Below are 57,671 nucleotides of genomic sequence, written 5' to 3' on the forward strand. Positions count from 1 at the left end.
AAACGCCCGGTTACATTCCGAACCCGGAAGCTAAGCCTCACAGCGCCGATGGTACTGCAGGGGGGACCCTGTGGGAGAGTAGGACGCCGCCGAACTCCTTTTAAAGAAAACCCCCGCACCTTTGGTGCGGGGGTTTTCTGCGTTTAAGGGGGCCTCTTGAAACAAGAGGCCCCCTTTTCCTTTGTCCGTCACAGGCGGCCTGCGGCCTTCAGAGCCAGATAGGCATCCGCGAGAGCAGGAGCCAGTTCGTCCGGAGTCGCGTCGACGACAGTGACACCGTGACGGCGTAGTTGCTCGGCCGTGCGATGGCGCTCCGCCTGGGCTTGTGCCGCGGCTGCCGCCTCGTACACCGCGTCGGGGTTTCCCCGGGCCGTTGCCATGGCGGCGATGTGCGGGTCGGCGACCGAGGCGACCAGGACCGTATGACGCTGGGTGAGACGGGAGAGGACCGGGAGGAGGCCTTCTTCGATAGGGGCCGCGTCGAGGCTGGTCAGCAGTACGAGCAGGGAACGGCGGGGTGCCGTACGGAGGGCAGTTGCCGTGAGGCCGCGAGCGTCCGTCTCGATGAGTTCCGGTTCCAGCGTGGCCATCGCGTTGACCAGGGACGGAAGGACATCGCGAGCCGCCCGGCCCTGCACCAGGGCGCGGACACGGCGGTCGTATGCGAGGAGGTCCACGCGGTCGCCGGCCCGGGAGGCCAGAGCGGCCAGGAGGAGGGCGGCGTCCATGGAGGCGTCGAGGCGTGGGGCGTCGCCCACGCGGCCCGCCGATGTGCGGCCCGTGTCCAGGACCAGAAGGATGCGGCGATCGCGTTCGGGACGCCAGGTGCGTACGGCGACCGTGGTCTGACGGGCCGTGGCGCGCCAGTCGATGGAGCGGGTGTCGTCGCCCGGGACGTACTCGCGCAGGCTGTCGAACTCCGTGCCCTGGCCTCGGGTCAGCACACTGGTGCGGCCGTCGAGTTCGCGCAGGCGGGCCAGTTTCGAGGGGAGGTGTTTGCGGCTGGCGAAGGGCGGCAGGACGCGTACCGTCCAGGGGACCTTGTGGGTGCCCTGGCGAGAGAAGAGGCCGAGGGGGCCGTACGAACGAATGGTGACGCGGTCGGCCATGCGGTCGCCGCGGCGGGTCGGGCGCAGGCGGGTTGTCAGTCGGCGGCGTTCGCCCGCAGGGACCGTCAGGCGGTGACGGGAGGCGGCTACCTCGGTGCCGGACTCCCAGCTGCTCGGGGGCCAGGCGTCGCGGAGATGTGCGCGTAGCGGGCGCCCTGACGGGTTGGTGACGGTCAGGGTGACGTCGGCGGTGTCGCCGAGACGTACCGAGGTGTCGCCGGAGCGCGTCAGGCCGAGGCGACGTACGGGTGCGGCCAGGGCCGCGTCGCAGGCGCAGGCCAGGGCCAGCGGGGCGTTCACGGCGAGGATGCCTGTCCAGCTCGGTTCCCAGATGCCGACAGGGAGCGTGCCGAGGGCCGCCAGGAAGGCGGCGCGGCCGGTGAGTGCCATCAGCGGGGCACGGGGACGTGGGCGAGGATCGCGGTGATGACGGAGTCGGCCGTCACGCCCTCCATTTCGGCCTCCGGACGGAGTTGGATGCGGTGACGGAGGGTCGGCAGGGCCAATGCCTTCACGTCGTCCGGGATGACGTAGTCGCGGCCTGTCAGCCATGCCCAGGCGCGTGAGGTGGCGAGGAGGGCCGTGGCTCCACGCGGGGAAACGCCCAGCGTGAGGGACGGGGATTCGCGGGTGGCGCGGCAGATGTCCACTACGTAGGCGGTGATTTCGGGGGAGATCGCTGTTTTGGCGACTGCGGCTCGGGCGGCTTCCAGGTCCGCGGGGCCTGCTACGGGGCGTACGCCGGCGGCGCGGAGGTCGCGTGGGTTGAAGCCCTCGGCGTGGCGGGTGAGGACGTTGATCTCGTCCTGGCGGGAGGGCAGAGGGATCGTCAGTTTGAGGAGGAAGCGGTCCAGTTGGGCTTCCGGGAGGGGGTAGGTGCCCTCGTACTCGACCGGGTTCTGAGTCGCGGCGACGAGAAAGGGATCGGGGAGCGGGCGCGGCGTGCCGTCGACCGTGACCTGGCGTTCCTCCATCGCTTCGAGGAGGGACGACTGGGTTTTGGGCGGGGTGCGGTTGATCTCGTCCGCGAGGAGAAGGTTGGTGAAGACCGGGCCGGGCTGGAAGGAGAACTCCGCGGTGCGGGCGTCGTAGACGAGGGAGCCCGTCACGTCGCTGGGCATCAGGTCCGGAGTGAACTGGACGCGCTTGGTGTCGAGTTCGAGCGCGGATGCGAGGGCGCGGACGAGCAACGTTTTCGCTACTCCGGGGACTCCTTCAAGTAGAACGTGTCCGCGGCAGAGGAGGGCGACGACGAGACCGGTCACGGCGGGGTCCTGGCCGACCACGGCTTTGGCGATCTCGGAGCGCAGGGATTCCAGGGAGGCGCGGGCGGTGCCCGGATCCCCGGCGTACCCGGCGTTGTCAGTGGTCGGGGCCATCATGAACGGCGTACCTCTCTTTCGAGGGCGTCGAGTTGGTCGGTGAGGGAGATGAGGGCTGCGTCGTCGCGGGGCGGCGCGCCGAAGAGGAGGGAATGCAGGGCCTGGCCGTCGCCGTGGAGGTGGGCGGACAGGGCGGGGAGCAGGGCTTCGGGCGTGTGCGCCTGGGCGGGTGGTACGCCGACGAGGGGGGCGAGGCGGGTGCGGGTGGTGGAGCGCAGGGCTGCGGCGGCGCGGTCGCGGGCGTTGGCCTTGCGGTAGAGGCGGGCGCGGCCTTCGACGGTTTCGGAGGCGCGGATCGCGACGGGGAGGCGTTCGGGTACGAGGGGGCCGAGCCGGCGTGCCCTCCAGAGGGCGGCCAGGGCTGCGGCGATGAAGAGCTGCAGGGTGCCCCAGAGCCAGCCCGAGGGGAGCAGGTCGAAGAGACCCTGGCGGCCGGAGTCGGTGGCCGAGTCGTCGGAGAGCGAGGGGAGGTACCAGACCAAGTGGGGGCGGGAACCGAGAAGTTGAAGGGCGAGCGAGGCGTTGCCCTGCTCGACGAGGCGGTCGTTGTAGAGGATGTCGGGGGCGCCGAGGACCACGGTGTCGCCGCCACCGGCGGCTGCCGGGATCCGGAGCAGGGTGGGCAGGCCGTCGCTGGGGTAGCAGGTGTCGGCGTCGAGGCCGGTGGCGGTGTACCGGATGCCGCCGGTGTCGGCGGTGCCCGCTCGCCGGGCGGCGGGCAGCTCGCAGCGGGGCGAGAGCGTCGAGTCGAAGCTGGGAGCGGGGTCCGCGGTGACTCCGGGAGCCAGGGTGTGCACGGACGGGATGCCGGGGGAGACGAGGACCGTACGGCCGTCGGAGTCCGCGGTCGCCGTTCGCAGGCGGGTCTGCTGGCGGTCGGTCAGCAGGTCGGGGGCGGCGATCAGGAGGGTGGTGTCGGGGCCGGCCGAGGCGCGGGCTTCGTCCAGGGTGGTGACCACGCGCGTGGTCACGCCCCGGTCGTCGAGGAGTTCGGCGACGGCGCGGCTGCCGTGGGAGTCGGCGGAGCGCGGGTCGAGGCGGCCGTGCTGGGCACCGGAGCGGAGCGCGGCGATCGCGACGGCGGCGATCAACAGGACCACGACGGCGAGAACGATGCCGCGCGTGCGGGTCCATACCTGACGCTTGGTGGGCGAGGCCGAGGTGGAGGAAGGCGCGAAAGTCGCCTCGGTCATCGGGAGCCCTCCCGGCGGGTGCCGTGGGGTGTGCTCTGGGCACTGCTGCTGCTCGCGAGCACGGGCTTGGTGCGTTCCAGGTCGTGGTCGAGCTCGGAGAGCCGGTGGTACGCGCTGGAGCCGGCGGCTCGTCCGCCGTACGTCACGTCGTCGAAGTCCCGGGCGGCGGCGCGGAGTCGGTCCGCGTGGGAAGGCAGGGCGTGGCCGGCTTCGGCGGCTGCCTCGTCCGCGGTGCGACCGGGGCGCGGGTCGAGGAGGGCGCGTTCCTCCAGGGAGCGGACGACGGCGCGCATGCGTTCCTGGACGGCTTGGTTCCAGTGGCCCTGGGCGGCGTGCGCCTCCGCGGCCGCGCGGTGCTCGGCGGCGCTGCGGGGGCGGTCGTCGAAGAGCGTGGCGGACGAGGTGGCGGCGCGGTGGGGGGTGCCCAGGCGCCACCACAGCGCACCGAGGACGGCCAGCACCGCCAGGACGATGACGACAAGCCCGAGAGTGCCTCCGGGGGTCGCGGTGGAGGCGGCGCCGAGCAGCTTGTCGACCCATTCCCAGAAGGCGTTCAAGGCGCGCTGGATCAGGCCGGGTTCGTTCTCGTGGTACATCCGCTTGGACAGTTCACGCCTGGCCGCCTCCCGCGCGGGGTCGCGCGGGGTCGTCACCGGAGGTTCGTCGCCGGTGCGCGACAGCGTCAGCAGAGCTGTGAGAACTCCCCCCGCCGGGCTCACGGCATCAGCTCCCCGGAGTGGTGCCGGGCGCGTGGGAGCCGTAGTCCTGGACGCCGGCGGCGCGGGCCAGGTCGAGGTCGAGGGCTTCGCGGCGGATGCGCTGGTCGATGTAGAGGAGCACGGTGACGCCCGCGGTGATCGGGAACGTGAGCATGGATCCGATCACCGAGCCGACCCCGCTGATGATGAGGAACGTCCAGCCGAGGTTGCCGCTGCCGCTGTTGAGGAAGCCGGTGACGCCGTCGCCGCTGAGAGCAGCGGCGAGGAAGGCGAACGGGATCACGACGATCGAGGCGACGATGTTGGCGATGATCGTGGCGAGCAGCTGGATGCCGAAGACCCGCCACCAGGAGCCGCGGACGAGCTTCGTGGAGCGGCTCATCGCCTTCAGGATGCCCTGCTTCTCCAGCATCAGGGCGGGCGAGGAGAGCGAGAAGCGGATCATCAGCCAGATCGCGACGACGGTGCCGCCGAGACCTCCGAGGACGGTGAGCGTGATGCCCGCGTCGCCGGCGCCTGCGACCGTGGCGAGGATGCCCGGCAGGGTTCCTGCGGCGGCGACCGCGGCGGCGATGAGCGGGAGCAGGAAGGTCAGGCCGAACAGCTTCGGAAGCTGGGGGCGGGCGTCCTGCCAGGCCTCGGCGGTGGTCACCGATTTGCCGAGCACCGCGCGGCTGGTCACGGACGTGAGCAGGGCCGTCGCGACGATGGTGCCGAGCAGGGTGATGAGCAGGACGACGCCGGAGTTCAGCATGGTGTCGCCCAGGGCGCGGCCCAGCTCGCCGACGGTGGCGCTGGGGTCGTTGAGGGTGTCCGTGCTCGCGCTGTCGTCCAGGACGAAGCCCTGCAGGAGGACGACGATGATCTCCGTGAAGACGGCGACGGTCAGCGAGATGCCGAGGACCGTGCGCCAGTACGTCCGCATCGTGGAGACGGCGCCGTCGAGGATCTCACCGACGCCGAGCGGGCGGAGCGGGATCACGCCGGGCTTGGCCGCGGGTGGCGGGCCGCCCCAGTTGCCTCCCCAGCCGCCGTATCCGCCGGGGGCTCCGTAGCCGGGGCCGGGACCGCCGGGGTGCCCGCCTCCCCAGCCGGGGCCGGGCGGCGGCGGTGGCGGTGGGGCCTGCGGGGTGTCCTGGGGGCTGGGCGCGGACCACTGGCCGGCCGGGGGCTGCTCCTTGGACCACTTCGACGGCGGGCCGGGCTGATCCGCGCCGCTCTCGTCAGCGGGCTGCGCAGGGCCGGTCTGGTCCGGCTCCTGCCCGTCGGAGGGGGCAGATCCGGGCGAGGCCCAGCCCGGAGTGTCTTTCATCGTCGCTCCTTCACGATGCCCGTCCGCGGTCGCGGCGGCAGGTTGGCAGCCATCGTGCCACGGGGTGCGGGGCAAGGGACCGGCTGCCGTATGGGCTGGACACCTTCAATTGTCCGCCGGGTACGGGGCAGACTGGGCGGATGGCTGATCAGTACGCGCAATCCCGCGACGACAGCGGGCCGACGGCAATACGGGCGATCCGCTGGGACGAGCCACCGGAGGGCCCGGTGCTGGCCCTCCTCGACCAGACGAGGCTGCCGGCCGAGGAGGTCGAACGGGTGTGCACCGACGCACCGGCGCTGGTGGAGGCGATCCGCACGCTCGCCGTGCGCGGGGCGCCGCTGCTCGGTATCGCCGGGGCGTACGGCGTCGCGCTCGCCGCCGCCCGTGGCTTCGACGTGGACGAGGCGGCGAACGCGCTGGCCGGTGCCCGGCCCACGGCTGTGAACCTGGCCGTCGGTGTGCACCGGGCACATGCGGCTTACCGCGCGGCGCTCGGGGGCGGTGGTGACCAGAAGCAGGCCGCCGGGGCGGCGCTCGCGGCCGCGCGGGCGTTGCACCGGGAGGATGCCGAGGCCAGCGCGCGCATGGCCCGGCACGGCCTCACGTTGCTCGACGAGCTGCTGCCGGGCGGTGGGCACCGCGTCCTGACGCACTGCAACACCGGGGCGCTGGTGTCCGGCGGTGAGGGCACGGCGTTCGCGGTGGCCCTGGCGGCGCACCGGGTGGGGCGGCTGCGCAGGCTGTGGGTGGACGAGACGCGGCCGCTGATGCAGGGTGCGCGGTTGACCGCATACGAGGCGGCGCGCAACGGGATGGCGTACACCTTGCTCACGGACAACGCGGCGGGCTCGCTGTTTGCGGCAGGGGAGGTGGACGCGGTGCTGATCGGAGCCGATCGCATCGCGGCCGACGGTTCGGTGGCGAACAAGGTGGGGAGCTATCCGCTCGCGGTGCTGGCCCGGTACCACCATGTGCCGTTCATCGTGGTGGCGCCGGTGACGACGGTGGATCCGGACACCCCGGACGGAGCATCCATCGAAGTCGAGCAGCGTGCCGGCCATGAAGTGACCGAGGTCACAGCACCCCAGGTGCCGGTGGCGGGAGTGGAAGCGGGAGGCGGGATACCGGTGGCACCCCTGGGGACACAGGCGTACAACCCGGCGTTCGACGTGACGCCACCCGAGTTGGTGACGGCGATCGTCACCGAAGAGGGCGTTGTGTCGCCCGTGACGGCAGAGGCGCTTGCAGAGCTGTGTGGCAGGTCACGCCAGGTAACGATTTAGTTAATGGGATGATGTCGTTTATGAAGGGACGAGTCCTTGTCGTCGATGACGACACCGCACTGGCCGAGATGCTCGGCATTGTGTTGCGTGGTGAAGGTTTTGAGCCGTCTTTCGTAGCCGACGGCGACAAGGCGCTGGCCGCTTTCCGCGAGACCAAGCCCGATCTGGTGCTCCTGGACCTGATGCTTCCCGGCCGGGACGGCATCGAGGTGTGCCGCCTGATCAGGGCGGAGTCCGGGGTGCCGATCGTGATGCTCACGGCGAAGAGCGACACCGTCGATGTCGTGGTCGGCCTCGAGTCGGGCGCCGACGACTACATCGTGAAGCCGTTCAAGCCGAAGGAGCTGGTGGCGCGGATCCGGGCGCGACTGCGGCGTTCGGAGGAGCCGGCGCCGGAACAGCTGGCGATCGGTGACCTTGTCATCGACGTCGCCGGTCACTCTGTGAAGCGGGAGGGGCAGTCGATAGCGCTGACGCCGCTGGAGTTCGATCTGCTGGTGGCGCTGGCGCGCAAGCCGTGGCAGGTGTTCACGCGTGAGGTGCTGCTGGAGCAGGTGTGGGGCTACCGGCATGCGGCGGACACCCGGCTGGTCAACGTGCATGTGCAGCGGCTGCGCTCCAAGGTCGAGAAGGACCCGGAGCGGCCGGAGATCGTGGTGACCGTCCGTGGCGTCGGTTACAAGGCCGGACCGAGCTGACATGTCCCGGGACAGTGCCGCTTCGGCGCCCGGTCAGCCGGGGAACCGCGCGGGGCGGCCTGTCGGCCGGAAGACGGCGGGGTCCCGCTGGGGACAGTTCATAGAGGGCGGGCTGCTGCAGGGCGGGGTCCAGGGCAGCCCGGTCCTTCGGCTTTTCATGCGCTGGGTGCGCCGCCCGCTGCTGCCCGTCATGCGGCTGTGGCGGCGCAACATCCAGCTCAAGATCGTCGTCACGACCCTGCTGATGTCGCTGGGCGTGGTGCTGCTGCTCGGCTTCGTCGTCATCGGCCAGGTGCGCAACGGGCTGCTGGACGCCAAGGTGAAGGCGTCGCAGAGCCAGGCGGCCGGCGGTTTCACGTCGGCCAAACAGAAGGCGGACGCGGCCGCGATCTCGGGGGGCGACGACGGGTCCGGCACGGGCGGCCGCTCGTCGCAGAACCCCATCCAGTGGATGAGCGACCTCGTGGCCTCCCTGTCCAGCGGTGGTCAGGGTGCGTTCGACGTGGTGACGCTCGGCACGACCGGTTCGGACGACGACAGAGGACCCGGGCCGCGCGCCTCGGGGAAGGTGCAGCCGACCCTCAGCGTGCCCGACAACCTGCGCCAACGCGTGGACGAGGGTACGGGCGCGGCCCAGAGCTACACCCGCATCATCTACACCAACGGCCAGGAGTCCCAGCCCGCGCTGGTCATCGGCAAGCAGGTCAACGACCTCAACGGTGACCCGTACCAGCTCTACTTCCTCTTCCCGCTGACGCAGGAGGAGAAGTCGCTGAGCCTGGTCAAGGGGACGCTTGCGACGGCCGGGCTGTTCGTCGTGGTGCTCCTCGGGGCCATCGCCTGGCTGGTGGTGCGCCAGGTCGTCACGCCGGTGCGGATGGCGGCGGGCATTGCCGAGCGGCTGTCCGCCGGGCGCCTGCAGGAACGTATGAAGGTCACCGGCGAGGACGACATCGCGCGGCTCGGCGAGGCCTTCAACAAGATGGCCCAGAACCTTCAACTGAAGATCCAGCAGCTGGAGGACCTGTCGCGGATGCAGCGGCGGTTCGTCTCCGACGTGTCGCACGAGCTGCGGACACCGCTGACGACCGTGCGGATGGCGGCCGATGTCATCCACGACGCGCGCGTGGACTTCGATCCGATGACCGCCCGGTCGGCCGAGCTGCTCGCCGATCAGCTGGACCGGTTCGAGACGCTCCTCGCGGATCTGCTGGAGATCAGCCGGTTCGACGCGGGCGCGGCGGCGCTGGAGGCCGAGCCGATAGACCTGAGGGAAGTCGTACGGCGCGTCGTGAGCGGTGCGGAGCCGCTCGCCGAGCGCAAGGGCTCGCGGGTGCGGGTGGTCGGCGACCAGCAGCCCGTTGTCGCCGAGGCCGACGCCCGGCGGGTGGAGCGCGTGCTGCGCAACCTCGTCGTCAACGCCGTGGAGCATGGCGAGGGCAAGGACGTGGTGGTCAAGCTCGCCGCGGCGGGCGGGGCGGTCGCGGTCGCGGTGCGCGACTACGGAGTGGGGCTCAAGCCCGGCGAGGCGACCCGGGTCTTCAGCCGCTTCTGGCGGGCCGACCCGGCACGCGCGCGTACCACCGGTGGAACGGGACTCGGGCTGTCCATCGCCCTGGAGGACGCGCGGTTGCACGGCGGCTGGCTCCAGGCGTGGGGCGAGCCGGGCGGCGGTTCGCAGTTCCGGCTGACGCTGCCGCGGACCGCCGACGAGCCGCTGCGGGGCTCCCCGATACCCCTGGAACCCAAGGACTCACGGCGTAATCGTGGACTTAATGATGCCGGTCTGCCGCTCGACGGCAGTGGCAAGCTCGCCACCGTGCCGTTGCAGCCCGCGGGCGGGAGTGCGCCGCCTCCCATGCCGACGCGGGCGCCGATAGTGCCCCGGCTGAGCGGAGCGGCGCCCACGGCGGACCCGACGGCGCTGCCGGGCAACGGTGCGCGCGTGGTGCCACGTCCCACGGGGGCCGTACGTCAGCAGGACGCCCCGTCCGCTCCGGGCGGGGAGCGGGCCGGTGAGGAGAAGCGCGGCCGGGACGCCGGCGAGCCGGAGGAAGTCGGCCGGGGCAAGCAGGTCGGGCGGGGCAAGCCGGACGGGCTCGGACATGGGGAGGGTTTTCGTGGGCGCTGACCGCGAGGGGAGCGGCCGTCGGCGTCCCGCGCGCGTGGGGGCGTACATCGGCTGCGGTGCGCTGCTGCTGGCCGGGTGCGCCTCGATGCCGGACAGCGGGGACCTGCAGGGAGTGGATTCCACGCCCCGGGAGGACTCTCAGGTCCGGGTCTTCGCGATGCCGCCGCGTCCGGACGCCCGGCCCCCGGACATCGTGCAGGGCTTCCTGGAGGCGCTGACCAGCGACGATCCGCAGTACGAGACGGCGAGCAAGTATCTGACGGCGCAGGCCCGCAAGAAGTGGGACCCCTACCGGTCCACGACCGTGCTGGAGAACGGGCCGAACGCCGCGGCGGGGCAGTCCGGGACGAGGGAGGGCACGGACGAGTACTCGTACAACCTGTCCGGCGCCAAGGTCGCCAAGGTGGACGGGCAGCACGCGTACGTGCCGGACTCGGGCTCGTACAGCGGGACCGTGCATCTCGTGCGGCAGAAGGACACCAAGCAGTGGCGCATCGACGGGCTGCCGGAGGGCGTGGTGATGGGCAAGTCCGACTTCCAGCGCAACTACGTGTCCGTCAACAAGTACTACTTCGCCTCGAACGTGCCCGCCGGGACGGTCGGGCAGCCCGGGACCGTCGCCGATCCCGTCTATGTGCGCAGCAAGGTCGATCCGGTGACGCAGATGATCCGGACACTGCTGGACGGTCCGACGCGCTGGCTCCGCCCGGTGGTGACGTCGAGTTTCCCGACCGGCACGGCGCTGAAGAAGGGCGTCAAGTCGCTGACGCCCGACGACCAGAACAAGATCACGGTGCCGTTGAACGGAAAGGCCGACCGTGTCGGGCGGCCCCAGTGCACACGGATGGCGGCCCAACTCCTTTTCACACTCCAGGATCTGTCGCCGACGGCGGTGGACGAAGTGGAGCTTCAGCGGTCGGACGGCACACAGCTGTGTGTCCTCAACGAGAACCAGGCGGAGACGAACGCCGTGCACGGCACGGGCAAGCGTCCCGAGTACCAGTACTTCATCGACGGCAAGCAGCGGCTGGTGCGGATGCCCAGCGGCAACAGTGACAAGGAACCCGACGCGGTGCCCGGTGGCCTCGGCCTGGGCGACAAGAAGCTGCGGTCCGCCGCGGTGTCGCGGGACGAGGACAGGGCGGCTGGTGTGTCGGCCGACGGGCACTCGCTGTACGTCGGGTCGCTGCTGTCGGGCGGCTCGGTCGGCGATCCGGTCTTCCACAGTGCGGGCAAGACGACGAACGACAGGCTGACGACGCCCAGTTGGGACGGCCGGGGAGACCTGTGGGTGGCCGACCGGGATCCGAAGGACCCGCGGCTGCTGCTGCTGGAGAAGGGCACGGGCGCGCCGCTGACGGTCGAGACACCGGGTGTCGACGGGCGTATCGAAGCGGTGCGCGTGGCTGCAGACGGCGTGCGGATCGCACTGATCGTCGAGAAGGACGGCAAACGGTCGCTGCAGATCGGTCGCATCGTCCGCAACATCGCGTCCGGTGAGCAGCCGTCCGTCTCGGTCCTCGAACCGCATTCGGTGACACCGCAGTTGGAGGACGTCACAGCCATGTCGTGGGCCGGGGACAGCCGGCTCGTGGTGGTCGGGCACGAGCACGGTGGCGTGCAGCAGATGCGCTACGTCCAGGTCGACGGCTCCACGCCGGTGGGCCCGACGCCCGCCGCGCTGACGGGCGTGAAGGAGATCGCCGCGTCCGAGGACGAGCGGCTGCCGCTGGTGGGGTACACGGCGGAGGACGGGATAGTGCGGCTGTCGTCCGGGGCGCAGTGGCAGAAGGTGGTCAAGGAAGGGACGGCGCCGGTCTATCCCGGGTAGTCGGTCCATCCCGGGTGGCCGGTCTGCCCCGGGTGGCCGGTTTTGTTCGGCCCATCCGGGGTGACCGGCTCGTGCGTCGCCCGTACGACGACCGCCGCTGGCGTGTTGTCCACACGGAGTTGGCCCGGAGTTATCCACAGGGGTGGCAGGGCGGCGCGTGCGTTGGCACAGTGGTGGGCATGCGGGGGTGGTGGCAGGACCTCACCGATCTGGTGCTGCCGGCCGAGTGCGGAGGCTGCGGGAGGCCTCGCGCGGTGCTCTGCCCGGAGTGCCGTGCGGCCTTGAGCGGGGCCGTGCCGAGCCGGGTGCGACCGGTGCCGGAGCCGAGGGGGCTGCCCGTGGTGCACGCTGCGGCCCCGTACGAGGACGAGGTGCGCGCGGCGCTTCTCGCCCACAAGGAACGGGGCGTCCTGACACTCGCCGCGCCGCTGGGAGCGGCCCTGGCAGGGGCCGTAAGAGCGGCGCTGGCGTGCCGGCAGGAAAAGGGTCCGGGTGGACGTCCGGCACGCCTGGACGGGCGGCTGAGGCCCGGGAACGGGCAGCTGGGGTCCGAGAGCGGCCGGGCGATGACCGATGGCGCCGTACTGCTGGTCCCCGTGCCGTCCTCACGGCGGGCGGTACGGGCGCGGGGCCACGACCCGGCGCGGCGGATCGCGCTCGCCGCGGCTGGTGAGCTGCGACGCACGGGAACATCGGCCCGGGTGCTCGGCGTGCTGCGCCAGCGGCGGACCGTGGCCGACCAGTCGGGGCTCAACTCCAGGCAGCGGCTGGGCAATCTCGCGGGGGCCCTGGAGGTGGCCTCCGGTGGCGCGCGGTTTCTCGCCGGTGGTGGCAGGGTCGTGGTGGTGGACGACCTGATGACGACGGGTGCCTCGCTGGCGGAGGCGGCACGCGCCGTACGGGCCGCGATGACGGACGCATACGCCGCAGCGACTTGGGAAGCGGCAGAGGTACGGAGGGCAGGGGAACGGATGCCGGAAACGACCGCGGAAGCGACGGCGACAGGGTCCATCCGGACACAAGCGGTCCGGGGAATGCTGGGTATGAGCGCGGTCGGTGACCTGATCTGCGCGGCAGTGGTCGCTGCGCCGCCCGACTCTTTCGAAATAAACCGGAACTGACTGAGAACTTCCATCGTTGCAGGTAATGAGAGGGCCAATTCACCTGAACGGAGGTACGCCTCGGTAGAGGGTGACGACATACGTCCGGGCGAGATATGTTCGGTTGTGAGGCAATGGCGCAGGCCGCACCTCGCATATCCGAATGCCGTGCTGCGGGTTTTCTGCAATCACCCGTACCGGTGGGGTGGAGATCTTGTCCGCGGGGGAGGAGGAGGTGAAAGTCACCGAGTCCGAGGTTCCGGGACACACCGGAGCCTGGTGCAAAAGGGAGATGCTCCGCCAGTGGAGCGGAGCGATCCGGGAACGGAGTTCTGCGTGGACATCGTCGTCAAGGGCCGCAAGACAGAGGTGCCCGAGCGGTTCCGCAAGCACGTGGCCGAGAAGCTGAAGCTGGAGAAGATCCAGAAGCTCGATGGCAAGGTGATCAGCCTCGACGTGGAGGTGTCCAAGGAGCCCAACCCTCGTCAGGCCGACCGTTGCGACCGAGTGGAGATCACGCTTCGCTCCCGCGGTCCGGTGATCCGGGCGGAGGCGGCGGCAAGCGATCCGTACGCGGCACTCGACCTGGCGGCGGACAAGCTCGAGGCCCGGCTGCGCAAGCAGCACGACAAGCGCTACACCCGCCGCGGCGCGGGCAGGCTCTCCGCCGCGGACGTCGCCGACACCGTCCCCGGCGCAGCGACGCTGAACGGGAACGGCAGCGTCGTCCACGAGGACGAGCCGGAGGGCATTCCGACCAAGAAGATCGGTTCGCTGGAGGTCAAGGGCGAAGGCCCCCTCATCGTTCGCGAGAAGACCCACGTCGCGTCCCCGATGTCACTCGACCAGGCCCTCTACGAGATGGAACTGGTCGGGCACGACTTCTACCTGTTCGTCGACTCCGAGACCAAGGAACCGAGCGTCGTCTACCGGCGGCACGCGTACGACTACGGCGTCATCCACCTCAGCACGGACCCGATGGTCGCCCAGGCGGCGACCGGTGCCGCGGGCGGCGCGCTCGGCGGCTGACCTCCCCGGTGACAGCTGAACCGGTGCCCCTGGAGCGCGCGTGCGCCCCCAGGGGCACCGGTGTGCGACCCACTTCGCGCCCGCTCTGTCACCGCACGGACGTCCGGGCATGAAATCATGGCCGCACCGGCCCAACCGGTGGGCCGTTGCCTTGGGTTGGCATGGCACGGAAACACAGGCCACGGCCTTCAGGGGGAGGAACGATGGCGGACAGCTTCGGACCGATGCGTGACGAGGACGCCGACGACGGCGTCGTCGCCATGGGCCCGGATGCGGGCTCTCCACGCAAGGAGCCCATCCGGGTCCTTGTCGTGGACGATCACGCCCTCTTCCGCCGCGGACTGGAGATCGTGCTCGCGGCCGAGGAGGACATCCAGGTCGTCGGCGAGGCGGGCGACGGCGCCGAGGCGGTCGACAAGGCCGCCGACCTTCTGCCGGACATCGTGCTGATGGACGTCCGGATGCCGAAGCGGGGCGGTATCGAGGCGTGCACGTCCATCAAGGAGGTGGCTCCGAGCGCGAAGATCATCATGTTGACGATCAGTGACGAGGAAGCCGATCTCTACGACGCGATCAAGGCGGGCGCGACCGGTTATCTCCTCAAGGAGATCTCCACCGACGAGGTGGCCACGGCCATTCGCGCGGTGGCCGACGGGCAGTCGCAGATCAGCCCCTCCATGGCGTCGAAACTGCTCACCGAGTTCAAGTCGATGATCCAGCGGACGGACGAACGCCGTCTGGTGCCCGCGCCGCGGCTCACGGACCGTGAGCTGGAGGTCCTCAAACTCGTCGCCACCGGGATGAACAACCGGGATATCGCCAAAGAGCTGTTCATCTCCGAGAACACCGTGAAGAACCACGTGCGCAACATTCTGGAGAAGCTGCAGCTGCACTCCCGCATGGAGGCCGTGGTGTACGCGATGCGGGAGAAGATCCTCGAGATCCGCTAGCCGCCGGATCCGCTCGATCCACCGGATCCGGCGGGGCCCGGCCGCCCGTCCGACAGGGTGTGATCACGCCAGCGCGCGGGCCAGTTCCGCCGTCAGCGGCTCGCGCAGCTCCGGGGCGTCCACCCGTTCCACCCGTACGTCCGTGCAGTCCACCCAGCTCGCGGCCTCCACCAGGGCCTGGGCGACGGCGGGAACGGCCTTGAGGCCGTCCAGGGTCACCTGTTTGGCCACCAGGGTGCGCCCCTCACGGGCCGGGTCCACCCGGCCGACGAGGTGGCCTCCGGCGAGCACCGGCATCGCGAAGTAGCCGTACACCCGCTTCGGCTTCGGGACGTACGCCTCCAGGCGGTGGGTGAAGCCGAAGATCCGCTCCGTCCGCGCCCGCTCCCAGACGAGCGAGTCGAACGGGGAGAGGAGTGTCGTGCGGTGGCGGCCGCGCGGGGCCGTCTCCAGGGCTGCCGGGTCGGCCCAGGCGGGCTTGCCCCAGCCCTCGACGGTCACCGGGACCAGACCCGAGTCGGCGATCACCGCGTCGACCTGCTCGCCCTTGAGGCGGTGGTAGTCGGCGATGTCCGCGCGCGTGCCGACGCCCAGGGACTGGCCCGCGAGGCGGACGAGACGGCGCAGGCACTCGGCGTCGTCCAGCTCGTCGTGGAGCAGGGACTCGGGGACGGCGCGCTCGGCGAGGTCGTACACCCGCTTCCAGCTGCGGCGCTCGGTGCACACGACCTCGCCGTACATCAGCGCGCGTTCGACGGCGACCTTCGTGCCCGACCAGTCCCACCACTCGCTGGTCTTCTTCGCGCCGCCCAAGTCCGTGGCCGTGAGCGGGCCTTCGGCGCGCAGCTGCTTGATGACCTGGTCGTACATGCCGTCCGGCAGGGCGTGGTTCCAGTGCGGGCGGGCGCGGTAGGCGCGGCGTCGGAAGGCGAAGTGGGGCCACTCCTCGATGGGGAGGATGCAGGCGGCGTGGGACCAGTACTCGAAGGCATGCGGGCGCGTCGCGGTCGCGGGGGGCGTGCCGTCGGCGGTGGCGGTCGGGGTCCAGTACGCACTGTCCACCGTTTTGCGGCCCACCGCTCCCAGGCGGGCATACGGGATGAGCTCGTGCGAGCGGGCGAGGACCGAGATCGTGTCGAGCTGGACCGCGCCGAGGTGCCGGAGGACTCCGCGTACGCCGGACCTGCGGTCCGGGGCGCCGAGGAAGCCCTGGGCGCGCAGGGCGATGCGGCGGGCTTCGTCTGCGGAGAGCTCGGCGGCGGGGTGGGGGAGGCTCGTCATGTTCCGCACGATAGGCGGTGGCACTGACAGTGGGGGTGGGCCGGGGCGCCCTTTGGAACTTGGTGGGCGGTGGGGGTGTGCACGCCGGGTTTTCTCGCCGCCTCCGCCCCTACCCGTCCCGTTCCTGGGGGCTGCGCCCCCAGACCCCCCCTTCGGCCTGGACGGCCTTGTCCTCAAACGCCGGACGGGCTGGGATCTCGCGCCGGCAGGTAGGGCGCCGTGGACGGCAGGCCCAAGTCCGAAGGGAGCAGGGAGCCTACCCAGGCGTCTCTGCGGACGCCCTTGTTGTTGACGGCGGAACGGAGAGTGCCCTCGATGGTGAAGCCGGCGTGTTCGGCGACGGACCGGGAGCCGGTGTTGCCGACTTCGGCCCGCCATTCGACGCGGTCGACGGACAAGGCCGTGAACGCCCAGCGGGAGGCGGCGACGGCGGCCTCGGTGATGTAGCCGTTGCCGCGGTGCTCCTTGGTGGCCCAGAAACCGATCTCGCCGACGCCGAGGGCGCGCATGGTGATGCTGAGCACGCCCGCCAACTCCCCTTCGGGAAGAAAGACGCCGAACGTGAACGCCGAGCCGTCCGCCCAGCCGTCGGGCACCAGCTGCTCGGTGAACCCCTGGGCGTGCTCGCGCAGATACGGCGAGGGAATCGTGGTCCAGCGCTGGATGTCGGGGTCCTGGGCGGCGTCGTACACGGCGTCGGTGTCGTGCGGGCCCACCGTGCGCAGCAGAAGACGGTCGGTGGTCAGGGTGACGGGGTCCATCGGGCGATTCTGCTCGGGAGAGCGGAAGGGCGCCATCCCTTTGCGGAGGACGCCGTTTCCTGTCTGTGCGTGAGGGTGTGATTACTTTTCGCAGTGACAACGCGGCACCTTCCGCAACCCCTGCCCGTTGTCCTAGTGGCTGTCACTGGCAGACCTCCCGGCGCGGTGGGGTCCTCGCTTACGATGGCCGTTGCTCAAGCTGTGTTTTGAAACTGTCATTGAAACCCGACCGTCCCAGGCCCGACCGGCAAGGAGACAAACCCCCGTGTCCGTCCTCTCGAAGATCATGCGTGCAGGCGAAGGCAAGATCCTGCGCAAGCTGCACCGCATCGCGGACCAGGTCGCCTCCATCGAAGAGGACTTCGTCGACCTCTCCGACGCCGAGCTGCGGGCCCTCACCGATGAGTACAAGCAGCGGTACGCCGACGGCGAAAGCCTCGACGACCTGCTGCCCGAAGCGTTCGCCACCGTCCGCGAGGCGGCCAAGCGCGTCCTTGGCCAGCGCCACTACGACGTGCAGATGATGGGCGGCGCCGCGCTCCACCTCGGCTACGTCGCCGAGATGAAGACCGGTGAGGGCAAGACACTCGTCGGCACCCTGCCCGCGTATCTGAACGCCCTCTCCGGAGAAGGCGTCCACCTCATCACGGTCAACGACTACCTGGCCGAGCGCGACTCCGAGATGATGGGCCGCGTCCACAAGTTCCTGGGCCTGGAAGTCGGCTGCATCCTCGCCAACATGACGCCGGCCCAGCGTCGCGAGCAGTACGCGTGCGACATCACGTACGGCACGAACAACGAGTTCGGCTTCGACTACCTGCGCGACAACATGGCGTGGGCGCAGGACGAACTGGTGCAGCGCGGCCACAACTTCGCGATCGTCGACGAGGTCGACTCGATCCTCGTCGACGAGGCCCGCACCCCGCTGATCATCTCCGGCCCGGCCGACCAGGCCACCAAGTGGTACGGCGACTTCGCCAAGCTCGTCACGCGCCTGAAGAAGGGCGAGGCGGGCAACACCCTGAAGGGCATCGAGGAGACCGGCGACTACGAGGTCGACGAGAAGAAGCGCACCGTCGCCATCCACGAGCCCGGTGTCGCCAAGGTCGAGGACTGGCTCGGCATCGACAACCTCTACGAGTCGGTCAACACGCCTCTCGTCGGCTACCTGAACAACGCCATCAAGGCCAAGGAACTCTTCAAGAAGGACAAGGACTACGTCGTCATCGACGGCGAAGTCATGATCGTCGACGAGCACACCGGCCGTATCCTCGCCGGCCGCCGCTACAACGAGGGCATGCACCAGGCGATCGAGGCGAAGGAAGGGGTGGACATCAAGGACGAGAACCAGACGCTCGCCACGATCACCCTGCAGAACTTCTTCCGCCTCTACAAGCGCCACGACCGCGAGGGCAAGGAACTGCCCGGCCTCTCCGGCATGACCGGTACGGCGATGACCGAGGCCGCCGAGTTCCACCAGATCTACAAGCTCGGCGTCGTCCCGATCCCGACCAACCGGCCGATGGTCCGCATGGACCAGTCGGACCTGATCTACCGCACCGAGGTCGCGAAGTTCGAGGCAGTCGTCGACGACATCGCCGAGAAGCACGAGAAGGGCCAGCCGATCCTCGTCGGTACGACGTCGGTCGAGAAGTCCGAGTACCTCTCGCAGCAGCTCTCCAAGCGCGGCATCCAGCACGAAGTGCTCAACGCCAAGCAGCACGACCGTGAGGCGACGATCGTCGCCCAGGCCGGCCGCAAGGGCGCCGTGACGGTCGCCACCAACATGGCCGGCCGTGGTACCGACATCAAGCTCGGCGGCAACCCCGACGACCTCGCCGAGGCGGAGCTGCGTCAGCGCGGCCTCGACCCCGAGGAGCACATCGAGGAGTGGGCCGCCGCGCTGCCGGCCGCCCTGGAGCGGGCCGAGAAGGCGGTCAAGGCGGAGTTCGAGGAGGTCAAGGAGCTCGGCGGGCTCTACGTCCTCGGCACCGAGCGCCACGAGTCCCGGCGTATCGACAACCAGCTGCGCGGTCGTTCCGGCCGTCAGGGCGACCCGGGTGAGTCCCGCTTCTACCTGTCGCTGGGCGACGACCTGATGCGCCTGTTCAAGGCCCAGATGGTCGAGCGCGTCATGTCGATGGCGAACGTCCCCGACGACGTCCCCATCGAGAACAAGATGGTCACGCGCGCGATCGCGTCGGCCCAGTCGCAGGTCGAGACGCAGAACTTCGAGACCCGCAAGAATGTCCTCAAGTACGACGAGGTCCTCAACCGGCAGCGCGAGGTCATCTACGGCGAGCGCCGCCGCGTCCTGGAGGGCGAGGACCTGCAGGAGCAGATCCAGCACTTCATGGACGACACGATCGACGCCTACATCGCTGCGGAGACCGCCGAGGGCTTCGCCGAGGAGTGGGACCTGGACCGGCTGTGGGGTGCCTTCAAGCAGCTCTACCCGGTGAAGGTCACCGTCGACGAGCTGGAGGAGGCGGCCGGCGACCGCGCCGGTCTGACCGCCGAGTTCATCTCCGAGTCCATCAAGGACGACATCCACGACCAGTACGCGAGCCGTGAGGAGCAGCTCGGCTCCGAGATCATGCGTGAGCTGGAGCGCCGGGTCGTGCTGTCGGTCCTGGACCGCAAGTGGCGCGAGCACCTCTACGAGATGGACTACCTCCAGGAGGGCATCGGCCTGCGCGCGATGGCGCAGAAGGACCCGCTGGTCGAGTACCAGCGCGAGGGCTTCGACATGTTCGGCGCCATGATGGACGGCATCAAGGAGGAGTCCGTCGGCTACCTGTTCAACCTGGAGGTCCAGGTCGAGCAGCAGGTCGAGGAGGTCCCTGTCGAGGACACCGCGCCTTCGCTGGACAAGGAGGACGCCCCCGCCGCGGCCAACGTCGCGGGCGGACGCCCCGAGATCCGCGCCAAGGGCCTCGACGCCCCGCAGCGGCCCGACCGTCTGCACTTCTCCGCGCCGACCGTGGACGGCGAGGGTGGCATCGTCGAGGGCGACTTCGCCAGCGACGAGGAGCCCGTGCGCTCCGAGGCGGACGGCCTCACGCGCGCGGAGCGCCGCAAGCAGCAGAAGGGCACGCGCCGCCGCAAGAAGTGACGCGCGCCGCGCGTCAGCGGCAGCCGACCGGTTGAGGGCCGGGCACCTTCGGGTGTCCGGCCCTTTGCGTGCGTGCGGACGGCCGGGGCGGCCGGAGGAGGCGGGCTCAGTCGTCGTCCCCGTGCGGCATGCGAGGGCCGCCCAGCTCCACCGCCGTGCACCGCCAGCGATGGTCGAGGCCCTGCTCCAGGCGGAAGGCCATGGCGCGGAGCTGCTTGCCGGCGCCGATGCGGGCGAACGCCTCGATCGCGCCCGGGCGCGGGACGAAGTAACCGATGTCCCGAACGACCGGGCGGGTGCCGCGGGTGCGCAGGGGGCCGCGTTCGGCGAGCCAGGCCAGTTCGTCGTAGGCGCGGCCCGCGGTGTGGCGGAGCATGCAGTGGACGGGGCGCTGACCGCTCAGCACGGCGAGGAGACGGTCGGCGAAGAGATCGGTGGGGCGGGGCTGGACGGGCCTGAGAGGGGCTTCCATGGGCGCGGAAAGGGCGACACCGCTGTGCGACGCGCTCGGCGCTCCGGGGCTTTCAGGACTTCCCGGTGCCCCGGGCGCCGTACGCCGTGCGGTGTCGCCCGGGGGTGTGGACGGCGGGCTGCCTCCCGGTGTCGTACGCGGGGCGCCGGCGCCCGGTGCGCGGGGAGGGGTGCTGCCGGGTCGGCGGGTGTCGCGGCGGCCCGGCGGGCGGGTGCCCGGGTGGCGGTTGGCCGTCCTCGTCATCACCTTGTTCATGCGTCGTCCCCGCTCTGTGCGGCCCGGACCGATACCGGGCAGTAACTTTGTGTTGGGGATCTTGTACGAGGCGTGAGCGGGCCTGTGCAAGGACGTCGGCCGGGCGTCGCGGCGGCCGGGAGGTTCACCTATCAGGGTGGCCGGGCGTAGCGCGGGCCTTGGCGTGACAGGGGCGTACCGGGTGAGGTCCGGGACCGGGGTGGACGCCGTGCGGGGGTAGGGCCCGGGACCCGAAAGGGGACTCCCGCACGTATCCTGAAGGCCCTCCCGGGAGGCGCCGAACGCCCTCCTCGGAGTCCTCCGCGGAGCCTTCCGACTACGAAAGCGGCCAGCCATGCGCGTCTACGTCCCCCTGACCCTCTCCGGTCTCGCCGAGGCGTACAAGACGGGGGAGCTGGGGGCGGCACCGCTCGTCGCGTACGCCGTGACGCCCGCGCTGCGCGAGTGGTACGTCTCCGACGACATCGAGGAACTCGAGTACGCGGCGCTGAACCGCGCCGCCCTGGCCTCGCTGCGGCTGCTCGCGGGCGAGCCGGGGGCCGTGCGGCGGCGCGTCGTCGTCGCGGTCGACGTGCCGGACCGGGCCGCGGTCGCCGACCCCGACCGGGGGCTCGACCCCGGGGCGCTCGGTGAGGTGCGGGTCGCCGACCCCGTGCCGCTCGCGAAGGCGGCCGCCGTGCACGTGGACGCGGACGACGCCGAGACGGATGTCGCCGCGGCCGTGGCGGCGCTGGGCGCGGCGGACCACGGGGACGACGACGCGCAGTTCGTCGTGGACGGGGCCGAGGACCACGAGCTGCTGTGGTTCGCCACGCAGGAGATTCCCAACCTGGTCGGGCTGGGGGGCTGAGCGTTCGCCCCGCCCCGGCGGGGCGCCTGCCCACGACCGGGACGGCGACAGGTGCGACGACCGAGGCCGGGACGACCGTGACAGCAGTGATGGTCACGGAAGCCATGACGGTTGCGGCGACTGGGTTGTCAGTGCGGGCGGGTACTTTCTTGTCATGGGGAAGCACGGAGCAGCGCACATTGTGTGGGACTGGAACGGGACTCTGTTCCACGACAACGCCGCGATCATCGGAGCGACGAACGCGGCGTTCGCCGAGCTGGGCCTTGAGCCGATCACGCTGGAGCGGTACCGGGCGTTGTACTGCGTACCGGTGCCGAAGTTCTACGAGCGGCTGATAGGCCGGCTGCCGACCGATGACGAGTGGGAGGTCATGGACGAGACCTTCCACCGGTACTACGCGCAGCACCGCGCGAGGTGCGGGCTCACGGCGGGGGTGCCGACGCTGCTCGCCGAGTGGGCCTCGGCGGGCCGCAGCCAGTCGATCCTCAGCATGTACGTGCACGACGAGCTGGTGCCGCTGGTGCGGGGCTTCGGGATCGAGCCGCATTTCCTGCGGGTCGACGGGCGGACCGGGCCCTCCGGCGGGAGCAAGGCCGAGCACATGGTGCGGCACGTGGGCGCGCTCGGCGGCGTCGTGGAGCCGGCCCGGGTGGTCGTCATAGGTGACGCGGCCGACGACGCGGTGGCCGCCCTGCACGTGGGCGCGCAGGCGGTGCTCTACACCGGTGGCTCCCACAGCCGTGCCAGCCTCGAAGGAGTGGGCGTACCCGTGGTCGACAGCCTGGAGGAGGCCGTCGAGGAGGCGGAGCGGTTGGCGGCGTGACGTGAGGGTGGGCTGACAGGCGCGAGGGAGCGTGCGGCTGTCCTCGTCGGCGGTGGCTGCCGGTGGGGTCGGCGGATGTTTCGCCGGCCGTAGGTAGGTAGGTCCGTCCTCCGCTGCGGGGGTCAGTTCACCGGTGCCTTCGCGCGCAGCACCGTCAGGAACTCGCGCATCCAGTGGGAGTGGTCCGGCCAGGCCCGGGACGAGACGAGCGTGCCGTCGACCACCGCCTCGGCGTCCTGGAACGACGCGCCCGCGGCCAGCATGTCCGGCTCCAGCGCCGGGTACGCCGTGACGCGGCGCCCGCGCAGCCCGTCGACGGCCGCCGTCAGGAGCGGGCCGTGGCAGATCTGGGCGATCGGCTTGTCCGTGTCGAAGAAGGCCTTGAGGATCTTGCGGAGTTCGGGGTCGTTGCGGAGGTACTCGGGGGCGCGGCCGCCGGGGATGACGAGGGCGGCGTACTGGCCGGGCTCGACGTCCGCGAACGCGAGGTCCGCGGGCCAGGTGTAGCCGGGCTTTTCGGTGTACGTGTCGAAGCCGGGTTCGAAGTCGTGGACGACGAACCGCAGCGTCTTGCGGGTGGGGGCGGCGATATGGACGTCGTAGCCCTCCTCGCGCAGGCGTTGGTACGGGTACAGGACTTCGAGGGATTCCGCTGCGTCGCCGGTGACGATCAGGATCTTCGCTGCCATGTCGCTGCGCTCCGCTCGGACGGGGGTGCGCCTCCGGTGGGCGTCATGGGCAACGTGCCTCGGCGGGGAGGTCTTGCCAAGGGGGTCTGCGCGACGGGTCGCGCAGACCGGCGCTCACGGGGGCGGCGCGACGGCCCGCGTCCGACCGGCTCCGCCGCCCCCGGCCGCCCCCAAATCTCACCCACGGCACGTCCTGCCCCCATTCGCCCCTGTGCAGAACGTCAAAGTTCCACCCCCTCTTTTGTACACATACGGCTCATGACGAGGGCCGGGTGAGGAGCGATAGCCTGGGTGGCGTGATCAGCGCGATATCTCGCGGGGGCATCGTCGCCCCTGCCCTGCGCCCGGTGAGCACGGACGACATCCGTGACCGGGCGGTCGCTGGTCTTCGCGGGTGGGACGTGCGGTGCGTACCGGCGTCGCCGAGAGCAGCGTCACAGTCTTCGTGGACGCCGAGAATGGCCGATAACCCCCCGCTCATCTCTCCCTGCGGCATAGCGTCGAACCAGACCGGACACCCCGCGTCTCGGCGTGACGTCAATGCCCATGTCATCAGGGAAGAGACCGAACTTCCTTCTACGTCACGCAACGGCGCGCGACAGGAGCCAGAGGACAATGCAGACCAAGCTGGACGAAGCAAAGGCCGAGCTGCTCGAGAGGGCCGCCCGGGTAGCTGAGAACAGCCCGGTCGGGGGGCACCTACCGACTGGGACGACGGGCGAGGGCACCCCCGACCGGGACACCGTGCTCGCGTTCCTCCAGCGCTACTACCTGCACACCGCCCCGGAGGACCTGACCGACCGCGACCCGGTCGACGTCTTCGGAGCCGCCTTCTCCCACTACCGGCTGGCCGAGATCCGCCCGCAGGGCACGGCCAATGTGCGGGTCCACACGCCGACCGTGGAGGAGAACGGCTGGACGTGCAGCCACTCCGTCGTCGAGGTCGTGACGGACGACATGCCCTTCCTGGTCGACTCCGTCACCAACGAGCTGTCCCGGCAGGGGCGCGGCATTCATGTCGTCATCCATCCGCAGTTCGTCGTACGGCGTGACCTCACCGGCAAGCTGATCGAGGTCCTGGAGGCCCGGCCGACCCCCGGTGATCTTCCGCACGACGCCCATGTCGAGTCCTGGATCCACGTCGAGATCGACCGCGAGACCGACCGCGCCGACCTCAAGCAGATCACCGCCGATCTGCTGCGCGTGCTCTCCGACGCCCGTGAGGCCGTCGAGGACTGGGAGAAGATGCGCGACGCCGCGCTGCGCATCGCCGAGGAGCTGCCCACCGAGCCGACCGCGGACGACCTGCGCGACCAGGATGTCGAAGAGGCCCGTGAGCTGCTGCGCTGGCTTTCCGACGACCACTTCACGTTCCTCGGCTACCGCGAGTACGAGCTGCGCGACGACGACTCGCTGACCGCCGTCCCGGGCACCGGGCTCGGCATCCTGCGCGCCGACCCGCAGCACGCCGGCGAGGACAGCCACCCCGTCAGCCCCTCCTTCGAGCGGCTGCCCGCCGACGCCCGCGCCAAGGCCCGCGAGCACAAGCTCCTCGTCCTGACGAAGGCCAACAGCCGGGCCACCGTGCACCGGCCGAGCTACCTCGACTACGTCGGCGTCAAGAAGTTCGACGCGAACGGCAACGTCGTCGGCGAGCGGCGCTTCCTCGGGCTCTTCTCCTCCGCGGCCTACACCGAGTCCGTGCGCCGGGTGCCCGTCGTCCGCCGCAAGGTCGAGGAAGTCCTCCGCGGCGCCGGGTTCTCACCCAACAGCCACGACGGACGCGACCTGCTCCAGATCCTGGAGACCTACCCCCGCGACGAGCTGTTCCAGACGCCCGCCGACGAACTGCGCTCCATCGTCACCTCCGTGCTCTACCTCCAGGAGCGCCGCCGACTGCGGCTCTACCTGCGCCAGGACGAGTACGGGCGCTACTACTCGGCCCTCGTCTACCTGCCGCGCGACCGCTACACCACCGGCGTACGCCTCAGGATCATCGACATCCTCAAGGAGGAGCTCGACGGCATCAGCGTCGACTTCACCGCCTGGAACACCGAGTCGATCCTCTCCCGGCTGCACTTCGTGGTCCGCGTCCCGCAGGGCACCGAGCTGCCCGAGCTGTCGGACGCCGACAAGGAGCGCATCGAGGCGCGGCTCGTCGAGGCCGCCCGCTCCTGGGCCGACGGCTTCGCGGAGGCGCTGAACGCCGAGTGCGGCGAGGAGCGCGCCGCCGAACTGCTGCGCCGCTACGGCAACGCCATCCCCGAGGGCTACAAGGCCGACCACACCCCGCGCGCCGCGGTCGCCGACCTCGTCCACCTCGAAAAGCTCACCGGCGGCAAGGGCGACACGAGTGGCACCCAGGCCTTCGCGCTCAGCCTCTACGAGCCCGTCGGCGCCGCTCCCGGCGAGCGCCGCTTCAAGATCTACCGCAGGGGCGAGTCCGTCTCCCTGTCCGCCGTCCTGCCGGTGCTCCAGCGGCTCGGCGTCGAGGTCACCGACGAGCGGCCGTACGAACTGCGCTGCTCGGACAGCACGATCGCCTGGATCTACGACTTCGGTCTGCGGCTGCCCAGGCTCCAGAACGGCAACGGCGACTACCTCGCCGACGACGCCCGCGAGCGCTTCCAGCAGGCCTTCTCCGCGACCTGGACCGGGCATGCCGAGAACGACGGCTTCAACGCCCTCGTGCTCAGCGCCGGGCTCAGCTGGCGCCAGGCGATGGTGCTGCGCGCGTACGCCAAGTACCTGCGCCAGGCCGGTTCGACGTTCAGCCAGGACTACATGGAGGACACCCTCCGCAACAACGTCCACACCACCCGGCTGCTCGTCTCCCTCTTCGAGGCGCGGATGTCGCCGGACCGCCAGCGGGCCGGCACGGAACTGACCGACGCCCTCATGGAGGAGCTGGACGCCGCTCTCGACCAGGTCGCGAGCCTGGACGAGGACCGGATCCTGCGGTCCTTCCTGACCGTCATCAAGGCGACCCTGCGCACCAACTTCTTCCAGGAGGCGCTCGGCGGACAGCCGCACGAGTACGTCTCCATGAAGTTCGACCCGCAGGCCATCCCGGAGCTTCCGGCGCCCCGGCCCGCGTACGAGATCTGGGTGTACTCGCCGCGCGTCGAAGGCGTCCACCTGCGATTCGGCAAGGTCGCCCGCGGTGGCCTGCGCTGGTCCGACCGGAGGGAGGATTTCCGGACGGAGGTCCTCGGCCTGGTCAAGGCGCAGATGGTCAAGAACACGGTCATCGTGCCGGTCGGTGCGAAGGGCGGCTTCGTCGCCAAGCAGCTGCCCGACCCGTCCGTGGACCGCGACGCGTGGCTCGCCGAGGGCATCCGCAGCTACCGGACCTTCATCTCGGCGCTGCTCGACATCACCGACAACCTGGTCGCCGGCGAGGTCGTGCCGCCCGCCGACGTCGTACGGCACGACGAGGACGACACCTACCTCGTCGTCGCCGCCGACAAGGGCACCGCGACGTTCTCGGACATCGCCAACGAGGTCGCCGAGTCGTACAACTTCTGGCTCGGCGACGCCTTCGCCTCCGGCGGCTCCGCCGGTTACGACCACAAGGGCATGGGCATCACCGCCCGCGGCGCCTGGGAGTCGGTGAAGCGCCACTTCCGGGAGCTGGGCGTGGACACCCAGTCCGAGGACTTCACGGTCGTCGGCGTCGGTGACATGTCCGGTGACGTGTTCGGCAACGGAATGCTGCTCTCCGAGCACATCCGGCTGATCGCCGCCTTCGACCACCGGCACATCTTCATCGACCCGACCCCGGTCGCGGAGACGTCGTACGCCGAGCGCCGCCGCCTCTTCGAGCTGCCGCGCTCCTCGTGGGCCGACTACGACGCCTCGCTGATCTCGTCCGGCGGCGGCATCTTCCCGCGTACCGCCAAGGCGATCCAGATCAACGCCCACATCCGCGAGGCCCTCGGCATCGAGTCGGGCATCGTCAAGATGACCCCGGCCGACCTGATGAAGGCGATCCTCAAGGCGCCGGTCGACCTGCTGTGGAACGGCGGCATCGGTACGTACGTGAAGGCGTCCACCGAGACGCACGCGGACGTCGGCGACAAGGCCAACGACGCCATCCGCGTTGACGGCGCCGACCTCGGCGTCAAGGTCGTGGGCGAGGGCGGCAACCTCGGCCTCACCCAGCTCGGCCGCATCGAGTTCGCGATGCAGGGCGGCAAGATCAACACCGACGCCATCGACAACAGCGCGGGCGTGGACACCTCCGACCACGAGGTGAACATCAAGATCCTGCTCAACGCGGTCGTCGCGGACGGCGACATGACCGTCAAGCAGCGCAACAAGGTGCTCGCCGAGATGACCGACGAGGTCGGCGGCCTGGTCCTGCGCAACAACTACGCGCAGAACGTGGCGATCGCCAACGCGCTGGCCCAGTCCGGCAGCATGCTCCACGCCCAGCAGCGCTTCATGCGCCACCTGGTCAGGGAGGGCCACCTCGACCGGGCCCTGGAGTTCCTGCCCACCGACCGGCAGATCCGCGAGCGGCTCAACTCGGGCCAGGGCCTGACCGGTCCGGAGACGGCCGTCCTCCTCGCGTACACGAAGATCACGGTCGCCGACGAGCTGCTCGCCACGTCACTGCCCGACGACCCCTACCTCCAGGGCCTGCTGCACGCGTACTTCCCGACGGCGGTGCGCGACAGGCTCCGCGAGCAGGTCGACGCGCACGCGCTGCGCCGCGAGATCGTCACGACCGTCCTGGTCAACGACACGGTCAACACGGGCGGTACGAGCTTCCTGCACCGGCTGCGCGAGGAGACGGGGGCGTCCCTGGAGGAGATCGTCCGGGCGCAGACCGCGGCCCGCGCGATCTTCAACTCCAGTGCGGTGTGGGACGCCGTCGAGGCGCTCGACAACGTGGTGGACGCGGCCGTGCAGACCCGCATCCGGCTGCACTCCCGCCGTCTCGTCGAGCGCGGCACGCGCTGGCTGCTCAACAACCGGCCGCAGCCGCTGGAGCTGAGCGGGACGATCAGGTTCTTCAAGGACCGGGTCGAGCAGGTCTGGGCCGAGCTGCCCAAGCTGCTGCGCGGCGCGGACCTGGAGTGGTACCAGCAGATCTACGACGAGCTGACGGGCGCCGGCGTCCCGGACGAACTCGCCACGCGCGTGGCCGGGTTCTCCTCCGCCTTCCCGACGCTGGACATCGTCGCGGTCGCCGACCGCGTGGACAAGGAACCGATGGCCGTGGCCGAGGTCTACTACGACCTCGCCGACCGTCTGCGGATCACCCAGCTGATGGACCGCATCATCGAACTCCCGCGCTCCGACCGGTGGCAGTCCATGGCCCGCGCGTCGATCCGTGAGGACCTGTACGCGGCCCACGCGGCGCTCACCTCGGACGTACTGGCCGTCGGCAACGGCACGTCCACGCCCGAGCAGCGCTTCAAGGCGTGGGAGGAGAAGAACGCGGCGATCCTCGGCCGGGCCCGCACCACCCTGGAGGAGATCCAGAGCTCGGACTCCTTCGACCTCGCCAACCTCTCGGTCGCCATGCGGACCATGCGAACGCTGCTGCGCACGCATTCGTAGGTGCTGCGGCCGTTCTCCGGCCTTCGCAGCTGCTACGCCGACGGGGGCGCCCCGGGCCGATCACGGCTCGGGGCGCCCCCGTCCTCAGTGTCCTCGGCGTTCTCAGTTCGCGATGTTCCAGACGGTGACGGTGCCCGAGAAGTTGGGCAGGTAGTCGGAGTCCGCCGGGCGGTCGACCGACGTGATCGTCCACATGGCGAGGTTGCCGTCGCCGGTGACCATGCAGAGGTGGTCGCCCTCGGCGATCGCCTTCTCCTTGTTGATGGACTGGGCGCTCAGCGTCTCGGTGTACGGATTCTGCTCGGCCCCCGCCCGGCATTCCTGGGGCGTGGTGCCCGACGCCTTGCCCATGGGGCGGGTGAAGGTGAGCTGCGAGTTGTCGGCGGAGAAGTCGGCGGTGTCGCTGTCCATGTAGTTGGTCGGGTCGACCTTCGGCGCGTCGAGATCGACGTACGTCGAGTCGAGCCCTCCCGCGGGCGCGCGCAGCGTCAGCGCCTTGCCTTCGAAGAGCTTGCTGTACGTGGCGTTCGCGGTCGCCTGGCTCGACGAGCCCGAGGAGCCCGACGGCGTCGGTGAACTGCCGCCCGCCTGCTGCTCCTTGGACGGGCTCGGAGACGAACTCGCCTGACTTGCCGAGCCCTTGGAGCCGTTCGCCTTGCTGTCCTTGTCCTTGTCCTTGCCCAGTATCCACACCGCCGTGCCCGCGCCCGCCGCGACGGCGAGGACGACGACGGTCGCGATGACCGCCATACGGGCGCCCCGGCGGCGCTTTGGTGCGGCCGATGTCGCCGTGGGAGCCGGCGCAGGGGAGAGGTTGTAGGTCCGGGAGTCGTAGGCCGGGGCGGGTCCGAAGCCGGCGACCGGAGTCGGGGGCGCGGTCGGAGGCCCGGCCGGAGGTGCCGTCGGAGGCGCCGTCGGGGGTGCGGCCGGAGGCGCGGCCGGCATCTGCGGAGCCGTCGGCGGGGGCGGGTTCTGGGCGACCTGCTCACGGCGGGCGATCTCCGCGCCGAGCGGGGCGGGCAGCCAGCCCTGGAAGTCGCTCAGCCCGCGGCCGGCCAACTCCTGGCACAGCGCGGCGAGTTCCTCGGTGCCGATGCGCTCGGCGGGATCCGCGGTGAGGCAGCGTTCGAGCAGGGACCGCAACGCGAGGTCGTACGAGGCCAGTTGAGGAGGTCGGTGCGCGGTGTTGGCGATCTGCGCGGCGATGGTGATGGCGCCGCCGTCGCCGTAGGGGTGGCGTCCGGTGGCCGCGACGGCGGCGATCAGGCCGAGCGAGAACACGTCCGTCGCCGGTCCGACCCGCTCGCCGAGGGCGTGCTCGGGCGACATGTACTGCGGGGTGCCGATCAGACCGCCGGACTGGGTGAGCTGGGTGGCGTCGGCGGCGCGGGCGATGCCGAAGTCGATGACGTACGGGCCGCCCGCGCCCAGCAGGATGTTGCTGGGCTTGAGGTCGCGGTGGACGACCCCCGCCGCATGGATCGCGGAGAGCGCGCGGGCCGTGGTGCCGACCAGTTGGAAGACGGCCGCGGGCGGCAGCGGGCCGAACTGCGTCAGCGCGTCGTGCAGCGGGATGCCGGGGATGAACGCCGAGGCCAGCCAGGGCAGTTCACCGCTCGTGTCATGGTCGACGACCGGCACGATGTGGTAGCCCTGCACACGGCGGGCCGCCTGCACCTCCTGCTCGAAACGGCGCCGGAAGTCGTGATCCTGGCCGTACTCGCGGCGGATCACCTTCAGGGCGACCGGCTGCCCGCCGCGGGTGCGCGAAAGGTAGACGGTGCCCATGCCGCCCTCGCCGATCCGCGCCAGCAGGTGGTACCCGGCGGTCTCTCTCGGGTCCTGCGGCCCCAGGGGACTGAGGATGTCGCCTGTGCTGGTAGTGATGGGAGCCTCCCCCGTGCGCTGCCTGACTCCTGTGCCGCTCCTGACACTTGAGCGCTCAGAGCTTATACGCCGCCTACGACATCCCGTGGGCGCGTTCGGTTCCCCGCTTCACCCGTCCGCTACGGTTCCCGGCGCACCCGCCGCTGCCACTCCGCGTCCCGCACGGTCAGCGGGGCCGTCGGCGGCACGGCCCGCACGGTCGGGGCCTCGGCGAGGGCGAGGGTGCGCAGCGAGGCCTCGATGGTGTTCACGTGCGTCGCGACCGGGCCGGGCAGCCAGCCGGTGAAGTCCCGTACGTCCCGGCGGGCGGCGCCCGCGCAGTGCTCGGCGAGTTCGGCGGCGGATGGCCGGGCGGCCGGATCGGCGGCCAGGCAGCGGCGTACGACGTCGAGGAGGGGGCGCTGCATGCCGTCGAGGGCGGGTGGCTGCTGCTCGGTGCCCGCGATGCGCGCGGCGATCGCGAGGCCGTTGCCGCGGCCGAAGGGATGCTGTCCGGTGGCGGCCTCGGCGGCGAGCAGTCCGAGCGCGAAGACGTCGGCCGCGGAGGTCACCGGGCGCCCGAGGGCGTGCTCGGGGGACATGTAGCGCGGGGTGCCCACCAGCCGGCCCGCGGTGGTGAGCGTCGCGGCACCGGCGGCCCGCGCGATGCCGAAGTCGAGCAGCCAGGGGCCGTCCGCCGCGAGCAGCAGGTTGCCCGGCTTCATGTCGCGGTGGATCACTCCGGCCGTGTGGACGGAGTCGAGCGCGTACGCGGTGCAGGCGAGCAGCTGCAGCACGGCGGGGACCGGGAGCGGGCCGTGCGCCCGCAGGGCCTCGTCGAGGGGCACGCCCGGGACGTACCGGGTGGCGAGCCAGGGCCGTTCGCCGGAGGCGTCGTGGTCGACGACGGGGACCAGGTGGTAGCCGGAGACCCGGCGGGTGGCGGCCACCTCGCGGGCGAAGCGCTCCCGGAACTCGGGGCTGTCCGCGTACTCGCGGCGCACCAGTTTCAGGGCGACCGGCTGGCCGCCGCGGGTGTGCGAGAGGTAGACGGTGCCCATGCCGCCCTCGCCGATCCGGGCGCGCAGCGGGTACCCGGCGATCTCCCGTGGATCCTCCGGCCGCAGCGGCTTCGGCAGCGCGCTCTGCATGGCTCGGCCCCCCATCTCTTCGGCCCCTTCGGCCTGCCTGATTCTCTTGTTCGCGCCTTGGGGAATTCAAGCTCGGAACTTACCTTTTACTGCTAAAAGGGATATTTCAGCTAAGGTTGGCCCGATTGTCAGACGGATCGTGTGGAGGCTCGGACCCGTGACTGTGAACCTCTCCGAGGGGCGGGCCGCCACCGGCCGCCGTGTCCCCGAGAGCGCCCCGCCCGCAGACCCGCCTGCGGACCCGCCCGCCGCCGCCCGCCCCGGGGGCCTGGCGCGGGCGCGTCGGCTCGTCCTCGAAGTCGCGAGGTTCGGCCTCGTCGGCGGCAGCGGAGTCGCGGTCAACTTCCTCGTCTTCAACCTTCTGCTGCACGGCCTGAAGTGGTGGCCGACGCCCGCCACGGTGCTCGCCAGCTGCGTCGCCATGGCCACCAACTACGTCGGCTTCCGCTTCTTCGCCTACCGCGACCGGGCCTCGCGCACCCGCCGCCAGATCGTGCTGTTCTTCGTCTTCAGCGGCCTCGGCGTCGCGATGGAGACCGTGCTCTTCTACGCCGGCTACCACGGCCTGGGCATGGACGGCCCGTACGGCTCGAACATCGCCAAGGCCGTCTCCATCGTCCTCGCCTCGGCGTTCCGCTTCCTGGTCTACCGGACGTGGGTGTTCCAGCACGACGGCCGCCGCCCCTGACGGGTCCGGGCGACGGCCGCCGCCCCTGACAGGCCTCAGGCGACGGCCACGGTCTTCGGGGCCGGCTTCGCGCTCTTCGCCGGCTTGTCGCTCCCGCCGGTGAACGCCTCGTACTCCTTGAGGACGTCCTCCGTGGGGCCGTCCATGCGCAGTTCGCCGCGCTCCAGCCACAGGACGCGGTCGCAGGTGTCGCGGATCGACTTGTTGTTGTGGCTGACCAGGAAGACCGTGCCCGCGTGCTTGCGCAGTTCGCGGATGCGGGCCTCGGAGCGCTTCTGGAAGGAGCGGTCGCCGGTGGCGAGGGCCTCGTCGATCATCAGGACGTCGTGGTCCTTGGCGGCGGCGATGGAGAAGCGCAGCCGGGCCGCCATGCCGGAGGAGTACGTCCGCATGGGCAGCGTGATGAAGTCGCCCTTCTCGTTGATGCCGGAGAAGTCGACGATGTCCTCGTAGCGCTCCTTGATCTGCTCGCGGGACATGCCCATGGCGAGACCGCCGAGGAAGACGTTCCGCTCGCCGGTCAGGTCGTTCATCAGGGCCGCGTTGACGCCGAGCAGGGAGGGCTGGCCGTCGGTGTAGATCTTGCCGTTCTCGACGGGGAGCAGTCCGGCGACCGCCTTGAGGAGGGTCGACTTTCCGGAGCCGTTGGTGCCGATCAGACCGATGGCCTCGCCGCGGTACGCGGTGAAGGACACGTTCCGCACGGCGTGCACCTTGCGGACGCCCGAGGCCTGCTCGGTCTGCTTGCGGCGCAGCATGCGGTTGAGCGCGGCGGTGGCGCTGCCGCGGCCCGCGCCCGTGCCGTTGACGCGGTAGACGATGTCGACGCCGGCGGCGATGACGGTGGGGATCTTCGCGTCGGTGGGGCCCGGGGACGCGCCCGGGGTGAAGTCACCGCTCATGCCTTCGTCGACGGCCCTGTCGGCGCTCTCGTCGATGCCCTTGTTGATGCCCTTGTTGATGTCAGCCACGGCCGTACGTCTCCTCAGCCTTCCAGAAGTAGATGAAACCGCCGACGCCGGCGAGCAGCGCCCAGCCCGTCGCCAGCGCCCACACGTGGGGCGGCAACTGGCTGGAGTGGAAGCTGTCGATCAGGGCGTACCGCATCAGGTCGATGTAGACGACGGCCGGGTTGCACTGCAGCGCGTCCTTCAGGAGAGGGGAGCGGCCGGCCAGCATCTTGTCGAGGCTCCACATGACGCCGGACACGTACATCCAGGTGCGCAGCACGAACGGCATCAGCTGCGCGATGTCCGGTGTCCTGGCGCCGAGCCGGGCCACGATCATCGCGACGCCCGCGTTGAAGACGAACTGCAGCACCAGGACGGGCACCGCGAGCAGCCAGGAGGCGCTGAGCGGAACGCCGAAGCAGAGCAGGATCACGACGAGCGCGGCCATCGAGAACAGCAGCTGCTGGAGCTGCTGGAGGGCGAAGGAGACGGGCAGCGCGGCGCGCGGGAAGTGCAGCGCGCGCACCAGGCCCAGGTTGCCGGCGATGGCCCGGGTGCCCGTCATGATCGAGCTCTGCGTGAACGTCCAGATGAAGACGCCGGTGACCAGGAACGGCACGAAGTCCGCCACATGGCGCTTGGTGTTCATCAGCACGCCGAAGATGAAGTAGTAGACCGCCGCGTTCAGCAGGGGGGTCATCACCTGCCAGACCTGGCCGAGCTTCGCCTGGCTGTACTGGGCGGTGAGCTTGGCGGTGGCGAAGGCGGTGATGAAGTGGCGCCGCGCCCACAGCTGGCGGACGTACGCGGGCAGGGTCGGGCGGGCGCCGCTGACGGCCAGGCCGTAACGGGCGGCGAGTGCCTCGGCGGTCTCGGCCGTCGGAGGTGTCGCGGTCGCGGGGGGCGGTGTGTCGAGGACCTGGCTCACATCCGCTGCTTTCGCTCGGGGGGCGTGGGGTGCGCGGTCCGCCCTGGGACGTTTCTTACGTCGTCCTTGCCGTCTTCTTACGTCGGGACGGGACCGTATCGTCGCAACGTGAGAGTAGGGCGTTTCCACGTCGGAACGCAACCGTTTCGTCGTAACGCCCTATGCTGGTCCGTATGACGACCAACGCCGACTCCGCCCCGACGCGTCCGCGCCGCAGGGCCCCCGCGGGGGCGGCCGTGCTCCGGGAGGATGTGACCGAGGCCATCCAGGCCGCGGTCTTCGAGGAACTCGCGGCCGTCGGGTACGCGCGCATGTCCATCGAGGGCATCGCGCGCCGCGCGGGAGTCGGCAAGACGGCGGTGTACCGCCGCTGGCGGTCCAAGCTGCACCTGGTGCTGGACCTGGTCTCGGCGGTGGCGGTGCAGGGCCTGCCCGCGCCGGACACGGGGTCCCTCGAAGGGGACCTGCGGCTGCTCTACGAGGTCATGTCACGCGCCCTGCGTCACCCCGTGGCCGGCCAGATCATTCCGGACCTGCAGGCCGAGGCGGCCCGCAACCCGGAGATCGCCGAGGCCATGCAGAAGGCGCTGCGCGAGGGGCAGCAGGGGGTCGCGAGCGGGATCGTGGCGGCCGCGGCCGCGCGCGGCGAGGTCCGCGAGGACATCGACGCGGACCTCGCGCTCGACGTCATCTCCGGGCCGCTGTACTGGCGTTCGGTGGTCGTGCGCGCACCGAAGCCGCCGAAGGGATACCTGCCGAGCCTGGCGCGGGCCACGGCGGCGGCGCTCAAGGCGCTGTAGGCCTCCGGGGCTCAGGCGCCCGGGCGGCGGCGGGTCGCGAGCAGACCGAGGCCGGCCGCGAGCGAGACGCTGCCGGTGGCGACGCTGGCCAGGACCTCCTGCGTACCGTCGAATGTGTTACTGCTCGCGATGTTGGCGCCGAGGGCGACGAGGAACACGAACCAGAGCAGCGGCCTCATGAGCGGCGTTTCCTTCCGAGCGGGGTGCGGTGGACCTTCCGGGATCAACCATGCCGCCCGCGGGCCGCTCGCGCGGTGGAGTTTTCTCCCCAAAACACGAAAACGATCGCAGGCGCCGCCGAATCCTCAGCCGGCCAACCTGCGCGCCAGCTCCGTCAGTTCCGCCGCCCTCAGCACCCGGTCGCCGAATCCCGGCAGCGGCACGTGCAGCGGCTCGGTCCACCGCCGGGGGATGGCGCCCGCCCCGTACACGGCTCCCGCCAGGCCGCCCGTCACGGCGGCGACGGTGTCCGTGTCGCCGCCGAGGTCGACGGCCGCGCGTACGGCGTCCTCGTAGGAGGAGGTGGTCCGCAGGGCCCAGACGGCGGAGCCCAGGCACGGCCAGACGGCGCCGTTGAACTCGGTGGCGAGGTCGGGGTGCCAGTCCGGGGCGAGAACGACGCCGTACCGTTCGCGGTGGTCGGGGTGGACGAGCGCGAGCGTCTCGGGCAGCGCGGCGAGCGGGTCGGCGCCGTCCAGCGCGACGCGGACCAGCTCGTGGAAGACGGCCGTACCCTCCCAGGCGGCCCGGTCTCCGTGCGTGAGGGCGGCGATGCGGCGCCCGGCCTCCATGGTGGCCTCCCGCCCGTCCCGCGCGAAGTGCACGGCGGAGGTGGCGGCCCGCATCAACGCCCCGTTCCCCGCTGCCCGTTGGCTGACCTGGAAATGCAGGGAGGCGGCGAGGTCCCAGGGGTCGCCGCTGCCGAGGACCGCCTCGGTCTGCAGACCGATGTCCTTGGGGTCCGACGCCGCCCATCGCTGGAACCGCCGGAAGACATCCGGGAGCCGGAGCTCACCGCACTCGAGGAGCGACTCGCCCACCAGGACGGCCATCTGTGTGTCGTCGGTGGCCTCGCCGGGATCCCAGCCGCCGCCTCCGCACATCTCGCCGCCGTGCCCCGCCGCCGGGAAGCGTGCGCTGAACGCCCCTTCGGGTCCGAACTCGAAGGGTGCGCCGAGGGCGTCGCCCACGGCGGAGCCCAGGATCGCTCCCGTGGAGGCATCCGGCGTGCTCATCCGCGCGCGTCCGGGGCGCAGCCGCGCAGGACGTAGGCGGTGATGTCGTTCAGGCCGGACTCGACCGCCCCTTCGGGGAGGGAGCCGCTGACGGCGAGGCTGGCGAAGCCGTGGAGGGTGCTGAAGATCGGGGTGGCGATGCTCTCCACCGATCCTTCGCGCACCTCGCCGGCGCGCTGACCCTCGGTGATCACGGCGAGGGCCAGGGCGCCCAGCTGCTGGGAGGCCTTGACGAGGGCCTCGGACGCCGACGGGTCGTGCTTGATCGAGTACATGAGGTCCAGCAGCTCGGCGTTGTCGCCGGCGAAGCCGACGTAGGCGCGGGCGAAGGCGTCGATCCGGTCGGCGAACGCGCTGCCCACCCCCTCCTGAGAGGCGCCCAGGGTCGCTCCGAGCCGGTCGAAGCCGAGCAGGGCCAGCCCGTCCAGCAGGGCCTGCTTGTCCTTGAAGTGACGGCTCGGCGCGGCGTGGCTGACACCGAGGTCGCGGGCCAGCTCGCGTAGGGACAGCTCGGCCGGGCCCTTCTCGCGGAGGGTCTCCTCGGCGCGGGTCAGTAGCGCGGCGCGCAGGTCTCCGTGGTGGTAGCGACGAGTCTGCATGACGTGAGTGTATCGGTCATGCAGTCACCGTCTACATTGTTGGCGCCGACACCATTGTTGGCGTTGACAGCATTGTTGGCGACGCCTACATTGGCGGGCATGGCAGACAACCGGAAGTGGAACGCGAGCGACATCCCCGACCAGACCGGCCGCACGGCCGTCGTCACGGGCGCCAACAGCGGACTCGGCATCGCCACCGTCGAGGCGCTGGCCGGCGCGGGCGCCCATGTGGTGCTCGCCGTACGGGACGTGGGGCGCGGCGAGGCGGCCGCGGCCACCGTCAAGGGCAGCGTCGAAGTGCGCCGCCTGGACCTCGCCGACCTCGCCTCCGTGCGCGAGTTCGCCGCCGGCTGGCAGGGCCGCCTGGACCTGCTGATCAACAACGCCGGCGTCATGAACGTCCCGGAGTCGAGCACCAAGGACGGCTTCGAGACGCAGTTCGGCACCAACCACCTCGGGCACTTCGCCCTGACCAACCTGCTGCTGCCGCACATCACCGACCGCGTGGTCACCGTGTCGTCCGGCGCGCACAAGATGCCGGGCAGCCCGCGCATCAACTTCGGCAACCTGAACCTCACCGGCGAGTACGCGCCGATCACCGCGTACAGCCAGTCCAAGCTGGCCAACCTGCTGTTCACCCTGGAGCTGCAGAGCCGCCTCGCCGAGGCGGGCTCGTCCGTACGCGCCCTGGCCGCGCACCCCGGCTGGGCCTCCACCGGCCTCCAGGGCCACGACGCCAGCGCGCTGCGCCGCGTCCTCATGAAGGTGGGCAACCGGTTCATCGCCCAGGACAACAAGGCGGGCGCCCTGCCCACGCTCTACGCCGCCGTCCAGGACCTCCCCGGCGCGAGCTACGTCGGACCCGACGGCTTCGGCGAGATGCGCGGCGCCCCGGCCCTGGTCGGCCGCTCCGCCGCGGCCAGCGACCCGGTGTCGGCGCTGCGCCTGTGGACGGCCTCGGAGGAACTGACCGGTGTCACGTTCCCCGAACCGGCGGCAGTAGGCGCATAGCTGACGGGCAGTCAGGCGCGGGCCGCCTCCGGGTGCAGCCGCACCCAGCCCTCCCAGGCCGACGTGATCATGTCCTCGACGTCGTGCTTCGCCGTCCAGCCCAGCTCTGCCGCGATGCGGTCGGCCGAGGCGACGACCCGGGCCGGGTCGCCCGGGCGGCGGGCGGTGACCGTCGGGGGCAGGTCGTAGCCGGTGATCGCGTTGATCCGGTCGATCATCTCGCGGACCGAAACGCCTTCGCCGCGGCCGATGTTGAGGGTCATGTCCGTGCCCGCGGCGGCGGACAGGCGCCGGGCGGCGGCGACATGGGCCTCCGCCAGGTCCACCACGTGGATGTAGTCGCGGACGCAGGTGCCGTCGGTGGTGGCGTAGTCGTCGCCGAAGACACGCGGCGCCGCACCCTCGGTGAGCTTCTCGAAGACCATCGGGACGAGGTTGAAGACGCCGGTGTCCGCCAGCTCGGGCGCGGCAGCCCCCGCCACGTTGAAGTAGCGCAGGGACGCCGTGGACAGGCCCGTCGCCCGGCCCGTGGCACGCACCAGCCACTCACCCACGAGCTTTGTCTCGCCGTACGGGCTCATCGGCGCGCACGGCGTCTCCTCCGTCACCGGATCCACGTCCGGCATCCCGTACACCGCCGCTGAGGAGGAGAACACGAAGGAGGGAACCCCGGCGTCCGTCACGGCGGACAGCAGCACCCGCAGGCCCTCCACGTTCTCGCGGTAGTAGTGCAGGGGAAGGTCCACGGACTCGCCGACCTGCTTCTTCGCCGCCAGGTGTACGACGCCGGTGACCGCGTGCTCCTTCAGGGCCCGGGCCAGCAGCTCGCCGTCGAGGGTGGAGCCGACGACCAGCGGGACGCCGTCGGGGATCCGTTCGGCGATGCCCGTGGACAAGTCGTCGTAGACGACGGCCTGTTCGCCCGCCTCGCGCATCGCCCGGACGACGTGTGCGCCGATGTATCCGGCGCCCCCTGTGATCAGCCAGGTGGTCATGTCGGGCGATCCCCTCTCGGTGTCTCTGCGTGCGCGCCTGCGGCGGTCGCGTATCAGTGAAGCAGGCGGGCGGGGGCGCGACGCGCGCTGTCGGTCATTCCTCACCATCCGGGCGTCCCGCGGCCGGTGCGCGGCCCGAACGCCAGAGGCGGGCGAAGGCCAGGACCGCCGCCGACGCCAGCAGGCCGTTGCGGACGAACATCAGCAGGCAGCCCGTCCAGGTGCAGGCCATGACCTCCCCGTACAGCACGGGATACGCCACGGAGCTGACCGCCGTCGCCGCCACCACCAGCGCCGCCACCGGGCGCTGCGTGGTGTGCCGCGAGGTCAGGCACACGGCGGACAGACCGAGCAGCCACACCATGTACTGCGGGCTGATCACCCGGCTCGTCACGGTGAACAGGAGCACGGCGGCGAGCGCGGCGTCGTACGGGGTCGCGGGCGTCCAGCGCCGTGCGCGCACCCGCCACAGCAGCAGGAGCGCGAAGGCGGCGAGGGTGAGGGCGAGGGAGACGGCCGCGACCGTCGAGACGTACGGGCCGACGAACTCCATGGCGCCGTACCGGTAGCGCACGGCGCCCTGCCAGCCGGCGTGCCGGGCGAAGGCCAGTGCCGTGCCGCCGAGCGACTCGATCTGCACGCCCCGGCCGCCCTGTTGGCGCAGGAAGTCGAACGGGTTGCTGAACAGCGTGGCCAGCGCGACGAGCAGCGCGGCCGCCGTGACCGCCGCCGACGTCCACGCCTCCCGTGTCGTACGCCCTCTCGGCGTGCCCAGCAGCGCGAGTGCCGGCCAGACCTTCACCAGGGCGCCCAGCGCCGCGAACGCGCCGCACGCGCGCGTGGAGCGCGCCGACGTCAACAGGGAGATGACGGCGAAGGCGGTGACCTGGACGTCGTAGCGGGCCAGCGGGATGTGCAGGAGCAGGGGGAGCGCGGCGACCCACAGGAGCGCGCCGTGGAGCGTGCGCGCCTGGGGGTGCCTCCCGTCCCGGGGGCGGGTGCCCGCGCGCGCCAGCGCGATCGCGATCGCACCGTCCGCCACGAGCGTGAGCGCCACGAACGCCTGGAAGTACGTCAGCCCCGGCAGCAGCGCGGGCGAGAGCAGCACCGGTCCGGCGCCCGGCGGGTACTGCCACATCCGGTCGTCCACCGGATAGGAGCCGTGCGACAGGACGCCGTACCAGCGGAAGTACAGCCGGTTCACCTCGTGCGACACCCCGCCGCCGCCGAGCCGGGCGAGGCTGTCGTGGGCGAGCAGCCACAGCATCGCGCCGCGGGTGGCGAGCCAGCCGACGGCCAGGCTGGTGAGAGGGAGCAGCGGGCTGCGTGCTGCGGCGGTGGAGGAAGGGGCGGGGAGTGCGGGCGGCGCGGAAGTGATCGTCGAAGCTCTCATCAACGCCGCATCGTAAGCCGCACGGATGGGGAATAACGGACGATACGCTGTCAATACCCTTCAAAGGTTTTCTCATCGCACAAAATCGGGCCCGTGATGAGTCTCATGGGGATCACGCGGGCCCGGCGGTCGGATGTCACGCTCCCGGAGGTCACGGCCGCACCCGCAGCTGCCTCCGCGGCCGCGCGTCCGCCCTCGCTCGTCGCCGTCTGTGTGCCCGTGCTCGTCATGCTCGGCGTCGGCCTCTGGGGCCTCGACCGCGGCGGCATGTGGCGCGACGAGGCGGTCACCTTCCAGGTCGCACGGCGCTCCGTGCCGCAGATCTGGCACCTGCTGCACCACGTGGACGCCGTCCACGGCCTCTACTACCTGCTCATGCACGCCGCACTCGCCCCGCACCCGAGCGAGATCGCCCTCCGCCTCCCCTCGGTCTGCGGGGCCGCCGCGACCGCGGGTTTCGTGGCCGCCCTCGGCGTACGCCTGGGCCGCCCGCGGGTCGGGCTGTGGGCGGGCCTGCTGTACTCCGTGACGCCGCTCGGCGGGTACTACGCGCAGGAAGGACGGTCGTACGCACTGGTCGCGGCCGGTGCGGCAGGGGCGACGCTGCTCCTGGTGGAGACCCTCCGTGCCCCCCGCCCCGCGCGATGGGGGGCGTACGCCGGAGCCGTCGCCGTCACATGTCTGCTGCACGAACTCGCGGTGGTGCTGCTCCTCGCGCACGCGGCGACCCTGGCGACGGCGCGGGTGCCTTGGCGGGTGTGGCGCGGATGGGCCTGCGCCGCCGGCGCCGCGCTCCTGGCCCTGCTGCCGCTGGCCCTCGTCTCGCACGCGCAGTCGGCGCAGGTCGCGTGGCTGGCGGTGCCGGGGGCGGGCAGCGCGGAGCATCTGCTGCGGGAGTTCACGGGACCCGCCGAGCCCGTCGTCGTGCCGTACCTGGTGCTCATCGCCGTGGCGCTGCGCCCGTCCCGCGAACGGCGGCCGGGAACACCGTCCCTCGCGGCGGTCGCCCTGCCGCTGATGATGCTCCCGCCCGCGGCGCTCTTCGCCGTGTCCCGTGTCGTGCCGCTGTACGACGAGCGGTACGTGCTGTACGCCCTGGCGGGGGCGCCGCTGCTCGCTGCCGCGGGGGCCGACCGGCTGGCGGGCGGCGCCGCCCGGCGGTGGAAGGCGTGCGGGCCGCGGGACGCGGAGCGGTCGCCCGGACGGCTCGCCGCCCCCCTCGCCCCTGCCGTCGGCGTCCTGGCCGTCGCCCTCGTCCTCGCCTGGCAGCTCCCCCTCCTGCGCGAGGACCGCGCCCCCGAGGGCCGCCCCGACAACCTCGCGGCCCTCCCCGCCGTCGCCGCGCGCACGCTGCGGCCCGGGGAGCCCGTCCTGTTCCTGCCGTCGATCGGGCGACGCTCGGCGTTGGCGTACCCCGAGGCGTTCCGCGGGGTGCGGGACGTCGCGCTCGCGGTGCCGGCGGCGGAGTCCGGGACGCTCTACGGCGTGGAGGCGGGGCCGCGGGAGCTGAGGCGGCGGCTCGCACGGCTCGACCATGTGTGGGTGGTCACCGAGCGGTTCGCGCTGCGGCCGGCCTGGTATCCCCGGGACCCCGCCGAGCGGGTCAAACTCGCCGTGGTCGACGAGGAGTTCGTGCCCCGCGAGGAGATCGCCCGCAGGGGCGCGACGCTGCGTCTGTTCGTACGCCGCCCACCCACCGACTCGCTCGGCCCGGAGCTGCCCTAGCCGCAGCCCGGCGTGTCCTCCAGCGCGGAGGGGTCCAGCTCCGCCGAGTCCAGCGCCGAGGTCAGCCGGTCGAGGCGGGTCCGCAGTTCCGCGATCTCGGTGAGCTTCAGGCTTGTCGCGGCGGCGATCCGGCGCGGGACGAGCAGGGCGCGTTCGCGCAGCGCCGTGCCCTCGTCGGTGAGGTGGACGTGCACGGAGCGCTCGTCGTGGGCGCTGCGCTCGCGGCGGACCAGACCGGCCGTCTCCAGCCGCTTGAGCAGCGGTGACAGCGTTCCGGAGTCGAGCCGCAGGTGCTCGCCCAGCTTCTTGACGGGCAGCTCGCCGTGCTCCCACAGCACCAGCATCACCAGGTACTGGGGATAGGTGAGCCCGAGGTCCTTGAGGACGACGCGGTAGACGCCGTTGAAGGCGCGCGACGCGGCGTTCAGGGAGAAGCAGATCTGCTGGTCGAGGCGCAGGTAGTCCTCGGCTGACGGTGCCTCGGTGGGCGGGAGGGATGTGGCGGTCATGCCTCCAGGATAGACCTGGAGCGCCATTTAGTTGTGCACAACTGAATTGCGTGCTCTAATTGTGTTCGTGAGGCGGTCCGGACAGGCCGCCCCGACAGGATCTTGACTTGAGAGGGATGGTTTCCATGAGCGCGCTCTACACCGCCGTCGCCACCGCCACCCACGGCCGTGACGGCCGTGCGTACAGCTCCGACAGCAAGCTCGACGTCGAGCTGGCACCGCCGGCGGAGCTCGGCGGCAGCGGTCAGGGCACCAACCCGGAGCAGCTGTTCGCCGCCGGTTACGCCGCCTGTTTCGCCAGCGCCCTGGGCGTCGTCGGCCGCGCCGCGAAGGTCGACGTCAGCGACGCCGCGGTCACCGGCGAGGTCAGCCTCCACAAGGAGGGCGTGGGCTTCGCCCTGGCCGTCACGCTGCGTGTGGAGCTGCCCGAGTCCGTCGACGCCGAGACGGGCCGCAAGCTCGTCGACCAGGCCCACCAGGTCTGCCCCTACTCCAACGCGACCCGCGGCAACATCCCGGTCGAGCTCGTCATCGAGTAGTACGCCCGCTGTCGCCGACCCGCGCCAGCACCTCGCCGGTCTCGCGGCTCCACGCCACCACCGTCGCCTCCTCGGGCACCCGCCGCCGGCGCGTCAACAGCAGCCAGCGGACGTGGTACCGGCGGGCGACGGTGGTGCGCAGGGCGAGGGTGGACGCCGGGTCGAGGTAGGCACGGACCGCCGCGAGCCGTCGCAGCCGCTCGCCCTCGTCCAGGGCGCGGTCGGGCAGGACGGGCGCCGCGAGGTCCGCGCCGTAACCCGGGATCAGGCGCACGGCGTCGTACCCGTCGGCGACGACCGCCTCGCCCGGCCTGATGTACCGCGCGGCCCAGTCGTACGTCGGCCGGCGCGGCGGCTGCCCGAAGCCCACCGGATCGAGCGCGCGCGGCACGACCGCCCCCGCGTGCACCGTGAGAAATCCGGCGCACACGACGGCCGCGGTCACCCAGCCCAGCGCCCGTCGCGGCGCACTCCACGGCCGGGGCGCGGCAAACTCCACGGCGAGCGCGAGCTGCGGCGCCACCAGAGTCAGCCCCAGGATGTCGCCGTACGCGTCCTGCCCGCGGGCCCAGCCGTACGCCGGCGCCAGGCACTGCAGCGCGCACAGCAGCACCAGCGGATCGCGCCGTGCACGACGGGCCCGCGCCCACAGCGCCGGCAGCCCGACCAGCGCGGGCCAGACGCGCCCGGGCATCCCCACGTAGGCGTAGGGCCGCCCGCCGTCGCCCGCCATCGGCGCGAACGCGTCGAAGTACGGCCAGCAGGCGGCCACGAGCAGCGCCACTGCACCGGCCAGCGCCCAACGGCCCGTCACGGCCGCCCGCCACTCCCGCTGCCACCCCGCGACGAACGCCACCGCGCCGAGCACCGCCGCGACGGCCGTGACCGGGTCGATCAGCAGGATCAGCCCGTACAGCGCCCCGAGCCCCGCGTACCCGGCCACACTGCGCAGCCCGCTCGGCCCGACATACCGCACCAGCCCCGCGCCGCGCGCCCGCGACCCCGTCAGCGCCCAGGCCCAGAAGGTCAGACCGATTGCGCACGTCGACGGATAGCCGAGGTTGCCGGTCAGGGCCATCAGCCCGAGGGAGCCGCTCCACCCGGCCCGCTCGGCGCCCGACAGGAGCGTCACCGCGAACAGCGCGAGGACCGGCGCCCACGGACGGGGCGTCAGCACGCGCACGAGGCAGCCCAGGCCGGTCAGCAGCACCAGCAGGTTCAGCGGCCCGGCGAGCCGCACCAACGCCCAGCCCGTCAGCCCCGTCAGCCGGGCGAAGGCGCCCTCCGCGACGGCGTACGGCGAGTAGTACGCGCTGCCCGCGCCCGGCAGGTCCGCCGTCGGATGGGCCGGATGGAGCAGGTTCGCCCTGAGCCGTTCGACGACCGCGGCGTGCTGCCCGGCGTCGCAGCACAGCGGCACGCGCCAGTACGCCAGCGTCATCACCAGGAAGAACAGAAAGCCGAAGACCTGGTACGGCGTCGGGTGCCAGGTCCGGCCACCGCGCAGCGCGGTCGCGCCGCGCACGGCCCGCCGCACGACGAGGCCGACGCTCACCGGAGGGAGGGGGCGGGGCGACGGGACGCGGCGGTTCGAGGCATTCGTCGTATATTCCCGCCGAGGGCGACGACATGGCCGGGTGTCACCTCATCGGGCGACCGTGGTGTCCCTGCGCAGCGGGGCCGGCACCGTGCCCGACGTCCGGGACCACGGGTGTACGGCATGCCCCAGCAGCAGCGGCAGCCCGACCACCGGCAGCAGCCACACCAGCACGATCAGCCGGTCCCCGTAGATGTTGATGTCGGGGTGCCCGGCCTGGTTGAGGACCCCGGTGAACGCGGCCCCCAGCAGGAGGACGCCGAAGGCCGGGCGGTGCCGGATCGCCCCCCAGGCGGACGCCAGTACGGCCGTCAGGAACAGCGGGTCCCAGAGCCGGCGGCGCAGCCACTCCACCCAGAAGTCGAACTCCAGGTGGAGGAACTCCGGCCACAGGCGGGTGCGGTCGGGGCGGGCGAAGTGGTTGGTGAGCAGGTCCTGGAGGCTCTCCGACTCGGACGGGTAGTGCAGCACCTCGGCCACGAGAACCGTGCCCACGGCCGCGCAGGACGCCGCCACCGCGACCGCCCGCAGCGGCCGCCCGAGCGCCTGCCACAGCTGCCCGGCCGTCTTCAGCGGGCGCCCGTGCCCTACGAGTCCGGCGCGCACCCCACGCCGGACACCGATCGCGGCGCACGCCCCCGCCAGGCACACCCCGAGGAACAGCGACTGTGAGTGCTTGACGGTGAAGAGCGCGAGCAGCGACCCGCCGACCAGCGCCGCTCCGGCCCGGGTCCGGCCCTCCAGCGCCAGCGCGCAGCCCCACAACGCCGCCAGGGTCAGCGTCAGCAGCAGGCCCTCGGTCATCGGCCGCATGGCGGTCGTCCCGCACGGCAGGACGTAGAAGAGCGCCTGGCCGGTCAGGGCCGGCGGCAGGGACGCGCGCAGGGTGCGCAGGACCAGGAACGCGAGGACGCCGCCCGCGACCGTGACGGCCACGCCCGCGGCCCACAGCCCCCACGTCACCCCCAGCACCGTGATGAACGGCACCAGGAAGACCGGATAGCCGGGCCGCACCTCGAAGATCCGCATGAAGCGGGGCGGCATGAACGGCACGGTGTGCCCGCCCGTCTGCCCGGCGCGCAGCCGCTTCGCGACCACCCAGTGCTCGTAGCCCCGGCACTCCTCGAAGACCCGCCGGGTCGGGCTCGGCGCGTGGAAGCGCACCACGTCGACGCTCTGGTTGCGGCGTGCGATGGACGCCTTCCCGGCGCAGGCGTAGTCGATGGTGGCGGTGGCCGCGTCCTGCTTGCTGTCGCCGCGCAGACTCAGCGCGTACGAGAGGTAGTTCTTGGTGTCGGGGGTGTCCCGGCCGGTGACGTTGGCGAGTTGGAGGACGGCGAACACGGCGGCCAGGAGGAGGACCCAGGAACGGGGCTTCACGAGGGTCGGCTTCGCGAGGAGCGATTTCACGAGGAGCGGGTTCATGCGGAATGGCCTCACGAGGAGGCGAGGAGGTCGTGAGCGGCGGGCCGGGTGGGCGCCGGGACGGAGACCGGCTCCTCGACGCGCTCGCCGAGCATCAGCGTGCGCACCACCCGCTCGGCGGCCCGCCCGTCGTCGAACGCGCAGAACCGCTCCCGGAATCCGGCCCGCGACCGGGCCGACTCCGCGTCCTGCCAGGCCCCGGACGCGAACAGCCACGCCAACTCCCGGTAGGAGTGGGACACATGACCGGGTGCGTCGGCGGTGATGTCGAAGTAGGCACCACGGCTCGCCGCGTACGCACCCCAGTCGTCGGCGTGGATCACGATCGGCCGGTCCAGGTTGGCGTAGTCGAACATGAGGGCCGAGTAGTCCGTGACCAGGACGTCGGAGGCGAGCATCAGATCCTCGACGCGCGGCTCGTCCGTCGCGTCCACCACGACCCCCCGCCGGTGCAGATCGGCCAGGCCGAGACCGCGCGCCGGCCCGTCCGCGAGCGAGGGATGCAGCCGTACGACGAGGGTGGTGCCCTCGCCCAGGTCCTCGGCGAACCGGGCGAGGTCGACGCGGTCGATGTGGCCGCCGCGGATGTAGTCGCGGCGCGTCGGCGCGTACAGCACCACCCGGTGACCGGCCGGGATGCCCAGCCGGGCGCGGACCGCGAGCCCGTCGTCCGAAGTGGCGCGCACCAGGACGTCGTTGCGCGGACTGCCGGTGCGCAGCGAGGTGAAGTGGCAGGGGTAGGCGCGGTCCCAGACCAGTTCCGAGTGGCGGTTGGCGACCAGGCTGTGGTCCCAGCGGTCGGCGCGGCGCAGCATCTGCGGCACGTCGAAGCCCTGCCGTGCGCCCGGCTTGTCCAGCAGGTCGGCGCCCATGTACTTCAGCGGGGTGCCCTGGTGGGTGTGGATGTGCACGCTGCCGGGGCGCTTGACCAGGGAGCCGGGCCAGTTGACGTTGTTGACGAAGTACGTGGCCCGGGCGGTGACCTGGCGGTAGCGCGGCGAGTCCGGGGTGACGTGCTCGACGCCGGGCGGCAGCAGCGGCACCTGCTCCTCGCGCACCACCCACACTCCGCTGATGTGCGGGGCGAGTTCACGCGCCTTGGCGTACACGGCCGCGGGATCACCGAGCACGCCGCGGTGCGAGAACGCCGAGTACACCGCCAAGTCCGGGTCCAGCGCCCGGCGTTCGTCGAGCTTCGACCAGCCCCGCTTGATCCGCCCGGCGACCGCCCTGCGCGCCTGCTCCTGCCGCTCCCCGAGCCCCTTGCCGACCCGGGTCGTCTGCCGCAGGGCGCGGTATCCGGCGTAACTGCCTGTCAGGACCCGCAGTTCGGCGGGCACGGGCCCCTCCGGCCGGTGCTTCCGGAAGAGCTCGGCGGTGCGGCGGAAGAACTCGGCCTTGTCGCCGGCGGGCAGCCGGTCCGGCTTGGAGAGGATGTCGAGGCAGTGCTCGCCCATCTTGCGGTGCAGGTACGGGCGCCAACTCGCCAGCTCCGGACGGGAGTCGAGGAACGCGAAGACCCGCTCGTACTGCTCGTGGACGTCGAAGTGCTTACGGCTGGTGGTGGACAGGATGTTGCCCTGACGGCGCTGCCGGTAGTTCAGGCAGATCCGGTCGAGCGTGGCGATCCGCTGCGCGCTGAGCATCACGGGGAACGTCCAGGGCGTGTCCTCGTAGTAGCCCGGCGGGAACGCGAAGCCGTGCCGCTGGACGAAGTCGCGGCGGTACACCTTGTTCCACACGACCATCAACAGCTCAAGGATCTCCGGGTGTTCGGCCACGGTGAAGGTGCCGTCGCCGGCCTCCGCGAGCACCCGCGCGAGCACGTTCCTGCGGGTGCCGCCCCACCAGTAGGTGCGCGCGTAGTCGAAGACGAGGACGTCCGGGTCGGAGGTCTCCGCGAGCCGGTCGGCCATCGCGCGCAGGGCGCCGGGCGTGAGCGTGTCGTCGCTGTCGAGGAAGAAGAGGAAGTCCCCGGTGGCGTACGGCATTCCGGCGTTGCGGGCCCCGCCGAGTCCCACGTTCTCCGGCAGGTGCAGCACTCGCACGCGCGGGTCGCGGGCCGCGTACGCGTCGAGGATCGCGCCGCAGCCGTCCGGCGAGCAGTCGTTCACGGCGATCACCTCGATGTCCGTGAACGACTGCTCCAGGACCGAGTCGAGGCACTCGCGCAGAAAGCCCTGCACCTTGAAGACGGGGACGATGATGCTGAAGCGGGGCACGTCAGCTCCTTACGAGGGTCGTCGCGGCGGGGGCGGGGGTGCGCTCGGCCAGGGGCGTCACCGGCGAAATCGCCTCGGGTGGCTCGCCCAGCAGCACCCGCCGTACGACCCGTTCGGCGGCCCTTCCGTCGTCGAACTGGCAGAACCGCTCACGGAACCGGGCCCGCAGCGACCTCGCCTCCGCGTCCGCGTAGGAGCCGTCGCGGAAGACACGGGCCAGCTCGTCGGGGGTGCGCGCGACCGGGCCCGGCGGCGCCTGCATCAGGTCGAAGTAGACGCCCCGCGTCTCCCGGTAGACCTCCCAGTCGTCGGCGTACACGACGATCGGGCGGTCGAGGTTGGCGTAGTCGAACATGATGGAGGAGTAGTCGGTGATCAGCGCGTCGGCGGCCAGGCACACATCCTCCGAGGAGCGGTGCCGGGTCACGTCGATGATCCGGCCGCTGCTCCTGCGGGTGCCCCGGTCGTAGAAGTAGTGGGCGCGCAGCAGGACCACGAAGTCCTCGCCCACCGCCTCGCAGAACTCCTCCAGGTCGAGCCGGGCGTCGAAGCCGGTGGTGTAGTCGCGGTGCGTGGGCGCGTAGAGAAGGGCCCGCTTGCCCTCGGGAACCCCGAGGGAGCGCCGCACCCGGGCCACCTCGTCGGCGGTCGCCGTGTAGTACACGTCGTTGCGCGGATAGCCGTACTCCAGGGCCTCGTACGAGCCGGGGAAGGCGCGCTCCCACATCTCCGTGGAGTGCCGGTTGGAGGAAAGGTTGTAGTCCCAGCGGTCCACGCGGGTCAGCAGCTTGGTGAAGCTGCCGGTCGCGGCCGCCACCACCGGGTACGTCGACTGGTCGACGCCCATCTTCTTCAGCGGGGTGCCGTGCTGCGTCTGCACGTGCACGCTGCCGGGGCGCTTGACGACCGTGTCCGCGAAGTTGGCGTTGCTGATCAGGTACTTGGCGCGGGCCAGCACCTCCCATGCGCGGCGGCTGCCGATCACCGCGTGGTCGATTCCCTCCGGCAGGGAGTCCACCGCCTCCGGTTCGACGAGGAACACCGAGCGGATGTGCGGGGCGAGTTCGCGGGCCTTGGCGTGGATCGCGGCCGGGTTGCAGGCGTAGCCGCGGCCCCAGTACGCGCAGTACACGGCGAGGTTCTCGTCGAGCGCGCGGCGCAGATGGGCCGCGTAGATGCCCCGCGTCCGCAGCATCCGAGGCCGCGGCACCACCGAAGCAGCGCCCGCCGCCGCCTTGTTGGCGCCCCGCAGCGCCCGGAACGCGCTGTACGCACCGGCCGCCAGCAGCCTGTGCTGCACCCCGAGGCTGCCCGCCGGGGGCCGGAACCCGGCCGGGCGGTGGCGCCGGTGGAGCCGTCCCGCGCGCCGGAAGAAGGCCCGGCGGCTGCCCGCGGGAAGGCGCTGCGGAGTGGCCGCCGTCTTGAGGACGAGCGTGAAGAGGTGCCCGAACAGTGGCAGCAACCGCTGTGCGGGCAGGCCCTGTTCGACGGCCCGAGTGAGCACCAGGTCGACTTGGTCGAGGAGTTCGAGCTGGTGCTCGCCGGGAGAGTTGAGCCTGCTGCCCTGCCGCCGCAGCAGATGCCGTACGACGACCTGCCGCAGCACCGCCTTGCGACCGGCCGCCAACGTCACCAGACCACCCCAGCCCAGGTCGGTGAAGTGACCGGCAGGGAAGGTGAGGTGGTGCTCGACGAGAAACGCGCGACGGTAGGCGGCGCTCCATGCGGGAAGGCGTACGCCCGTCAGCTGCGGGGCCTGGTCGGGGGTGAAGGATCCGGCGGGCGCCTTCTCGAAGAGCACCGCCGTCGGCTCGCTCGGCTCACCCTCCCACCAGTGCACCCGCTCGTGCCCGAAGTAGAGGAAGTCCACGTCGTCCACGTCCTGCCGCGCCTCGTCCCGCAGCCGCGTCTCCAGGGCACCCAGCGCGCCCGGCACCAGCTCGTCGTCGCCGTCGAGGAAGAGCACGAACGTACCGCTCGCCGCCCCCAGCCCGGCGTTGCGCGCCGCACCCAGCCCGTCCGCCGGTGGCGAGTGGACCGGGGCGACCCGGGTGTCCCGCGCCGCGTACTCGGCGGCGACGGCCCACGCCGGGGCGTCCGGCGCGTCGCAGACCGGGATCAGCTCGAAGTCGCCGAAGGACTGCGCGAGCACCGAGTCCAGCGCCCGGGACAGTCGCCCCGCGACGCCGTGAGTGGGAACGATGATGCTGAAGCGGGGCATTCTGCTCTTTCTCTGGGTGGGTCGGGAAGGGCCGGACCGAGCCGGGATCAGCCGAGATACCGGCGGCCGGGGCGCCCGGCCGGACGCCATGTGGCCGGCCGGCTGGGGGTGGGCCGCGAGGGACTGGAGGGCATGCGGACTCCGGGTCAGAGGCTCTCGGTGACGGGGACGGCGGCGCCGGGCGGCGGCACGCTGGCGAGGGGCGGCACCGGCCGGGCCGCGGCGGCCGACGGCACGGGGTGTCGCTCGGCCAGGGGCGTGACCTGCGGAAGCCCCGTCGTCTCGCCCAGCACCACCCGGCGTACGACCCGCTCGGCGGCGCGCCCGTCGTCGTATGCGCAAAAGCGCTCGCGGAACGCGGTCCGCAACTGAACGGAGCGCGAGCCGCGCCAGTGGCCGGTCGCGAAGATGTCGATCAGCTCGTCCTCGCTGCGCGCGACCGCGCCCGGCGGGAAGGCCCGCACGTCGAAGTAGGTGCCGCGGGCCGCCTCGTACGCCTCCCAGTCGTCCGTGTGGACCACGATCGGCCGGTCCAGGTTGGCGTAGTCGAACATCAGCGACGAGTAGTCGGTGACGAGTGCGTCCGAGGCAAGACAGAGCGATTCGATGCTCGGGTGGCCGGACACGTCGATGAGCCGGCCCCCGGCGGACCGTGTCAGAGGCGCGTCGTAGGAATGGTGTGCGCGGGTCAACACGACGAAGCGCGGGCCGAGTTGGCGCAGTACCCGTTCCAGGTCCAGGGTGAGCCGCTGCGAGCGGCGGTAGTCGCGGTACGTCGGCGCGTACAGGATCGCCACCGCGTCCTCGGGGATGCCCAGCGACTCCCGCAGCCGCGCCACGTCCGCCGAAGTCGCCTGCTGGAACACGTCGTTGCGGGGGAGTCCGTACTCCAGCGTGGTGAAGCCGGACGGGAAGACGCGCTCCCACACCAGGGTGGAGTGGCGGTTCCCGGACAGGCAGTAGTCCCAGGTGTCGGCGCCGCGCAGCAGCTCCGCGAAGTCCGTGTCACGCGCGGCCGCCGGGCGGTCCTGCAGATCGAGGCCCATGCGCTTGAGCGGCGTCCCGTGCTGTGTCTGGATCACGGTCTGCCCCGGCCGCTTGACCAGCCCGCGGTCGAACCCGTCATTGGTCACCAGGTACTTGGAGCGGGCAAGCGCCGTCCAGTACGCGGCCGAGTCGGGCCGCAGCCTGCGCGTCGACGCCGGAAGCGTGTGGTGGTGCTCGGGGCGCGCGATCCACGCCGTGCGGATCTGCGGCGCGAACGTGCGGAACGCGGACTCCAGCGCGCCCGGGTTGCAGCCGTAGCCGCGGCCCCCGTGACTGGAGAAGACGGCACGGTCGGCGCGCAACGGGAGGCGGAGCTGCATGCGGTAGTGCAGGTGGAGGGCCGCGCCGCGCGCCCGGCGCAGTACCGACGAGCCGAGCTTCCGGGTCCGTCCGCGCAGACGGGAGCCGAGCGACAGCAGTCGGTAGGTGCGGTGGCTGCCGAGCCGGACCAGGGTGTGCCGCAGCCGGACACGCGGGCGGGCGCCGGTGCCGGGCGTGCGGTAACGGGCGTAGTACGTACGGGCCTTGCGCAGGAACTCGGTGCGGGAGCCGCGCGGCAGCCGGTCGCGCCGGACGAACACCGTCGCCAGGTGGTCGACCATGCGGCGGAACAGCACCGGACGCCAGTGCGCCAGCTCCGGGTGCGCGTCGAGGAACGCGAAGACCCGGTCGTACTGGTCGAAGACGTCGAAGTGCCCGCGGCTGGTGGTACCGAGGATGCTGCCCGTGCGCCGCTGCCGGTAGTGCACGCACACCCGGTCGAGGGTCGCGACCGTCTCCGCGGTCAGCAGCACCGGGTACGTCCACGGCGTGTCCTCGTAATAGCCGGGCGGGAAGGCGAAGCCCTCGCGCTCGACGAACTCGCTCCGGTACGCCTTGTTCCAGACCACCATCAGGACGGTGAGCAGCCCCGGGCGGTCGTCCAGCCGGAACGGCGCCGGTCCCTGCTCGGTCAGTTGGCCGGCGAGCTGGTTGCGGCGGGTCTCGCCCGACCAGTAGGTGCGCGCGTAGTCGTAGACCAGGACGTCCGGTTCGGAGGTCTCCTTCAGCCGGTCGGCGATCGCGCGCAGCGCGTCAGGGGTGAGGGTGTCGTCGCCGTCCAGGAAGACCAGGTAGTCGCCGCTCGCATGCTCCAGACCCGCGTTGCGGGCGCGGCCCAGACCGACGTTCTCCGGCAGGTGCACCGGCCGCACGCGGGCGTCGCGGGCCGCGAACTCGTCGATGATCGCGCCGCACGCGTCGGGCGAGCAGTCATCCACCGCGATCAGTTCGAGATCCGGGTACGACTGCCCGAGAACCGATTCCAGGCACGCGTGCAGGTACGCCTGAACCTTGAACGCGGGGACGATGACACTGAACCTGGGCAAGGGACATCCATGGGTCGGCGCGGGCATACCTGCCCGGGAACGGCCGAAGGGGTGATCCGGTTACGCCAGTTGTGGCATCCGGGGGAATGCCGGGTGAACGGGGGCGCACGGGGAGGGGCGGGCCGGTTTTGGCCCGCCCCTCAATGCGGTTGTCGTACGGGTTACTTCACCGCGCCCGCCATCACGCCGGACACGAACTGCCGCTGGAACGCGAAGAACACGGCCAGCGGGATCACCATCGAGATGAAGGCGCCCGGCGCCAGCACGTCGATGTTGTTGCCGAACTGGCGTACCTGCGTCTGCAGCGCGACGGTGATCGGCTGGCTGTCCGCGTTGGAGAACACCAGGGCGACCAGCATGTCGTTCCACACCCACAGGAACTGGAAGATGCCGAGGCTCGCGATCGCGGGCCCGCCGAGCGGCATCACGACCCGTGCGAACAGGCGCAGTTCACCCGCGCCGTCCAGCCGGGCCGCCTCCAGCAGCTCCCTCGGGATCTCCGCGAAGAAGTTGCGCAGCAGGAAGATCGCGAAGGGCAGGCCGAAGCCGGTGTGGAAGAGGACCACTCCGAAGATCGTCCCGAAGATGCCGAGCTTTCCGAAGAGCTCGGCGATCGGGATCAGCGCGACCTGTACGGGGACGACCAGCAGGCCGACCACGGCCAGGAACCACCAGTCGCGGCCCGGGAACTCCATCCACGCGAAGGCGTAGCCCGCCAGGGAGCCGATCACCACCACCAGGAGGGTCGCCGGGACCGTGATCAGCACCGTGTTCACCAGGGAGCCGGTGATGTCACTGTTCTCCAGCAGCTTCTGGTAGCTGTCCACGGTGAGCTGCGAGGGCTCGCTGAGGACCTTCCACCAGCCGCTCGCGCCCATGTCCTCCGGCTTGCGCAGCGAGGAGAGCAGCAGGCCGATGGTCGGCACCAGCCAGAACAGCCCCACCAGGAGCAGGAAGACGCGCAGGACGCCTCCACCGACCCGGCCGGTGATGCGTGAGCCCAGGGACTGCTTGGCCTTCACCGACTCGACGGGTGCACTCTTCGTGCTCGTCGTCGGCGTAGGACTGCCGGCGTGCGTTGTCATCGCCGTACCTCCTGCCGCAGTCGCCGCACGTTGCTGTATCTCTCCGGGGGGCGACCCCCGGACCCCTGGCAGAAAGACGGGCGCGTTGTCATCGCCGTACCCCCTGCCGCAGTCGCCGCACGTTGCTGCATTTCCCCGGGGGGCGACCCCCGGACCCCCGGCAGAAAGTCGGGCGCGTTGTCATCGCCGTACCTCCTGCCGCAGTCGCCGCACGTTGCTGTATCTCTCCGGGGGGCGACCCCCGGACCCCCGGCAGAAAGTCGGGCGCGTTGTCATCGCCGTACCTCCTGCCGCAGTCGCCGCACGTTGAACCAGATCACCGGGATCACCAGGAGGAGCAGGAAGACGGCGATTGCGCTTGCCACGCCCGGCTTGTCCTCGCTGAATCCCTTGCGGTACAGCTCCAGCGCCAGGACGTTCGCGTCGTCCTGGGACGAGCCCGGCGGGATGATGAAGACCAGGTCGAAGACCTTCAGTACGTTGATCATCAGTGTGACGACGACGACCGCGAGGACCGGCGCGAGCAGTGGCACCGTGATCCTGCGGAACACCTGCCACTCGCTGGCGCCGTCCACCCGCGCCGCCTCCAGGAGTTCGCGCGGCATGCCGGCGAGCCCCGCCGCGATGAGCACCATCGCGAAGCCCGCCCACATCCACACGTACGCACCGATCACGGCCGGGGTGACCAGCGACGGGCCGAGCCAGTCGACGCCGTTGTACGGCTCCCGGAAGTTGCTTGCCGGCAACCGGAGTTGAGCGCCGTCCGCCTTCGCGGAGAGCGTGAACGTGCCGTCGCCGCTCACCTTCGCCGAGTCCACGACCTTGCCGTCCTTGACCGCCTCGACCTTCATGCCCGCGTAGCCGAGCTCGCTCGCGTCCACCTTGCCGAGCGTGCCGACACCCTTGCCGCGGGTGAAGTCCTGCCACGCCGTGCCGGTGACCTTGCCGGGGTCCGACGGCGCCTGTACGGCCTTCTTCGCACTGTCGGGCATCTGGTCCGGGGCGACCCCGACCAGCGGGAGCGCCACGGACTCGCCCGTGTGGACCGGGGACTTGGTGAGGAAACCGCCGTCCGACGCCTGAAGTGGCGACTGGCGGCCCGGGTGCGCCTTCGGGAACGCCGACGAGTCGGTGAACGTGTCGTGCACGCCCACCCACACCGCGTTGGCGATTCCCTTGTCCGGGTCCTGGTCGTACACCAGACGGAAGATGATCCCCGCCGCGAGCATGGAGATCGCCATCGGCATGAAGACGACCAACTTGAACGCCGTTCCCCAGCGCACCCGTTCGGTCAGCACCGCGAAGATCAGACCGAGCGCGGTCGAGACCGTCGGCGCGAACACCACCCAGATGATGTTGTTCTTCAGCGCGGTGCGGATGCCGTCGTCCGTGAACAGGGCCTTGTAGTTGTCCACTCCGGCGAAACCGTCGCCGGACTGGTTGATGAAGCTGCGGATCAGCGAGTAACCGATCGGGTACATCACGAGCGCGCCGAGCAGCACCAGCGCGGGCAGCAGGAACAGCACCGCCACGGTTCTGCGGGTGCCGGTGACGCTCTTGTGCTTGCGGTTGCGGCTTTCGGGCGCGGGTGGAGCCGCGGGGGCCCCCGGGGTCCCGGGGGGTCCTCCCGCCGTGGCCGATGTCATGGCCGGATCAGCTCCCGTACGCCGCGGCCGCGTCCGACTCCAGTTTCGCCTGCGTCCCCGCGATGTCCTTCGGGTTCTTCAGGAAGTCCTGCAGATCCTTCCACTCACCCTTGCCCGGCGTACCGCCGAAGGCCTGCGGGGCCTGGTCGGACATGTCGAAGCGGAAGTCGTCGCCGGCGGCGATCAGCGCCTTGGCGATCTTCTGCTGCACCGGGTTCGGATATGCGGAGTTGTCCACGTTCTTGTTCGGCGAGAGGTAGCCGCCGAGCTTCGCCTGGATCGTCGCCGCGTCCGGTGAGGCCAGGAAGGTCGCCAGGGCCTGCGCGGCCTTGGAGTCCTTGAGGATCACGGCCGCGTCGCCGCCGCTGACCACCGGAGCCTGGTCACCGACCGCCGGGAACGGGAACACCTTCGCGTCCGTGCCCACCTTGGCCTTCGTCTGCGTGATGTTGACCTGCACGAAGTCGCCCTCGAAGACCATGGCCGCCTTCGGCTGGTCGCCGCCGGTGAAGGTCTGCGTCACCGAAGCGGGGAACTCCGTCTGCAGCGCGCCCTTCGCGCCGCCCGCGACGAAGTCCTTCTTGCCCCAGACCTGCGCGAGCGTGGTGAGCGCGGCCTTCACGGACGGGTCCGTCCACTTGATCTTGTGCTGGGCGAGCTGGTCGTACTTCTCCGGGCCCGCCTGGGAGAGGTAGATGTTCTCGAACCAGTCGGTCAGCGGCCAGCCGTCCGCGCCGGGGACGGAGAACGGGGTGACACCGGAGTCGTAGACAGCCTGAGCGGTTGTCATGAGCTCGCTCCAGGTCTTGGGCTCCTTCGCCCCCGCGTTCTCGAAGACCTTGGCGTTGTACCAGATCAGAGACTTGTTGGCCGCCTTGTAGTAGACGCCGTACTGCTTGCCGCCGACCTTGCCGATGTCCTGCCAGCCCTGCGAGTAGTTCTTCTGCAGCTCCTTCACCGCGTCGGTGCCGAGGGGCTTCGCCCACTTCTTGTCGACGGCCTGCTTGATGGCGCCGGGCTGCGGAAGCATCGCGATGTCCGGCGGTGAACCGCCCGCGATCTTCGAACCGAGGAAGTTGATGATCGGGTCCTGCGCGGGGACGAACGTGACCTTCGCGCCCGTCCGCTTCTCGAACTCGGCCAGCACCTTCTTGAAGTTGGCCTGCTCGGCGCCGGTCCACACGGCGGCGACCTCAAGGGTGGCGCCGTTCAACTTGGGGAGGGTGACGGTGGCGCCGCTCTCCTTGCCGCTGCCGCCCGTGTTGCCGTCCTTCTTGTTGTCGTCGCTTCCGCCGCATGCGGCGAGGAGAAGGGAGCCGGCTACGACGGCTGCCGCGATGGTTGTGGCGGGTTTGACGTTTTTGGTGGCTCTGTTGGCTTTCCTGGCTGCGTTCTTGGATTGGTTCTTGGGTTCGTTCCTGGATTCGTTCCTGGACGGCGTGCGTGTACGAAGAGTGCTGCGCATCAGTGCCCCGTTCTTCGTTCCTCGTCGAACGACCGAGCGGCTGTCCCGTTCGATCTGGTCTACGCCCGGGGGCTTGAGGGCGGCAAGAGCGCCTGCGATGTCAAGTGAGCGATCGTGACCGCGTTGTGATGGCGGGTTGCCTTTTGCAGGGCGCGTGGGGGCGTGCGTGGGGGCGTGCGTGACGCCGGGGGCGGCGGAGCCGCGTTACTGCGGGCAATCGTGCCGCTAGGGGCGGCACGGGTGGGCGCAGCGGCGCCTCGTAAGCGCCGAGTTGCGTGACCTACCCCCGCCCAGCACCAGCACCGGGCTCGAAGGAAGCAAGGGGCACCCGGGGATTCCCCACCCACCCCGGGTGCGTCGGGGTTACAGGAGGGAGGGGACCTCGGGGGCGGAGACTGAGCGGGCGGCTCGGTCGAGGGCGCTGGCGAGGAGGGCGAGGTCGGTCGGACCGTTGCCGAGCTCGCGGACCGGACGCCGGGCAGGCGGGTCGCCCATACGGTGCCATTCGAGGGGCACGACCGTGGGACGGAGGGTGGCCGTACGGGGGATGCGCCCCGTGACCCGCCCGGCCTGGAACGGCGTGAGCCGCCCGTCCGCACCGGTCAGCCGCCCCCGCCCGGGGGCAGGTTCGTCCGGCCCGGCCGAGGGAG

Annotated in this window: 44 protein-coding genes and 1 rRNA gene (1 of these 45 running past the window's edge); 17 read left to right on the top strand and 28 right to left on the bottom strand. The window is 71.2% G+C overall.

Features of this window, described 5'->3' with window-relative positions; genetic code table 11:
* Positions 1-95, top strand: a 5S ribosomal RNA gene (rrf, locus tag ABZS97_RS15315); the annotation flags it as partial.
* A gap of 93 nt (positions 96-188) precedes the next feature.
* Here rrf and ABZS97_RS15320 read toward each other — a convergent pair.
* The 5 genes from ABZS97_RS15320 to ABZS97_RS15340 are packed head-to-tail and all read right to left on the bottom strand — an operon-like array spanning position 189 to position 5,715.
* Positions 189-1,499, bottom strand: a complete 1,311-nt coding sequence (locus ABZS97_RS15320; RefSeq protein ID WP_356137721.1) for a DUF58 domain-containing protein — start codon at positions 1,497-1,499, stop codon at positions 189-191.
* A complete protein-coding gene (locus ABZS97_RS15325) occupies positions 1,499-2,488 on the bottom strand; it encodes a MoxR family ATPase (RefSeq protein ID WP_356137723.1) in 990 nt (329 codons plus the stop codon). The genes ABZS97_RS15320 and ABZS97_RS15325 overlap by 1 nt, the downstream gene beginning before the upstream one ends.
* Positions 2,488-3,684 (bottom strand): DUF4350 domain-containing protein, encoded by a 1,197-nt coding sequence (locus ABZS97_RS15330; RefSeq protein ID WP_356137725.1) that lies wholly within the window; start codon positions 3,682-3,684, stop codon positions 2,488-2,490. Before ABZS97_RS15330 ends, ABZS97_RS15325 begins: the two co-directional genes overlap by 1 nt.
* Positions 3,681-4,403 carry a DUF4129 domain-containing protein gene (locus tag ABZS97_RS15335; RefSeq protein ID WP_356137727.1) on the bottom strand — a complete coding sequence of 241 codons (723 nt, stop codon included), beginning with the start codon at positions 4,401-4,403 and terminating at the stop codon, positions 3,681-3,683. The genes ABZS97_RS15330 and ABZS97_RS15335 overlap by 4 nt, the downstream gene beginning before the upstream one ends.
* A 4-nt stretch (positions 4,404-4,407) precedes the next feature.
* Positions 4,408-5,715: a hypothetical protein gene (locus tag ABZS97_RS15340; RefSeq protein WP_356137729.1), complete on the bottom strand. Its 1,308-nt coding sequence runs from the start codon at positions 5,713-5,715 to the stop codon at positions 4,408-4,410.
* 140 nt (positions 5,716-5,855) lie between these two features.
* Between ABZS97_RS15340 and mtnA the strand changes: the two genes are divergently transcribed.
* The 7 genes from mtnA to ABZS97_RS15375 all read left to right on the top strand — a co-directional run bounded on the left by mtnA (position 5,856) and on the right by ABZS97_RS15375 (position 14,740).
* Positions 5,856-7,001: an S-methyl-5-thioribose-1-phosphate isomerase gene (mtnA, locus tag ABZS97_RS15345; RefSeq protein ID WP_356137731.1), complete on the top strand. Its 1,146-nt coding sequence runs from the start codon at positions 5,856-5,858 to the stop codon at positions 6,999-7,001.
* A gap of 8 nt (positions 7,002-7,009) precedes the next feature.
* Positions 7,010-7,699 carry a two-component system response regulator MtrA gene (gene mtrA, locus ABZS97_RS15350; RefSeq protein ID WP_150136091.1) on the top strand — a complete coding sequence of 230 codons (690 nt, stop codon included), beginning with the start codon at positions 7,010-7,012 and terminating at the stop codon, positions 7,697-7,699.
* Between the two features lies 1 nt (position 7,700).
* On the top strand, positions 7,701-9,830 hold the full coding sequence (gene mtrB, locus ABZS97_RS15355) for an MtrAB system histidine kinase MtrB (RefSeq protein ID WP_356137733.1): 2,130 nt from the start codon (positions 7,701-7,703) through the stop codon (positions 9,828-9,830).
* Entirely contained in the window at positions 9,820-11,661 is a 1,842-nt protein-coding gene (locus ABZS97_RS15360) for an LpqB family beta-propeller domain-containing protein (protein WP_356137735.1), read from the top strand. Before mtrB ends, ABZS97_RS15360 begins: the two co-directional genes overlap by 11 nt.
* Positions 11,662-11,840: 179 nt before the next feature.
* The gene (locus ABZS97_RS15365; protein ID WP_356137737.1) at positions 11,841-12,782 is read left to right on the top strand and encodes a ComF family protein; all 942 of its coding nucleotides are present in this window, start codon (positions 11,841-11,843) and stop codon (positions 12,780-12,782) included.
* A gap of 282 nt (positions 12,783-13,064) precedes the next feature.
* Entirely contained in the window at positions 13,065-13,790 is a 726-nt protein-coding gene (gene raiA, locus ABZS97_RS15370) for a ribosome-associated translation inhibitor RaiA (RefSeq protein WP_356137739.1), read from the top strand.
* A 203-nt stretch (positions 13,791-13,993) separates the two neighbouring features.
* Positions 13,994-14,740, top strand: coding sequence for a response regulator transcription factor (locus tag ABZS97_RS15375; RefSeq protein WP_356137741.1), 747 nt, complete (start codon positions 13,994-13,996; stop codon positions 14,738-14,740).
* 63 nt (positions 14,741-14,803) lie between these two features.
* Here ABZS97_RS15375 and ABZS97_RS15380 read toward each other — a convergent pair whose 3' ends face one another.
* Positions 14,804-16,021, bottom strand: coding sequence for a crosslink repair DNA glycosylase YcaQ family protein (locus ABZS97_RS15380; RefSeq protein ID WP_356137743.1), 1,218 nt, complete (start codon positions 16,019-16,021; stop codon positions 14,804-14,806).
* Between the two features lie 173 nt (positions 16,022-16,194).
* Entirely contained in the window at positions 16,195-16,782 is a 588-nt protein-coding gene (locus ABZS97_RS15385; protein ID WP_356137745.1) for a GNAT family N-acetyltransferase, read from the bottom strand.
* A gap of 265 nt (positions 16,783-17,047) precedes the next feature.
* Between ABZS97_RS15385 and secA the strand changes: the two genes are divergently transcribed.
* A complete protein-coding gene (gene secA, locus ABZS97_RS15390) occupies positions 17,048-19,897 on the top strand; it encodes a preprotein translocase subunit SecA (protein ID WP_356137748.1) in 2,850 nt (949 codons plus the stop codon).
* A 106-nt stretch (positions 19,898-20,003) separates the two neighbouring features.
* On the opposite strand, the gene ABZS97_RS15395 is transcribed toward secA, so the two are convergent.
* On the bottom strand, positions 20,004-20,624 hold the full coding sequence (locus ABZS97_RS15395) for an Rv3235 family protein (RefSeq protein WP_356137750.1): 621 nt from the start codon (positions 20,622-20,624) through the stop codon (positions 20,004-20,006).
* 334 nt (positions 20,625-20,958) lie between these two features.
* Here ABZS97_RS15395 and ABZS97_RS15400 point away from each other — a divergent pair, with 334 nt between their 5' ends.
* Both ABZS97_RS15400 and ABZS97_RS15405 read left to right on the top strand, forming a co-directional pair.
* Positions 20,959-21,474, top strand: coding sequence for a hypothetical protein (locus tag ABZS97_RS15400; RefSeq protein ID WP_356137752.1), 516 nt, complete (start codon positions 20,959-20,961; stop codon positions 21,472-21,474).
* Positions 21,475-21,628: 154 nt separating this feature from the next.
* Complete coding sequence (locus ABZS97_RS15405) at positions 21,629-22,297, top strand: HAD family hydrolase (protein WP_356137754.1); 669 nt, start codon at positions 21,629-21,631, stop codon at positions 22,295-22,297.
* Positions 22,298-22,419: 122 nt separating this feature from the next.
* On the opposite strand, the gene ABZS97_RS15410 is transcribed toward ABZS97_RS15405, so the two are convergent.
* Positions 22,420-22,986, bottom strand: coding sequence for a DJ-1/PfpI family protein (locus ABZS97_RS15410; protein WP_356137756.1), 567 nt, complete (start codon positions 22,984-22,986; stop codon positions 22,420-22,422).
* A 615-nt stretch (positions 22,987-23,601) separates the two neighbouring features.
* Between ABZS97_RS15410 and ABZS97_RS15415 the strand changes: the two genes are divergently transcribed.
* Positions 23,602-28,557 carry an NAD-glutamate dehydrogenase gene (locus ABZS97_RS15415; RefSeq protein ID WP_356137758.1) on the top strand — a complete coding sequence of 1,652 codons (4,956 nt, stop codon included), beginning with the start codon at positions 23,602-23,604 and terminating at the stop codon, positions 28,555-28,557.
* A 102-nt stretch (positions 28,558-28,659) separates the two neighbouring features.
* On the opposite strand, the gene ABZS97_RS15420 is transcribed toward ABZS97_RS15415, so the two are convergent.
* Both ABZS97_RS15420 and ABZS97_RS15425 read right to left on the bottom strand, forming a co-directional pair.
* Positions 28,660-30,510 (bottom strand): serine/threonine-protein kinase, encoded by a 1,851-nt coding sequence (locus ABZS97_RS15420; RefSeq protein WP_356137803.1) that lies wholly within the window; start codon positions 30,508-30,510, stop codon positions 28,660-28,662.
* A 53-nt stretch (positions 30,511-30,563) separates the two neighbouring features.
* A complete protein-coding gene (locus tag ABZS97_RS15425; RefSeq protein WP_356137760.1) occupies positions 30,564-31,589 on the bottom strand; it encodes a serine/threonine-protein kinase in 1,026 nt (341 codons plus the stop codon).
* Between the two features lie 142 nt (positions 31,590-31,731).
* On the opposite strand from ABZS97_RS15425, the gene ABZS97_RS15430 reads away from it, so the two are divergent.
* A complete protein-coding gene (locus ABZS97_RS15430; protein WP_356137762.1) occupies positions 31,732-32,262 on the top strand; it encodes a GtrA family protein in 531 nt (176 codons plus the stop codon).
* 35 nt (positions 32,263-32,297) lie between these two features.
* On the opposite strand, the gene ABZS97_RS15435 is transcribed toward ABZS97_RS15430, so the two are convergent.
* Both ABZS97_RS15435 and ABZS97_RS15440 read right to left on the bottom strand, forming a co-directional pair.
* Positions 32,298-33,164, bottom strand: coding sequence for an ABC transporter ATP-binding protein (locus ABZS97_RS15435; RefSeq protein ID WP_356137805.1), 867 nt, complete (start codon positions 33,162-33,164; stop codon positions 32,298-32,300).
* Between the two features lie 61 nt (positions 33,165-33,225).
* Positions 33,226-34,140: an ABC transporter permease gene (locus tag ABZS97_RS15440; RefSeq protein ID WP_356137764.1), complete on the bottom strand. Its 915-nt coding sequence runs from the start codon at positions 34,138-34,140 to the stop codon at positions 33,226-33,228.
* Between the two features lie 173 nt (positions 34,141-34,313).
* Here ABZS97_RS15440 and ABZS97_RS15445 point away from each other — a divergent pair, with 173 nt between their 5' ends.
* Positions 34,314-34,940 carry a TetR/AcrR family transcriptional regulator gene (locus tag ABZS97_RS15445; RefSeq protein ID WP_356137766.1) on the top strand — a complete coding sequence of 209 codons (627 nt, stop codon included), beginning with the start codon at positions 34,314-34,316 and terminating at the stop codon, positions 34,938-34,940.
* A gap of 11 nt (positions 34,941-34,951) precedes the next feature.
* Here the strand turns inward: ABZS97_RS15445 and ABZS97_RS15450 are convergent, their stop codons facing one another.
* The 3 genes from ABZS97_RS15450 to ABZS97_RS15460 all read right to left on the bottom strand — a co-directional run bounded on the left by ABZS97_RS15450 (position 34,952) and on the right by ABZS97_RS15460 (position 36,774).
* Positions 34,952-35,119: a hypothetical protein gene (locus tag ABZS97_RS15450; RefSeq protein ID WP_356137768.1), complete on the bottom strand. Its 168-nt coding sequence runs from the start codon at positions 35,117-35,119 to the stop codon at positions 34,952-34,954.
* 126 nt (positions 35,120-35,245) lie between these two features.
* Positions 35,246-36,175, bottom strand: coding sequence for an ADP-ribosylglycohydrolase family protein (locus ABZS97_RS15455; RefSeq protein WP_356137770.1), 930 nt, complete (start codon positions 36,173-36,175; stop codon positions 35,246-35,248).
* Positions 36,172-36,774, bottom strand: coding sequence for a TetR/AcrR family transcriptional regulator (locus ABZS97_RS15460; protein WP_356137772.1), 603 nt, complete (start codon positions 36,772-36,774; stop codon positions 36,172-36,174). Before ABZS97_RS15460 ends, ABZS97_RS15455 begins: the two co-directional genes overlap by 4 nt.
* 99 nt (positions 36,775-36,873) lie before the next feature.
* Here ABZS97_RS15460 and ABZS97_RS15465 point away from each other — a divergent pair, with 99 nt between their 5' ends.
* Complete coding sequence (locus ABZS97_RS15465) at positions 36,874-37,785, top strand: oxidoreductase (protein ID WP_356137774.1); 912 nt, start codon at positions 36,874-36,876, stop codon at positions 37,783-37,785.
* 11 nt (positions 37,786-37,796) lie between these two features.
* Here ABZS97_RS15465 and galE read toward each other — a convergent pair whose 3' ends face one another.
* Together galE and ABZS97_RS15475 are read right to left on the bottom strand one after the other, a co-directional pair.
* Positions 37,797-38,780 carry a UDP-glucose 4-epimerase GalE gene (gene galE / locus ABZS97_RS15470; RefSeq protein ID WP_356137776.1) on the bottom strand — a complete coding sequence of 328 codons (984 nt, stop codon included), beginning with the start codon at positions 38,778-38,780 and terminating at the stop codon, positions 37,797-37,799.
* Between the two features lie 94 nt (positions 38,781-38,874).
* Positions 38,875-40,047: a glycosyltransferase family 87 protein gene (locus ABZS97_RS15475; RefSeq protein ID WP_356137807.1), complete on the bottom strand. Its 1,173-nt coding sequence runs from the start codon at positions 40,045-40,047 to the stop codon at positions 38,875-38,877.
* A gap of 222 nt (positions 40,048-40,269) precedes the next feature.
* Between ABZS97_RS15475 and ABZS97_RS15480 the strand changes: the two genes are divergently transcribed.
* Positions 40,270-41,898 carry a glycosyltransferase family 39 protein gene (locus tag ABZS97_RS15480; RefSeq protein ID WP_356137778.1) on the top strand — a complete coding sequence of 543 codons (1,629 nt, stop codon included), beginning with the start codon at positions 40,270-40,272 and terminating at the stop codon, positions 41,896-41,898.
* Here ABZS97_RS15480 and ABZS97_RS15485 read toward each other — a convergent pair.
* Complete coding sequence (locus ABZS97_RS15485; RefSeq protein WP_356137780.1) at positions 41,895-42,407, bottom strand: MarR family transcriptional regulator; 513 nt, start codon at positions 42,405-42,407, stop codon at positions 41,895-41,897. The two genes, ABZS97_RS15480 and ABZS97_RS15485, sit on opposite strands and share 4 nt — an antisense overlap.
* 125 nt (positions 42,408-42,532) lie before the next feature.
* Between ABZS97_RS15485 and ABZS97_RS15490 the strand changes: the two genes are divergently transcribed.
* The gene (locus ABZS97_RS15490; RefSeq protein ID WP_356137782.1) at positions 42,533-42,946 is read left to right on the top strand and encodes an organic hydroperoxide resistance protein; all 414 of its coding nucleotides are present in this window, start codon (positions 42,533-42,535) and stop codon (positions 42,944-42,946) included.
* Here the strand turns inward: ABZS97_RS15490 and ABZS97_RS15495 are convergent.
* The 9 genes from ABZS97_RS15495 to ABZS97_RS15535 form a co-directional block, all read right to left on the bottom strand.
* Entirely contained in the window at positions 42,936-44,501 is a 1,566-nt protein-coding gene (locus ABZS97_RS15495; protein ID WP_356137784.1) for a hypothetical protein, read from the bottom strand. The two genes, ABZS97_RS15490 and ABZS97_RS15495, sit on opposite strands and share 11 nt — an antisense overlap.
* 90 nt (positions 44,502-44,591) lie before the next feature.
* A complete protein-coding gene (locus ABZS97_RS15500) occupies positions 44,592-45,923 on the bottom strand; it encodes a hypothetical protein (RefSeq protein ID WP_356137809.1) in 1,332 nt (443 codons plus the stop codon).
* A 56-nt stretch (positions 45,924-45,979) separates the two neighbouring features.
* Entirely contained in the window at positions 45,980-48,190 is a 2,211-nt protein-coding gene (locus tag ABZS97_RS15505; protein ID WP_356137786.1) for a CDP-glycerol glycerophosphotransferase family protein, read from the bottom strand.
* 1 nt (position 48,191) lies between these two features.
* The gene (locus tag ABZS97_RS15510) at positions 48,192-50,411 is read right to left on the bottom strand and encodes a CDP-glycerol glycerophosphotransferase family protein (RefSeq protein ID WP_356137788.1); all 2,220 of its coding nucleotides are present in this window, start codon (positions 50,409-50,411) and stop codon (positions 48,192-48,194) included.
* A gap of 146 nt (positions 50,412-50,557) precedes the next feature.
* Positions 50,558-52,825: a bifunctional glycosyltransferase family 2 protein/CDP-glycerol:glycerophosphate glycerophosphotransferase gene (locus ABZS97_RS15515; protein ID WP_356137790.1), complete on the bottom strand. Its 2,268-nt coding sequence runs from the start codon at positions 52,823-52,825 to the stop codon at positions 50,558-50,560.
* Between the two features lie 161 nt (positions 52,826-52,986).
* Positions 52,987-53,910, bottom strand: a complete 924-nt coding sequence (locus ABZS97_RS15520) for a carbohydrate ABC transporter permease (protein WP_356137792.1) — start codon at positions 53,908-53,910, stop codon at positions 52,987-52,989.
* Positions 53,911-54,182: 272 nt separating this feature from the next.
* On the bottom strand, positions 54,183-55,556 hold the full coding sequence (locus ABZS97_RS15525; RefSeq protein ID WP_356137794.1) for a sugar ABC transporter permease: 1,374 nt from the start codon (positions 55,554-55,556) through the stop codon (positions 54,183-54,185).
* A 7-nt stretch (positions 55,557-55,563) separates the two neighbouring features.
* Complete coding sequence (locus tag ABZS97_RS15530; RefSeq protein WP_356137796.1) at positions 55,564-57,021, bottom strand: ABC transporter substrate-binding protein; 1,458 nt, start codon at positions 57,019-57,021, stop codon at positions 55,564-55,566.
* 363 nt (positions 57,022-57,384) lie between these two features.
* A protein-coding gene (locus ABZS97_RS15535; protein WP_356137811.1) for an FHA domain-containing protein crosses the window boundary here: on the bottom strand, positions 57,385-57,671 show its 3' end. The gene runs 3,184 nt beyond the window's last position; 287 of the gene's 3,471 nt are visible here — the last part of the coding sequence; its start codon lies off the right edge, out of view — the gene reads right to left on this strand; the stop codon is at positions 57,385-57,387.

The sequence above is a fragment of the Streptomyces sp. NPDC005485 genome (assembly GCF_040606085.1).
Taxonomy (GTDB): Bacteria; Actinomycetota; Actinomycetes; order Streptomycetales; family Streptomycetaceae; genus Streptomyces.

Excerpts from the sequence above, each read along its gene's own strand:
- ABZS97_RS15320 (WP_356137721.1), bottom strand. The coding sequence starts at position 1,499 with ATGGCACTCACCGGCCGCGCCGCCTTCCTGGCGGCCCTCGGCACGCTC.
- ABZS97_RS15325 (WP_356137723.1), bottom strand. The coding sequence starts at position 2,488 with ATGGCCCCGACCACTGACAACGCCGGGTACGCCGGGGATCCGGGCACC.
- ABZS97_RS15330 (WP_356137725.1), bottom strand. The coding sequence starts at position 3,684 with ATGACCGAGGCGACTTTCGCGCCTTCCTCCACCTCGGCCTCGCCCACC.
- ABZS97_RS15340 (WP_356137729.1), bottom strand. The coding sequence starts at position 5,715 with ATGAAAGACACTCCGGGCTGGGCCTCGCCCGGATCTGCCCCCTCCGAC.
- mtnA (WP_356137731.1), top strand. The coding sequence starts at position 5,856 with ATGGCTGATCAGTACGCGCAATCCCGCGACGACAGCGGGCCGACGGCA.
- mtrA (WP_150136091.1), top strand. The coding sequence starts at position 7,010 with ATGATGTCGTTTATGAAGGGACGAGTCCTTGTCGTCGATGACGACACC.
- mtrB (WP_356137733.1), top strand. The coding sequence starts at position 7,701 with ATGTCCCGGGACAGTGCCGCTTCGGCGCCCGGTCAGCCGGGGAACCGC.
- ABZS97_RS15365 (WP_356137737.1), top strand. The coding sequence starts at position 11,841 with ATGCGGGGGTGGTGGCAGGACCTCACCGATCTGGTGCTGCCGGCCGAG.
- ABZS97_RS15375 (WP_356137741.1), top strand. The coding sequence starts at position 13,994 with ATGGCGGACAGCTTCGGACCGATGCGTGACGAGGACGCCGACGACGGC.
- ABZS97_RS15380 (WP_356137743.1), bottom strand. The coding sequence starts at position 16,021 with ATGACGAGCCTCCCCCACCCCGCCGCCGAGCTCTCCGCAGACGAAGCC.
- ABZS97_RS15385 (WP_356137745.1), bottom strand. The coding sequence starts at position 16,782 with ATGGACCCCGTCACCCTGACCACCGACCGTCTTCTGCTGCGCACGGTG.
- ABZS97_RS15395 (WP_356137750.1), bottom strand. The coding sequence starts at position 20,624 with ATGAACAAGGTGATGACGAGGACGGCCAACCGCCACCCGGGCACCCGC.
- ABZS97_RS15400 (WP_356137752.1), top strand. The coding sequence starts at position 20,959 with ATGCGCGTCTACGTCCCCCTGACCCTCTCCGGTCTCGCCGAGGCGTAC.
- ABZS97_RS15405 (WP_356137754.1), top strand. The coding sequence starts at position 21,629 with ATGGGGAAGCACGGAGCAGCGCACATTGTGTGGGACTGGAACGGGACT.
- ABZS97_RS15410 (WP_356137756.1), bottom strand. The coding sequence starts at position 22,986 with ATGGCAGCGAAGATCCTGATCGTCACCGGCGACGCAGCGGAATCCCTC.
- ABZS97_RS15415 (WP_356137758.1), top strand. The coding sequence starts at position 23,602 with ATGCAGACCAAGCTGGACGAAGCAAAGGCCGAGCTGCTCGAGAGGGCC.
- ABZS97_RS15425 (WP_356137760.1), bottom strand. The coding sequence starts at position 31,589 with ATGGGGGGCCGAGCCATGCAGAGCGCGCTGCCGAAGCCGCTGCGGCCG.
- ABZS97_RS15435 (WP_356137805.1), bottom strand. The coding sequence starts at position 33,164 with ATGAGCGGTGACTTCACCCCGGGCGCGTCCCCGGGCCCCACCGACGCG.
- ABZS97_RS15445 (WP_356137766.1), top strand. The coding sequence starts at position 34,314 with ATGACGACCAACGCCGACTCCGCCCCGACGCGTCCGCGCCGCAGGGCC.
- ABZS97_RS15450 (WP_356137768.1), bottom strand. The coding sequence starts at position 35,119 with ATGAGGCCGCTGCTCTGGTTCGTGTTCCTCGTCGCCCTCGGCGCCAAC.
- ABZS97_RS15455 (WP_356137770.1), bottom strand. The coding sequence starts at position 36,175 with ATGAGCACGCCGGATGCCTCCACGGGAGCGATCCTGGGCTCCGCCGTG.
- ABZS97_RS15460 (WP_356137772.1), bottom strand. The coding sequence starts at position 36,774 with ATGCAGACTCGTCGCTACCACCACGGAGACCTGCGCGCCGCGCTACTG.
- ABZS97_RS15465 (WP_356137774.1), top strand. The coding sequence starts at position 36,874 with ATGGCAGACAACCGGAAGTGGAACGCGAGCGACATCCCCGACCAGACC.
- galE (WP_356137776.1), bottom strand. The coding sequence starts at position 38,780 with ATGACCACCTGGCTGATCACAGGGGGCGCCGGATACATCGGCGCACAC.
- ABZS97_RS15475 (WP_356137807.1), bottom strand. The coding sequence starts at position 40,047 with ATGCTGTGGCTGCTCGCCCACGACAGCCTCGCCCGGCTCGGCGGCGGC.
- ABZS97_RS15480 (WP_356137778.1), top strand. The coding sequence starts at position 40,270 with ATGAGTCTCATGGGGATCACGCGGGCCCGGCGGTCGGATGTCACGCTC.
- ABZS97_RS15485 (WP_356137780.1), bottom strand. The coding sequence starts at position 42,407 with ATGACCGCCACATCCCTCCCGCCCACCGAGGCACCGTCAGCCGAGGAC.
- ABZS97_RS15490 (WP_356137782.1), top strand. The coding sequence starts at position 42,533 with ATGAGCGCGCTCTACACCGCCGTCGCCACCGCCACCCACGGCCGTGAC.
- ABZS97_RS15510 (WP_356137788.1), bottom strand. The coding sequence starts at position 50,411 with ATGCCCCGCTTCAGCATCATCGTTCCCACTCACGGCGTCGCGGGGCGA.
- ABZS97_RS15520 (WP_356137792.1), bottom strand. The coding sequence starts at position 53,910 with ATGACAACGCACGCCGGCAGTCCTACGCCGACGACGAGCACGAAGAGT.
- ABZS97_RS15525 (WP_356137794.1), bottom strand. The coding sequence starts at position 55,556 with ATGACATCGGCCACGGCGGGAGGACCCCCCGGGACCCCGGGGGCCCCC.
- ABZS97_RS15530 (WP_356137796.1), bottom strand. The coding sequence starts at position 57,021 with ATGCGCAGCACTCTTCGTACACGCACGCCGTCCAGGAACGAATCCAGG.